The sequence below is a fragment of the Haemophilus sp. SZY H56 genome, assembly GCF_054332415.1.
This window is the reverse complement of record NZ_JBTGNX010000001.1, coordinates 288,166-340,996: the sequence shown is the minus strand read 5'-3', so window position 1 is coordinate 340,996 and position 52,831 is coordinate 288,166. Positions and strand designations below refer to the sequence as shown.

Here is a 52,831-nt window from a genome sequence, read left to right as displayed (position 1 = left end):
GTAGCCATTCACCTTGTTGGAAAGGCGGTAAATCGCTCGCTTGTAAGAACTGATCTGCACTTGGATTTACCATAAAGGTAAAGCTGCGTTCGCCATTATCTAAACCAACCACAACCGTAGAGGTTCGATGTTGCGGATCTAAAATCATATGTTGCGTATTCACATTTTCCGCATTTAAGGTATCTTGCATAAATTGGCCAAGCGGATCGTTACCTACGCGACCAATAAAGGCACTCGGGCTGCCTAAGCGTGCTACGCCAACAGCCACATTGGCAGGCGCACCACCGGCACAGCGTAAATAATGATTTTCACCGTCAGGAATAAGATCAACAACCGCATCGCCGGTTACCCAGATTTTTTGGCTCATATTATTTTCCCTCTATTGTGGATATCAGTTAAAAAATAACCGCACTTAAAAAGAGCGGTCATTTTCATAGGTGTTTTATGCGATGGTTACGCGTGCAAACTTACGTTTACCGACTTGGTAAACATTCGTGCCTTTTGGTGCATTGGCTTTCATGTCTTCGACTTTTTCGCCATTGATTTTCACACCACCTTGCTTCGCTGAGCGAATCGCTTCAGAAGTAGAAGGAACCAGTCCCGCTTCTTTTAATAAGGTTGCTAAACCAATTTCGCCTTCAAAGGTGAATTCAGGCATTTCATCTGGCATTGCACCTTTTTGGAAACGGTTAATAAATTCTTGTTCAGCCGCCTCTGCCGCTGCTTCATCATGGAAACGTGCAATGATTTCTTTGGCTAATAAAATCTTCACATCACGTGGGTTTTTACCATTTGCTACTTCTGCTTTTAATTCAGCAATTTCAGTGAGTGGACGGAAAGAAAGTAAGTTGTACCAATCCCACATTAATTCATCCGAGATCGACATGATTTTACCGAACATATCGCTTGGTGCATCTGTCACGCCGATGTAGTTACCTAATGATTTAGACATTTTCTTCTCACCGTCTAAACCAACAAGTAATGGAAGCGTAATCGCTACTTGTGGTTTCTGACCAGCTGATTTTTGTAATTCACGACCAACAAGTAAGTTAAATTTTTGGTCTGTACCACCAAGTTCCACGTCAGCTTCTAATGCAACAGAGTCATGACCTTGTAATAAAGGATAAATAAATTCGTGAATTGCGATAGGTTGGTTGTTACCAAAACGTTTTTTGAAATCATCACGTTCTAGCATACGCGCTACGGTATAGTTACTTGCTAAACGGATCATCCCTTCAGTACCCAATTTACCCAACCATTCAGAGTTGAATACGATTTTCGTTTTTTGTGGGTCTAGAATTTTGTAAATCTGTTCTTTATAGGTTTCCGCATTGCGAAGCACATCTTCGCGGCTAAGCGGTGGGCGAGTGGTATTTTTACCAGATGGGTCACCGACCATCCCCGTGAAATCACCGATTAAGAAATAGACTTCGTGGCCTAATTGTTGGAATTGACGGAGTTTGTTTAATACCACGGTATGCCCTAAGTGAATATCCGGAGCAGTAGGGTCTGCACCAAGTTTAATTTTAAGTGGGCGATTTTCTTTTAGTTTTTCGATTAAATCTGCTTCAGAAAGAATCTCATCAGTACCGCGTTTTAGTTCTGCGAGAACGGTATTAATATCAGTCATTCTATTTCCTAATGTTATTTTAATATTAAAGGCTACATTATAGAGAATATGGCTGAAATGAAAAGATTGAGATGAAAAAAAACGCCTATTTGTGGGGAAATAGGCGTGAAGTTGGAGTGATTATCTGTTTGTTTTTGGAATGGCTAGATGATAACTATTATCAAATACCTTGTCAACAACAAAATGCAAATAATTCTCAATTATTTTTTAATCGATGTAAGGTACACTTTCTGTGAGAGAAAGTGCGGTCGGAATGCCATCTGAAATGTCAAATTTTCCCGCATAAGCATAAGCTTCAACGCCCTGAGATTTTGCGTCTTTTAAGAGGCGATCATATTCAGGATCTACAAACTCAGCGATTTTAAAACGATCGAAGCCATCATGTAATCCGGCAAAGAGAACAACGGCGCGATGTCCTTGTTTTTTCATGGCTAAAAGCTCACGAACATGTTTCTGTCCACGAGTAGTCACCGCATCGGGAAACATTCCTAATGTACCTTTTACGAAGGTGATGGATTTCACTTCAACATAGCAATCAGGCAAGCCTTCACCTTTCAGTAAAAAGTCGATACGGCTATTTTCTTCACCATATTTCACTTCAGGATAAATTTCATCATACATAGCGAGTTCTTTGATTTGTTTATTTTGCAAGGCTTCAAAGACTAGCTGGTTGGATCTGTGTGTGTTAATGCAAACAAGTTGGCCATTTGCTAATTGCGTTAATTCCCAACTGTGTGGATATTTGCGAGTTTGGCTATCAGAATGAGAGTACCAAACGATATCACCTTTTTCACCACAGCCAGTCATTGCACCAGTATTTGCACAATGAATCGTGAGCACTTCACCATTTGGTAATTCAATATCAGTCAAAAAACGTTTATAACGACGAATTAATTTTGCAGATTGTAGGGTAGGGAGTTGCATAGTTTATTCCTTTTGAAAAGAAAGTGCGGTCGAATTTAATGATGAAATTGACCGCACTTTGATCTGCCCCCCAAAAGTTGGACAGGTTAGTTAACTTAAATATTGAGCTCGATATTGCACCGGGCTCAATCCTTTTAAACCAAGTTTAATTCGTTTTTGGTTGTAATACACTAAATATTCTTCAATTTAAGCCTGTAATTCAGCGATTGAATGATAAGTTCGTGAGTAAAAACACTCTGATTTTAGTATCGCAGAAAAACTTTCAATCACCGCATTATCGTAACAATTTCCTCGGCGACTCATACTTTGAACCGCTTTTACCCTCCAACATCTTTACCCATTACGCCGTGCCATACAATAAGGCGATTTTACGCCATCAAGCCCTCTTTCCCGAAATGCTTTTAGCCAATAAATGACGAGAGCGTGGGAAATTTGATGAAGTTTAGCCACCTCACGGATACCATAATCCTGTTCAGTGACGAGTTTGATAATTTTCAAACGAAATTGATAAGGGTAGGACATAATCTGCATCTCAAATTAGGTCTCCAGGTTTTAGGGTAGATCACTTTTACCTTCTTAAATTTAAAAATTAAAACAAATTCTTGATTTACCATTGACTTTTTGACCTATAGCCCTTACTTTACGGATTGATGTTTCATCAACTTTATTCTTTGTAAAATAAGGAGCTTTTATGCAATCTCGCATTGTGGTTAATTCACAGGATGAATCACTACTTAGCACACATAAAGTGCTACGTAATACCTATTTCTTATTGGGATTAACGATGGCATTTTCGGCGGTTGTTGCTTATATTTCGATGAGCTTAAACTTGCCTTATCCAAATCTTATTATGTTACTTGTAGGTTTTTATGGTTTACTTTTTGTCACAAATCGTTTAGCAAATAGTGCATGGGGAATCTTGGCTGCATTCGCGTTTACTGGTTTTATGGGCTATACCATTGGGCCAATTTTAAACATGTATGTGGCGAGAGGAATGGAAGATTTAATTATGCTTGCATTCGCAGGTACAGCAATCGTCTTCTTTGCGTGTTCAGCTTATGTGCTTACTACGAAGAAAGATATGTCTTTCCTTTCTACCGCAATTTTCTCATTATTTATCGTGTTATTGTTAGGGATTGTGGCAAGCTTCTTCTTCCAAATTCCGGCACTAGCGGTAGGGATCAGTGCATTGTTTGTGGTGTTCTCAACAATGACAATCCTTTATGAAACCAGCAATATTATTCACGGTGGCGAAACAAACTACATTCGTGCAACTGTGAATATTTATGTGTCAATTTACAACTTATTCATTAGCTTATTAAGATTACTTTCTATCTTCTCAAGCGATGATTAGTCAGTATTAAATTTAAAGCGCTCCTTATTAGGGGCGTTTTTTGTTTTGAACTAATTTTCTGAAGAGAAGTCTTAGCATACAGGTTCGCTTGTCGAGCCTATTAATAACAAAACAGGAGTTTTTATGAAATCTTTAAAATCACTTTTCACATTAACATCACTTGCATTAGCCATATCTGGTTCTGCATTGGCAACGAATACATCTGTATTACCAACAAAAGAATCAGTCGTCACTAATTCAAAATCAATGGTTGAAAGTACAAAAGCTGACGTGAAAAATGCGGCAAATGATAAGCTTAAATCAATGACTGATAGTGCGAGTTCAACGAAATCAACTGCATTAGATAAAGTTAATGCAGCTAAAGAAAAGGCAACTTCTGCAAAAGATGCAGTAAAAGAGAAAGCATCTGCTTTAAAAGAAAAAGCGACAGAGAATAATCAACCGTCCATGAAAGACAAAGCCACTGAAAAATTAAATTCAGTGAAAGATAATGCGAAAGAAAAAGCGTCTGACGCAAAAACAAAATCGGCAGATAAAGTAAAAGAAGTGAAAGAAAAAGCGACTTCAACAAAAGACTCAGCTAAAGAGAAAGTGGCTTCTTCTGCTAAAGTAAATATCAATAAAGCAGATGCGGAAACTCTACAAAAACTTTCAGGTATCGGTGAGAAAAAAGCACAAGCGATTATTGATTACCGTAACAAAGTGGGCAAAATCAAAAGTGCTGCCGAGCTTTCAAATATTGATGGTATAGGTGAAGCTACAATTGAAAAAATCACCCCATTCTTAAGTTTCTAAGAAAACTCAGATAAAACAGACCGCACTTTATGTGCGGTTTTTTTATTGAAGTAGATCACAAAATTGTAACAAAGTGTGATTTGATGATTATTTCTTTTTTTATCCTATGTATAATGAGCAGACAACATCATGTAATACAAGGGGTAGATATGCAGCATTACAGTGCCTTTGATGAGTGGTTGGCTTCAACCGCTTTAGGTGGTTCTAATCAATCGTATATTGAGGAGTTATACGAACGTTATTTAGAAGATCCATCTTCAGTCGATGAAAGCTGGCGTGCCACATTTGATGCATTGCCGAAAACAACCGCAGTAGAGCAACCACATTCACCAGTCCGTGATTATTTCCGTCGTTTAGCAAGAGAAAATACAACAGAAGCCGTGACGGTTATTGATCCAGAAGCCAGTGCAAAATTAGTCAAAGTTCTTCAATTTATCAATGCTTATCGCTTCCGTGGCCATTTAGAAGCGAAACTAGACCCAATCAATTATTATCGCTGGAAAGTCTCCACCGTACCTGAGTTGGATTACCGTTATCACGGTTTTACCGAACAGGATCTCAATGAAACCTTCAATATTAATCACTATGTCTATCATCGCGATAACATCAAATTAGGTGATTTAGCTGAAATGCTAAAAGAGACCTATTGTAGCTCAATTGGCCTTGAGTTTATGCATGTTCAGGATATGGAGCAAAAAAGTTGGCTACAAAGCAAATTAGAGAGCCAATTAAATAAACCGCTCTTTACCAAAGAAGAAAAAATTAATTTATTAAGTGAATTGACCGCTGCAGATGGTTTAGAGCGTTATCTTGGTGCGAAATTCCCGGGGGCAAAACGTTTCTCTTTAGAGGGAAGTGATGCCTTTATTCCATTGATGAAAGAAATTATTCGCCATGCGAGCAAACAAGGCGTAAAAGATGTGATGTTTGGTATGGCACACCGTGGTCGTTTAAACATGTTAGTAAATGTGCTCGGTAAGAAACCCGAAGATCTTTTTGACGAGTTTGCGGGTAAACATTCAAGCGAGCGTACAGGTGACGTGAAATACCACCAAGGTTTCTCTTCTGATTTCGCAGTCGGTGATCGTCGTGTTCATTTAACCCTTGCATTTAACCCTTCACATTTAGAAATTGTTAGCCCAGTAGTTATTGGTGCGGTGCGTTCTCGTCAAACGAAAAAGAACGATACAGAGCGTAATCAAGTATTAGCGGTTACTGTTCATGGGGATTCTGCGGTAGCGGGACAAGGTGTGGTACAAGAAACCTTGAATATGTCTAATGCACGTGGTTATACCGTTGGTGGCACAATCCGTATTGTGATCAATAACCAAATTGGTTTCACCACCTCTAACCCAAATGACACCCGTTCAACAGAATATTGTACTGATATCGCGAAAATGATTCAGGCTCCGATTATTCATGTAAACGGTGATGATCCTGAAGCGGTCGCTTTTGCTGCGAGAATGGCGGTGGAATATCGCAATTTATTCAAACGCGATATTTTCATTGATCTGATTTCTTATCGTCGTCATGGTCATAATGAGGCGGATGAACCATTAGCCACTCAACCAATGATGTATAGCATCATTAAAAAACATCCAACGCCACGTAAAGTCTATGCGGATCGTTTAATTGCTGAAGGGGTGATGACTGAAGAAGAAGCCATTGAAATGATGAATCTCTATCGTGATGCCTTAGATAATGGCGATCGCGTAGTGAAAGAATGGCGAGAAATGGATACTGCTCAAATGGATTGGTTGCAATATCTCAACTATGACTGGACATCCCCTTACGAAAGTAAATTCCCACAAGAACGTTTCCAAACTTTAGCGGAGCGTGTTAGTGAATATCCAGAAACCTTGCGAGCTCATCCTCGTGTCGAAAAAATCTATGCTGATCGCCGTGAAATGGCAAAAGGCGAGAAATTGCTCGATTGGGGTATGGCGGAAACTATGGCATACGCAACCTTATTAGATGAAGGTGCTAATGTTCGTTTATCGGGTGAAGATGCGGGACGTGGTACGTTCTTCCATCGTCATGCGGTTGTGCACAATCAAAATGATGGTACAGGCTATGTGCCATTAACGCATTTACATGCCAACCAAGGTCGTTTTGAGGTGTGGGATTCAGTATTATCCGAAGAAGCCGTATTGGCTTTTGAATATGGTTATGCAACGACAGATCCAAAAACATTAACCATTTGGGAAGCACAGTTTGGTGACTTCGCAAACGGCGCACAAATCGTGATTGACCAATTTATTAGTTCTGGTGAACAAAAATGGGGCAGAATGTGTGGCTTAGTAATGCTATTACCACATGGTTATGAAGGCCAAGGTCCAGAGCACTCATCTGCTCGTTTAGAACGTTATTTACAACTTTGTGCTGAACAGAATATGCAAGTGTGTATCCCATCTACACCAGCACAGGTTTACCACATGTTACGTCGTCAAGCGATCCGTAAAATGCGTCGTCCATTAATTGGTATTTCACCAAAATCTTTATTACGTCATCCACTTGCCGTGTCAAGTTTAGATGAATTAGTAAATGGCACATTCCAAACAGTCATTGGTGAAATTGATAACATCGATCCGAAACAAGTTAAACGCGTAGTCCTATGCTCAGGTAAAGTGTATTACGATCTCTTGGAACAACGTCGAGCGAATAACCAAACAGATGTGGCGATTATTCGAATTGAACAGCTTTACCCATATCCACATGAAGATGTGAAGAAAGCATTAGAGCCTTATGCTCATGTGACGGATTATGTATGGTGTCAAGAAGAGCCATTAAACCAAGGCGCTTGGTATTGTAGTAAGCATAACTTTGATAGCTCGCTTCCAGAGCATGTGAAGTTAAAATATGCAGGTCGTCCTGCCTCTGCTTCACCAGCGGTAGGTTACATGTCTTTACACACCAAACAGCAAAAACAATTGGTAGAAGACGCGCTGACACTGTAAAAGTGCGGTCAAAATTTCAGTAATTTTTAAAGAAAGAATAATTTAAAGGAAAATAAAATGACAATCGAAATTCTTGTTCCAGATTTACCGGAATCCGTTGCGGATGCAACTGTTGCAACATGGCATAAAAAAGTTGGTGAAGCAGTAAAACGTGACGAAGTATTAGTGGAAATCGAAACAGATAAAGTGGTACTTGAAGTGCCCGCATTAAACGATGGCGTAGTGGCTGAAATTCTTCAAGAAGAAGGTGCAACGGTAGTAAGTAAACAGCTTTTAGGTAAACTTTCAACCCAACAAGCGGGCGATATTTCAACTGAAACAGTGAAAGACAATGAGCCAACACCAGCCGATCGTCAAAGAGCCGCCATTGAAAATAGCCATAACAATTCAGCGGATCAAGGTCCAGCTATTCGTCGTTTATTAGCTGAACACGATTTAGATGCAGAGAAAATTCAAGGCTCAGGTGTGGGTGGTCGTATTACCCGTGAAGATATTGTGCGTGAAGTGGCAAAACGTGATGCTCAAAAAGCGAAACAAGATGTGGCGACAGAGCAGAATACTATTAGCACCGTGGCATATAGCTCTCGTTCAGAAAAACGCGTACCGATGACTCGCTTACGTAAACGTATTGCGGAACGTTTATTAGAAGCGAAAAATACCACCGCAATGCTCACCACATTCAATGAAGTGGATATGCAGCCGATTATGAAATTACGTAAAACATACGGCGAGAAATTTGAGAAACAACATGGTGTCCGTTTAGGCTTTATGTCTTTCTACATTAAAGCTGTAGTTGAAGCATTAAAACGTTATCCTGAAGTGAATGCTTCAATTGACGGTGATGACATTGTGTATCATAACTATTTTGATATTAGCATTGCTGTTTCAACGCCGCGTGGTTTAGTAACACCTGTATTACGCAACTGCGATAAACTCAGCATGGCGAATATTGAAAAACAAATTAAAGCACTAGCAGAAAAAGGCCGTGATGGTAAATTAACGGTTGAAGATTTAACAGGCGGTAACTTCACCATTACCAATGGTGGTGTATTTGGTTCTTTAATGTCTACACCAATTATCAATCCACCACAAAGTGCAATTTTAGGTATGCATGCCATCAAAGAACGTCCGGTTGCGGTAGATGGTCAAGTCGTGATTCGCCCAATGATGTATTTGGCATTATCTTATGACCACCGTTTAATTGATGGTCGTGAATCCGTCGGCTTCTTAGTGGCGATTAGAGACTTATTAGAAGATCCAACTCGTTTATTATTAGAAATCTAAGCACATGGGCTTTTCTCTTTTGAGGGGAAAAGCCTTTTTTACATTGATGTGAATAAAAGGGCGGGAACAATGCCTGCCTTTCTATAGTTAAAATCCGATCTTTATTTAGTTATTTTGCGTACTAAGATTGCTAAGATAAAGGTAATGATGATAACAGGGAAAGTTAGACCTAAATCGGTTTCCCAACCTTTTGTCATAAGGAAACGATAGAGTACGAAGCCGACAAACCAAACGCCGAGTCCGATACTATCAACAGATTTTTTAACATCATGCTGTTTAAGCACAAAGAAATCAGCGATAAGCACAGCGATCATTGGCGCGAATACTGAACCAATAAAGAACAAGAAATGTTCGTATTCTGTCACTGGTAAGGTTGAGGCTAATATAATGCCTACAATCACGGTAAGTACGGAGATTGGCGTGACTTTTAATTGAGGGAAAATGTTGTTTAAACTCATACCGGTAGAATAAGCGGGAAGTGCAGTGTTAATCATGGTAGAGGCGATGACAATTAATACACCAATAACACTTACACCAGCAAGGGAAAGAATTTGTGAGATTTCAGATTTACCGGTCACTAATGCTGCACCTAAGCCGAGAGCATACATCCAGCAGCTGGTCGCGGTATAAGTTAGCGTTGAAAGTGCGGTCGTTTTAAATGGTGTTTCGCTGTTCTTCGTGTGGTCAGATACTACTGGTAACCAAGAAAGTGGCATGACGGTAGCAATTTCTACAGCAGTACCAAATTTAATATTTTGTGCAACGTCCATGGCAATAAATGGTTTATTAGCTACTTGAATACTTAGCCACAGCATCAGTAAAAACATGGTGACAAGTGAGAGGCTTTTGAAGATACCTAATTTAGTGAAGCCGAGTAGTAGCCAAAGTATGATGAGTATGCCTAAACCAAGTGTAAGAAATGGGAAGAGTGAAGCATCAGGTGTTTGATTTAAGATGGAAATGACGTCAGCCCCCATATAAATCATGACTGCAGTCCATCCCATTAATTGCATGGCATTAAGTAAAGAGAAAAGCGCAGAGCCTTTTTCACCAAATGAAATTTGTACCGTTTGCATGGCACTTTTTTGGGTTTTTGCACCAATGTAACCTGCACAGAAAAACATCGAACCACCAATAAAGTGTCCAACGACGATGGCAATTAAACCTTGTTGCCACCCTAGTGGCGCAAACCAAGTACCGGTGAGAATTTCTGCCATTGAAATAGCAGCAGTAAACCAAATGAGCGCAATCGCAAGATTGCTTGATTTTTTTGTTTGCATGTTGTTATCCTTAAAATGGATTGTGGTTATTCTGGCTCAGTATATAACTCAATATAGAAAGGGCAAGCCTAGAATTTAAAATAAAACAAAGTGCGGTCAAATTTTTGTTTGTTTCGCTAAACAACATCAAAATAGGAAGGAAATATGAATTTACATGAGTACCAAGCTAAGCAGCTTTTTAAGCAATATGCTCTGCCAGTGAGTGAGGGTGTCGTGTGCCAAACGGCAGACGAAGCTGAAATGGCGCTCTTTCAGCTGAATGGCGATGTTTGGATAGCGAAATGTCAAGTTCACGCAGGGGGACGCGGAAAAGCTGGTGGGGTGAAACTCGTACATAATACCGAAGAAGCACGTGCTTTCGCAGATAAATGGCTTGGACAACATTTAGTGACCTTCCAAACTGATAAAAAAGGCCAACTCGTTAATAGCATTTATATTGAAGAAACCTGCCAGATTGATAAAGAACTTTACTTAGGGGCGGTGATTGATCGTGCTTCACAGAAAGTCGTTTTTATGGCGTCTTCAGCGGGAGGCATGAATATTGAAGATGTGGCAAGAGAAACGCCTGAGCTAATCCATAAAGTCGCCATTGATCCGTTGGTTGGTGGAATGCCATATCAAGGCCGAGAATTAGCCTTTAAACTTGGCTTAAGTGGCGAGCAAAATAAACAATTTGCTGCTATTTTTGTGAAATTATCGCAGCTTTTTATCGAAAAAGATTTTTCTTTAGTTGAAGTGAATCCACTCGTGGTGACAAAAGAAGGTCATTTAATTTGTCTCGATGCGAAAGTAGGCATTGATGATAACTCACTTTATCGTCATCCTGATTTGTTAGCCTTACGCGATTTAAGTCAAAGTGATTCTCGTGAAGCAGAAGCAGAAAAATATCAGCTCAATTATGTCGCCTTAGAAGGAGATATCGGCTGTATGGTTAATGGCGCCGGACTAGCCATGGGAACCATGGATATTGTGAAGTTATATGGAGGTAATCCTGCAAACTTCCTTGATGTTGGTGGCGGTGCAACGAAAGAGCGTGTAGCTGAAGCCTTCAAAATTATTCTCACAGATAAAAATGTGAAATCTGTCTTAGTGAATATTTTTGGTGGAATTGTACGTTGCGATCTTATTGCTGAAGGGGTCATTTCAGCAATTCAAGAAGTCGGTGTGAAAGTGCCCGTTGTGGTTCGGTTAGAAGGAACCAATGCTCCACAAGGCAGAGCAATTTTAGCCGAAAGTGGAGTGAATTTAATTGCAGCACATAGTTTACAAGAAGCCGCGCAAGCGGCAGTGAAAGCGGCAAAAGGAGAATAATTCATGGCGATTTTAATTAATAAAGAGACAAAAGTAATTTGCCAAGGTTTCACCGGTGCGCAAGGGACATTTCACAGCGAACAGGCATTGGCTTATGGCACAAAGTTAGTGGGTGGCGTTTCACCGAATAAAGGCGGAACAACGCACTTAGGTTTGCCGGTATTTAATACAGTGCGTGAAGCGGTGCAAACTACAGGGGCTACGGCAACTATGATTTATGTGCCAGCACCATTTTGCAAAGATGCCATTTTAGAAGCCATTGATGCAGGTATTCAATTAGTGGTCTGTATTACAGAAGGCATCCCAACATTGGATATGCTGTTGGTAAAACAAAAGTTAAATGAAACAGGTGTGGTGATGATCGGCCCGAATTGCCCAGGCGTGATTACACCAGATGAATGCAAGATTGGGATTATGCCGGGCAATATCCATAAAAAAGGTAGAGTAGGGATAGTTTCTCGTTCGGGTACTTTAACCTATGAGGCGGTACAACAAACGACAGATGAGGGTTTTGGTCAATCTACTTGCGTAGGGATCGGCGGCGATCCTATTCCAGGATCTAACTTCATTGATATTCTCAAACGTTTCCAAGAAGATCCTGAAACTGAAGCTATCGTGATGATTGGTGAAATCGGTGGCTCTGCGGAAGAAGAGGCGGCATCATTCATTAAATCTCATGTAACAAAACCTGTGGTGGCTTATATTGCAGGTGTGACAGCGCCAAAAGGCAAGCGTATGGGACACGCAGGCGCGATTATCAGTGGTGGAAAAGGAACGGCAGAAGATAAAATTGCTGCACTTGAAGCAGCTGGCGTGAAAACGGTGAGAAGTCTTGCTGAAATCGGTTCAGCCCTCCGTGAATTATTGAAATAAAATACTTAAAAAATGGACCGCACTTTGGATTCGTTTTCAAAGTGCGGTCGTTTTTTATAACAAAAATTTAGATGACGTATAGTAACCAATAAATATTAATGATTTCAATAAATTAATTATTATTTAAATTACTATAGTTCCGAAATTATACAAAGCGTTCCGAAATTATATCTTGGTTGGTTGGACAATCTTATTCCTCCTTATGTAACGTCTTGTCATCTGGGCGTTTGTATGGCCAAGTTGTTTTTGAGCCGATTCGGTGTCTGAAGACAAAAATTTATCCGTACCAGCTTTCGCACGTATATCTCTGAATTGGACGGCAAGGAGCTCGTCTGAAAATTCAGGATGTTTTTTAGCGGCTTTGGCTCTTAGCTTGATAAACCAGTGAGTCAGAATTATTGGCTTTAACCTATTCCCGTACTTGTTGCAGAATAGATAAGGTTTGTTTTCCGTCATTCTTCTATCCAAGATCTCTTTTAATTTCCCTACAATTGCGATACTTACTTTATTTTTTGTTTTTTGCTGTCTAACTTGCCATACTCCATCAATGATTTGACTCGGCTGGAGATTAACTATATCAACTGGTCTTTGTCCTGTAAGGTAAGCCACGTCAAGCAAGTCTCTTAATATCGGATCAGCTGATTCTCTTAACATTTCAAAAATGTGGTCTTCCACGTAAATGTCGCGGAACTTAACCTTGTATCGCTGGATTCCTTCGCTCGGGCAAGAGTATTTTGTATATCCCCATTCACGGGCTTTCATCCATATGTGGTGAAATAATGCAACCTCATTATTTGCTGATGCAGTTTGATGTTTTCGCCAGTCTAAATATTGTTTTATATGGTATGGCTCAATGTCATCAAGTGGGGCTGGTGGATTGCCGAAAAACTCAAGCAAGCGTTTAATGTTTGTTTTGTTGGTTCTCTGCGTTCCTTCTGCCTTCATCGGCAATACTTCATTTTCATATCTTATTGCAACAGTCAAGAAGGTGGCAACTTCACTTTTCATCAAAACCCTGTCACAATTGAGCTTAGCCGTTTCTAATACAGCTAGATGCTTATCCGTTCCCAGGGCCTTTTCTTTTTTATCTATCATTACATAATAGTAATAGGTTACAATCTTCCCATTTTTTCTTTGGCGTTTACGACATAACAAGTTTTGCGGTAACCCCTGGTTTTCGCGCTTACGTGGTCTGGCCATACATACCTCCTACACCTGTAGCACAGATGGTCTCCAAGCATTATTTTCATAATTTTGAGATTCAGTTTTAGCAGTTCGAGATTTTACTTTGTCATAATCTCTGCGTACAATAGGATACCCGTTGGCGTTCCGCTTAAAAGGTATCCCCATCGCATTTAGCTGCTCAATAACAAGAGATTTCTGCTTTCTGCCAGTCAAAAACTCAATTTCTGCTTTTGATAAAAAATCTTCGTAGATATTAATATCCATATTTACTCCAATAAAAACCGCCCCAAAGGGCGGTATATCAATGATTAATCTTCTTTATTTCTTTCCGTCAACTTGTACTGACGAAAGAAAGCTTGTGCGGCAAATGCGATTGCAATATGAATGATTGATTTTTTCATTTTTTCTTTTTCCTCTTTGTTGTTGATAGAAATAAAAAACCGCCCATAAGAGCGGTTATTTGTTATTCATCTTCTGGTGGTTGTGGTAGTGGTTGCCAGTGTGACACTTCAATTTCTATGTCTATCATTCCTAATTCGTCCAATTCCCAATAAGGGATTAATCCACCTTCCTCATCTACCTTTTCATCTAATAAATACCATCCAAAGCCGACAAACCAATACACACCATCCTCGGTATAATAAATTAAGTGTCTATTGTTCGAATTGCGTAATTCTTCACTTGTATCAAATGGTTCAGGCAACCGCTCCGAACACTTAATCCATCCATTGTTTTCGCTCATTATTTAATCTCCTCAAGTCCCAAATTTAAGGCTTTGTTATAGTAGTCAAACGCGTCTTTAAACAGTGCTTTGCTATTGATATATTCCCGCGGCGATATTGGCACGGTCGGAAATTTGTCCAAAAATCGCCAATGCTCAGCGAGCTCCACAGGAGTTTGGATAAATGCTTGTTTTTCCGCTTTTAATGCCAAAATATCAGCGGTTTTGACGACAATCTCCATTTCGGCTTTGATGCGTATCTTAAATTTATCTCGGATAACCATTTCGAATGCTTTTTCGATTTTTTTGTAGTCCGGCAATAATTGTTTTAACGGGCTGGTAACATCTCCCAAAAAAGCCTCTTGGGCGTCGTGCATCAAAACTGCAAAAGCGGTCATATCATCAACTTTCAAGTACGTTTTAGCTATTGCCCCGGCAAAAACACTGTGATCAAGCACGGAATAATGCACATCTAATTTGCCACCGAATCGTGGAATCATTGCTAAATGATGAATAATGTCATCAATATGAATGTCGCTATTTTGTGGGTTGGCAAAGTCGATTAAACGGTTGCCATGTGTGATAAATATGCTCATTTTTACTCCTTTTTTACCTTGATTTTTATATCATTTTCGCCATCTTGATGATGTCTAATCGTTACTTCGTAACCATCAACCCCAGTTTTTCCATCATCCTTCCACTTAATAACCGGTTCCGGATTAACATGCACAAAAACACCAAACTCTTCGATAGCTATTTGTTTCTTTTGTATAAATGCTTTGCGAATAGCAAACCAATGGATAAAATCAGGCAAGAAACGATTAAACTGTTCTTCAGTTAACTGCAAAAAGTCTTCAACTTTTCTAAACTCATAAATTTTCTCGTTCATACTTACCCCTAATATAAATCTTCTGAAAACAAAATATCAGCGTTAGGCGAGCCTGATAACCGTATAACTTGCCCTTGCTCTTTGGCAATTTCCATCGCCTCTATACGACCAACAAAACGCCCTTTATTTGTTAAAAACCCTTGGTCAAAATCTAATAAAGGGTACTTATACTGCTTTTCTAGGGCATTTATTTGTTTAAGCATAAATGGGTCATAATGGCGCACGCCATAGACCTCATGAATGATATAATCACCATTTTCCAAAGTGGCATCTCTTTTATCTACAAACACTTGGCAGACGGAGCATACAATACGCTCAGGAATATCAATGTATTCTCTTTTTTGGTTTAAAAGTTTAATAAATTCGTTGAATAATGCCTGTCTTTCTTCAGACGTTTGCTGTTTAATTAAATTAATAATATCCATCACTTACTCCATCATGCTCTTCATAAAATCAAGCCATTTTTGAACATCTTCTCTTGTGCGGAAAGATTGACCATTGCTAGCTATCTGCAGTGAAGATTCGCTGTACTTAGAATGATATAGGTTATAAGCCACTTTACCGTCCGAAATGTAAAAATAACCGTTAGATTCTTCTGGATAAAACGGCTTAGGTAAATCTTCAATGCTAATCTTTGGCTCTTCCCACATGCCAACAATGTCACCAGGCGCACAGTCATTGCATGACGAAATTCTCCCATCAAGCGACCAAGTCTGGGTTACTGGATGATTATGAATCATTCCAATCAAAGGATAATCAGGCTTAAAATCAAGAATAGGTGTACCTAGGATATTCTTGAAAATAAATGCCTTATCTCCATTTCTCAACATCACAGGTTCGCCTTGTAATGCTTTTTCTAAATCAAAGTCTTTCATTTTCTATCCCCTTTGACATATTTACCCCGCAACTTTACGATTACGCCACTAATCGCTAAATTAAAACTATTCATTTCTTTCTCCATTAAAACAAAAGGCGCTCACTTGGAACGCCTATTGGATTTGTTAAATATTGATTTACTGCTTTGTATATATCCACTATTAATTCAAGTGGAATATTAGATCTTTCATTGTATGATTTTGAAAAATTCTCCCATTGCTACCTTTGCTAATTTTGTGTCATATCCATGTAATTAATCATCCTTTCACCAATCCATTTAATAACGGGCACCGCCATGCTATTCCCGATGGCTTTATAGCGCGGACTATCCGGACAATCTTCGGCGGGTTTATTGCGATACGGGATTTGCGTATAACCTGGCGGAAACCCCATTAATTTTTCGCACTCGCTCGGAGTAAGCCATCGTAAGCCGTGTTTTTCGCCGATAATGACCTCGCTATCGTTATATCTCCGTCCGCTTTTAGCTGTAAGAGTAGGGGCAATCGCCTCACTTCGCGTTTCGCAAGATACGCAATCCCCTTTTTGCTCAAATAATATCTTGGCGACACTTCGCGGTCCAGCACTTGCCACAACGAACACCCGACGGCGTCGTTGGGCAACTCCGAAGTATTGAGCATCGAGGATTCGCCACGCGATAGTGCGGGCTGAATGCACATAACCAGAGTTTGTCCATCTTGCCCCTGTTGGTTGTAATGGCTCACGATCTTGAGCCAATCCAGCCAGAAAGTGTCCGAATACGTTGTCCTTGGTGGATAGCACACCCGGAACGTTTTCCCATAACAAGACGCACGGTTGTTTTCCGTCAATAAATCTAACATAATCAATAGCCTCCAAAATATGTATGAGGGTTAGAGTAAGATTTCCGCGCTCATCATCAAGTGAGTTGCGCAAGCCAGCGACCGAAAATGCTTGGCAAGGAGTTCCGCCAACAAGCACATCCGGCGCAGGGATTTCTCTGTTTATGATTTTTAACGGTAGCATGGTCATGTCCCCATGATTTGGCACATCAGGATAATGATGAGCAAGTACCGAGCACGGAAACGGCTCAATCTCCGAAAACCAGACTGGCGACATCATACCCGACCACGCAACACTGACAGCCTCAATACCCGAACAAACCGATCCGTATGTCAGCATTTTTTATCCCCGTACAGTTTTAAATCAACCACAGGCAACACATCAACAAGCGGACGTGCCGTGTTGTAATCTTGCGGTGCATTAAATTGACTTTGGGCCCACTCAATAAAATTATTTACGTAGTTGTTAACTACTGCAGGATAGTTTGCCGATTCCGCCGTTCGGATAATGTCATTTCGCAACTCAGAGCCAAACATAAGCCAACTGTATTTAGCATCATCTAACGCCCGAGTAACAGACGACGGGGCACCACTATTCATACGCACATAAAAATAACAGCAGAAAATATCTACAAATCTTGAGTAAGGGATATTGATATTAATTTCGTTCATCTTTAACACCTAAGATTCGACTTTTTGCTACTTCAATTAGCAATTTGTATTCATTTTTTGTTTTATCGTCATGAACTTCGGCAGATTTTGCTAAAAAATTATCAACAGTTCCAGTAAAACAGCCACGTGTTACAATTAGCCCATCTTTGCCATTAAAGACGGTTAGCGTACCGTTTTCCGAGCCAACATTAGTTGCCCCAAAAATCATTTTACGCTCGGAAATTACCGCATAAGATCTCACCCAAGCGTCACCGTACACCCAAGCGTCACCGTACACCTCAGCGTTACCGTACACCCAAGCGTCACCGTACACCTCAGCGTTACCGTACACCCGAGCGTCACCGTACACCCGAGCGTTACCGTACACCCGAGCGTTACCGTACACCTCAGCGTTACCGTACACCCAAGCGTCACCGGACACCTCAGCGTTACCGTACACCCAAGCGTCACCGTACACCCGAGCGTTACCGGACACCCAAGCGTCACCGGACACCTGAGCGTTACCGGACACCTGAGCGTTACCGTACACCCAAGCGTCACCGTACACCTGAGCGTCACCGTACACCTGAGCGTTACCGTACACCTGAGCGTTACCGTACACCCAAGCGTCACCGTACACCCAAGCGTTACCGGACAATGACTGATCTAAATTTTTTTCTGACTCAACAAACCCACCAAGCTGTCCAGCCATAACAAAACCAAATGCAACAAGCGCTCTAATTCGGTATAGTTTTTTGCCACTCCAGTGTTCTATAAACTCATCGGTTAGCTCATATTTCTTTTGTTGCTCTTTCATTTTTTATCCTTTGTTCATAATTTACCTAAAAGAAAACCGCCTTATTTGGCGGTCTCAATCATTTTTAATATTCGGCTTTTACTTTCTTTCACAAATAAACTCTTTCCGTCTGTTGTTGATATGAAAGAGTTATCACCAACTGGCTTAATGTAAAAAATACTATCAGCACAAACCTGCGTCTTTTTAAGCCCCTCGATAAGGGTAAGTGTTATTTCTTTACCCATAACTCACCCCTAGAACGGAATCCCATCGTCAAAGCTATCATCTTGTTCTGCCATTGCACTTAATGGCTCTGGTTTAGCTTTACTTGTTTTCGCTTGTTTCGGTTCGTCTTGACGACCGCCTAACATCTGTAAGTTATCGCCTTGAATCTCTGTGGTGTAACGGTCTTGTCCGTTGTTATCTTGCCATTTACGGGTTTTTAATCGCCCCTCAATGTAAACTTGTGAACCTTTGTGTAGATATTGTCCTGCGACTTCTGCCAATCTACGATAAAGTACAATTCTATGCCACTCGGTTTGCTCTTTACGCTCGCCAGTGTTTTTATCCGTCCAGCTTTCACTTGTGGCAACTGTGATATTAGCCACTTGTTCACCATTTGGCATTGTGCGGGTTTCTGGGTCATTTCCTAAAAAACCGACAATGATTACTTTATTAATTCCAGCCATTAGCTCATTTCCTTAATTAACTGTTGATAGTATTCTTGAGCAGCATTAACTCGCTCTTTGATTTCTTCGATGATTTTGTCATCACGCTTGACTGTAACGGTTGTAATGCGTTTTGATTGTGGTATTTGTTCCACTAAATCAATGTATCGTGTCGGGTCGTCATAGCTTGAAAGTTGCTCGTATGGAGTAGGCAAGAGTACAAAGTCAATTTGAGCTTCTTCGCAATCCCAGAGCCACATATAGCCCTGCATTTGGATTGTATAACCTGCTTTCTTGGCTTTTTCTTCGGCCTCGTCCGTAAAGAAAGGGTGTGAACCAATATCCCATGAGCATTTTGTATCAATGATTAGCTTTCTAGTCGGAACGTAAATATCACATTCACCAGTAATCCAATCATTTTCCCGTCTTTCTTCGTTTTTCTTTAATGCTAATCCACGCTTGCGACCGCTTAATTTAATAGCCTGTTCTTCAAGTGCGATACCTTTCTCAGTGTACTTGTTACCCTCAAAATCTTGATAGCCAAACAGGTCATATTTAACTATCTTTCTCACCGCACTTTTTGCTGTAGCAGATATTCCGTTACCGCTTTTAGGCTTTACCATTAAATCAGCCAAGCCAGAGCATCTAGCTTTGAGTTGGTACATTTTATTTTTCCTCTATTGTTAAAGTTGTTTCTAGGTGACAGATTTTGCCGTCACAGTCTTGATTAAGATTTAGGGCGTGCGCCATATACACCACAAATGCACACACGAGTGTAATGATTAATTTGTTCATTTTCTGTTCCTTTTGTCGGATTTTAGGTGTGAGAATCCGCCGCAGGCTTAAAAAAGTGCGGTCGGATTTTGTGGTGTTTTAGAAGTCGATTTTTACGGACTTAGGATTAAAGCCTCTCAAGTGTTGTAGTACACGCCAGTTTGTCATCTGGTCGATGTCAAAATCTTTGGTAATGCGGTTTAAAATTTGGTTTGTTGAGCGTAGTACGCTTAAATATTCGTAAGCCTGTCCGTAGATTTGCCCGCTCATGTTTGAGCCTAGCGCCTTAAAGGCTTTTTCGATATGTTGGAATGTACCTACGCCACGCATGAAAGCGAACCACAACCACACAAGCTGTTGAAGTTCGTACTCAGTGAATTCAAAACTGAATTTCTTTTCTGGTTCAGGCAAGGCAAGTTGTTGCGGTTGAAGTTGATATTTTCCTGTCTTTCTGATTGCCGGTAAAACTTCTGAAGTTATCCAACGTTTTACTTTTTTGGCTTGTTCTAATTTTGAACTCAAGACCAGTGAATACATCCCACTTTCATTCACGAAGAGAACTTGAGCGCGTTTGTTTACAGTATTGACGATCTCACGTTTCGTTAGGTCGTCAAAATCTACGTGATCTTTAATCGCTTTATGTGGATTTTTATATTGCAATAACTCTGCAAGCTGAGCTGCTCTAAAAAAGATTTCGTTGTTTTCTACGATGGTTTGAATAGGAGTGTTTTCAAAATTGAAAATTGTAAGAGCTGACATTTTGTAATCCTTTTTGCTATTTGTTTGTTTAAACAAGCCACTTTCGACAGTGGCGTCGGGAGGTTCGAAAACCCTGCAAAAAGGAAAGGGCTGGACTTATTTCCCGAAGGTATTGTATTAGTCGCCCTCCCGACATAGTCAGGATTACGGATATAAAAAAATCGCCATGTGGCGATCAGTTGAACTATCCGCCTTTTTGCATTAGGTTTCGACACCTTGAGGCGAATAGTATTTTAGTTTTTTGTGGTTGTCAATATCGGGGATCAACTTACTTCTTAACAGCCCCGATGAAAGTCGCGGTTAGCTCTTTCTATTTGCTGTCTCCAGTATGGGTTTATTTCCCTTTCGAGTATTGTATTACACCTATCTCTCCCCGATGAAAAAATCTTATCCGTTGATGGCGGTTTTTGTCAATAATCTTTTTATTCTTCGACAATGATGGTACTAAATGTCGCCTGTTCAATCTTCCCTGCACGACGTTTCACCATTCCACTTAGCTTGATGGTGTTAATATCTTTTACTCGGTCGATAATTTCATTCACACCTTCATCGCCTAACATATCGCTATCAATGTTGGCGGTAAAGGTTTCGCCTTGTAAAGTGCGAGCAAAGATAGTGATTTTCCCTTCTTGCCGTTTTACGCCGTCAATGTATAAATCAATGGCATCAGGGGTGGTTTTTGCTTTTTCTTGGCTATTGAGTTCATCAACTATTTTTGTGATTTTCGGTTTGTCTAATTTAGTTTCCGCATTATTACTGGAAATTGTAATATTTTCCGCATCACTTGCAGCACGTACTACTTCGCTGTAAGCTTTTTCAGTATGCTCTTCAATAGATTGAATAGATTGTTTAAAGCGTGGATTGGCACTGTGGTTTGCCACGTCTTTAATGGTAGTTAGAATAGTTGTTAGTTTTTGCGCTTCGATGTTTTCAGTGGCTTGTTTTTCTGTCGATTGAATTTGAGCAAGCTCAATATCTTTTTGGCTTTCAACCCATTTCATACCAACTACTGCACCACCAATACAAATGGCCAGCGTGGTGTAAGTAAAGATTTTTTGTTTACCTGTCATACCGTTTGTGAGTCCCATAAAACATTTGCGCATTTCTTTAAATAAATCTTTGAGATCAGCGATGATTTCTGTGCAACCTTCGTTGATGGTGAAAGTGATTTCCAGCGCATCTTTTTCTTCTTGGGTAAGCTGAGTAATGTGTGGTTTGCCTGTTTTAATTTCAGCATAAGTACGCCAGATTTCATTTTGAAATTCACAAATCGCTTTGCAGATAGCGTAGTTGATACTGCCATTATAACGCAGTGGATCGCCTTGGATTTTGATTTTTACCTGTTTTAGAAAATCAAGTTCAATCTTTTCAAAATCAATCTGATCACGAATTTTTAGCGTTTGAATAAAATCCGATAATTCGTCAACATTTTCAATTTTCCACATAAATATTCCTTGAATTTTGGGTATAAAAAAAGCCGTTTTTGACGGCTTGAAAGTGCGGTTATCTTAATCCGAAGTATAAGCGGTGTCAATGACTATTCTGCTTTCTGATTTTCTAGCTCTTCAAGTTTCGTTAATTGCTCTTGGCTAAACTCATAAGCCCCACTATCACAAAGTTCTTGTAGGGTGGTTTCACCGTTCGCAATGCTTTGTTTGCATTGTTCAAATGTGGCCTCATCAACAACCGCTAAAAATTCCGCTTCTTGAATATTGTCGGTGTAGTTGAACTCTTGATTTTCCACATCTTTAACCACAGCTTGGTCAGCTAATACCGCTTGTTGCATCTCAACCGATAACGGAGCTTGTTTTGATAGCAATAACTTAATCACGGTTTTTAATGCCATAGCCTCGAAGTTGTCATGCCATACGCCAAAGCCTTTCTTAAATGTTTGGCTGTAGCGTTGAGCGTGTTTGACGATGTCATCGTGACTCATATAGAGCTCAGCCGAGAAATCATTCACTAGCTTGAAATAAGCGTAATATCCGATTGGGTTTTCGTTTCGCTCGGGCTCTTGCTCCCAGTCGAACTCAAAACCATTGATAAAATCTTTTTTGATGAGTTGCTTTTTGTACACAGGCAATGCGACCAAGCGTTTAAATTGCCCACTACGTTGTGCAAGTTGGATAAAACCTTTATAACCAATTTGGAATTGCGCTTCGGTTTTCTTTTCTTTGTTGTTTTTGAAAGGAACGATGTAGGCAAAGCCTAAGCCATTTTGTAGTGGCAAATTGAGTGTCGCCGCCATACAGGCAGCGTTAAAAATGCTCATTGGATCTGCTGTTTTAAGCATTGCATTGCTATTGGCGATTTGCATAACACTTGTTGCAAAGGTTGCCGCATTTTTGCCAACAAGTTCCTTAATCTTATTTTGTACATTCGCACTTTCAAAAAATGTTTTAAGTGCAGGTGGCTGTTTATTTTGTTGATGTTGGACTTGGTTTGTCATCTTGCCCCTCCATTAATCTGGGTCATAATCATTCATTCTTGCGTTCAATTCACGCTCGGCAATTTTCTTAATTGCCTCTTGTCTATAAGGCTCATAACTTGCACCGCTACCAATGGCAAGCCAGAAATTATCGTTATCACACAACATTTCTGTGAGTTCATGATAATGTGTTTGGTCGCCTTGTTTTAAATCATTGTCGATTTCAGTGGCGACTTCGTCTAAGGCGATTTCATAGCCTGCTTGCCAATCCACTTCACGTTGGTTAGCTGCATCAAGTTGAGAGTAGTGATCAGCGTAAGGTTTCATTGTTTTGCTCCTGCGTTGCTTGCACCATATTCGCAAGCATCGAGAACATTTCAGGGTTTAGCACGATAGTATGTGCGTGTGCTTTTCGGTCTAAATGCAAGCGGATATTGCCTTGTTTATCCACAAAATAGCCGTTTAATCCATAAGGGGTGAACGGTTTTCGACGTGGGCGAGGTTGATTTTTGTGTACTGCATCAATATCAACTAACTTCGGATCTACTGTTGCTTTTTTGACTTTAATAGTCTCTTTTTTGACTTTAACTGCCTCTTTTTCGGATGACGCTTTGAATTGATTCGTGTCGACTCCTTTTTGATAAGGCGGAATATTGGTGTTTTCCACTGCATTAAAACTTTCGATTCGTTTGTTTAGGCGTAGGATTGCAACTGCTTCATTCTCAAAAAAGGCGGTTTTTTGGTGTAGACAATTATTTACCCATAACTCGCCAAAATACTTTCCACCTTCGGTACGGACGATTTGTGTTTTGTAGCTTTCCACTTTCATTGTTTTTCTCCTAAAGTGCGGTTAATTTCTACTTGTTTTTGCTCGACATAACGATACATATCGGCATTGACCTGCGGGGTAAGATTTGCTTGATAGATGCCGTTTTCTTCACGCCATTGTGCCTTTGCTTTCGCCCGTGCCTCTTGTTGGATTTGTTGGCTTAGTGTGTTGTCGTGCCAGTCGGTGGATTCATCGGCAAAACAGTAGGCGATACCGCCAATTAAAAAAGCGAGGGCAAAGGCGATGGCTGTTTTACAAAGAAATGGGATGGTTTCAGCGAATACATCAGTAAATTTTTGCATTTTTGTTTCCTTTTTCGTCAATTTAGTGAATTTAGGGTGTAGCAATCTGCCGCACGGATTTCTTGAGGAAAAGTGCGGTCGGATTTTGTGGTGTTTTACGCGTTAAAAGATATTTTTTTAATTTGCGTTAGTGATGGATTTTCTATTTGTTGTGCGAGCAGTTTTTCGCCCTCGTGTAAAAAATAAGAAAATTCACTAAGTAGGCTATTTGCACGGCTGGTAAGTTCGTTACTTCGGTAATGGCGAGCTATGCCGAGTAAAGCAAATTGTTTTTCTTGATAGCAAATAACTTTCTCTGCCAGTTTTTGAGCCAGTTTTGCATGCTTCATAATGGCATCGAAAATATATTCAGGGATGATAACTTCTTCGCCTTTTTTAAATAAACCATCAAGATTTAGGGTAAGAAAGTGAATGTATTTAATGGCTTGAGAAAGTTGTTCCTGAGAAAGTTCATCAATGTGTTCGACGCCAAATTGTTGATGAACCAGTTGATAAACTTCAGAATAGATGAGTCCTTTTTTATTTACTAAGAGGCTGATGGCATCACGTAAGCCAGCGCGGTCATCAACGGTGGTTTTTTGTTGTGGTTGGTTGCGGTGCATTGCCAAGAATGCACGCAATACAATTAAGTGGAATTTTGGATCTATCCACATTGCGTAGGAAAGCACTAATTCTTCGCAAGCCCACGTACCTTGCTTTGAAATATCAGAACCGCCACGAATTGTTTTTAAAGCGAAGATCGTTTTTGTGCTTCGGTCATTTTCAATCTCTTTTATCAGTTCTTTAGTTTGTTCATTACGAGCAAATAAACTTGGACGATGTTTTTCTAATCCGCCACTTGCGATATGAAGGTCATTTAATGAAAAGAGATTTTCGTATGAACGAATTGAAGTTTTGAGAATTGTTAAGTTTGACATTTTATGCTCCGAATGTTTTGTTTGTTATTCGATCACTTTTGTAGGGTGATCGGGCTTCAACAACCGCATTCGGGCGGCGGAACTTATTTCCGTGAGGTATTGTATTAGGTTCTCTCGACCCGATCTTTGATCTATTTTCGTTCCTCAGATGTGAGGATCGGAAATTTAGGCATAAAAAAACCGCTATGCTGTCGGGTGCGGATACCGCCGAATGTTTTGTTGTGCGGTTATCTTATCCGTTGATGGCGGTTTTTGTCAAATTAAATTGTAAAAGTTTTCATTACAAGCTGTTTATAGGCTTCAACAACTTGAGCAAACTTACTTTGCTCATCGTCATCAATATTCACGCCAAAAGAAGGCGTTCCGTCAATGTTAGGAAAAACAAATCTTACGCAATTTTCTGAAATATAGTAAGCCGTGATAACAAGGCGAACCGGTTTTTTAGGGTAGGTTGTTGGGCCATCTTCCAGCGCTAGCGTTAGCCCAAACGTGATATTCGGGTTGTGTAAACAGTCATATTCGGCTTTAAGTTGGTGCGCGTCACTTGGCGCGCCATTGCTGTCAGTTATTTTCACATAAAGTTCTGTCGGGGCAGGGTCATTAAGTTGTTTTTTGTAGGTTCTCTCGAGTAGTCCCAAATCCATTGCCAGCGCTACTCTAAGCTGTCTGATTTGCTCTCTTAATGTTGCTCTGCGTCCAATTAGAATGTCATTGTATTGTTGCTGTTGTTTACATAAGTCTTGGTATGTGAGTGATGCCATTTTGTTCTCCTGTGAATTTTAGGTACAAAAAAAGCCGTTGGAGACGGCTTGAAAGTGAGGGTATCTTAATCCGAAGTGCGGGCGGTGTCAATTTATTATTTATCCTTAAAAAAAATCCCCTAGAGCCAGCTATAAGCAACTAGGGTATAACCAATCTTAAAGGAGATATTTTTTATTATGCTATTGCTGTAACCAGCTAGAGCCGCTCTCTACGTTTCAATCAGTTATTCAAGAAGATTGAGGTTCAATTCGCTATTTGAAAGCGGCTTTAGCTGGTGGCTCTTTTCGGGATTTGAACCCTGTGTCATTTTTCATAACGCTACCGTGTTTTTGTACCGTGTCAGTTTCCACAACTGACTAAACAAAGAGCCATTAAATACCTTTCTTTATACTTGTAAGGCTCAAGTCCCTTATTGTCTCTCACAACACTAAGGAATATAATTTAATCTCTCACAACACAAACTAAGGATAAAGCCATGTCAAATATGATTATTTCTTATGACTTAAGAAACCATCGAGACTATACCAAGATTCAACAAGCAATTGCTAAACTAGGTACTGCTAGTAAGGTACTTGAGTCTGTTTGGTATGTACAAACACCATTTTCCGCAATTCAATGTCGAGATTTCTTACAGAAAAACATTGATTCTGATGATGGCGTCGCTGTATTTGATTGCTCTAATAACACTTGGGCCACATGGCGATGCAATCATGAAGAAATGAAACGGTTATGGCAAAATTAGTCTATTTTGCGAAAAATCTCACCAGTTTCGCTATCTACCAGTTCCGTTATTGATTTAGAATCACTAAAGCGGTTGATATAAGAAATTGCTTGACATGCTCGCTCCTCTAAACCGGGATAATAAGCACCGTTTTCAATCGCTTTCAAAATAGAAGTGCGAATATGTTCTTTTTGAATTTCAGTTATGGTATTGCTGACAACACTACCAGCCTCGGAATAGCGTTTCTCTTCCATTTCTAACCTCATTTGTTTTATGTTTGCCATTTCAAAGCACACTTCTCTCTATCATTCGCAACGGTTTCACTTGCCGTTGTGTCTCTGTACTTCAAATGTGCTTTAAAGTGGTGCCGCGGGAGAGATTCGAACTCAACTATCCTCCGGTTATGAGCCGGTCGCTTTTACCTATTAAGCTACCGCGGCAGTTTACCGTCTCTCCGATATGTCACGCTGTTATAAAGCCGCGTTTGCTTGTATTTTTTCACCCGCCGTAACTCCACTTTCGGCAACTGCACCGTTTTTCACTGGCTTCGTAATTGGCGGACTTTAAAACTCACTCTTAACTAAGTAGGTTAGGGCTTTCAATCTAACGACCGCTTAGCACCGTTGGGCTTCCGTCTGTGCTTCTGCCGAGTGAGTTTCTTTAACCAAATTGTTTAAAATTTGTGATGAAAGTCACTGACTTACATAAACTTTTTAGCTATTCTTGTAATCAACCTTGATACTTTCGATAGCGGATTTTCAGGAATGTAAACTGAAAGGTGAATCTCACCGTCAACAGTACCTTGGGACATTGCTTTTAGCTTTTCTTCCGCTTCTTCGAATGAATGGGCGTAAACATCTGTCGCCCACCTTTTGCCGTCGAAGTAATAAGAAATTGCATAGCGTTTCATTTCTTCTTGCATAAGGAACTACCTCTATGTATTTTGAAATTTTTAAAAGTAAAACTGACAATCAATGGTATTGGCATTTAAAAGCAGCCAATCATGAAATCGTAGCTCATGGTGAAGGGTATCGTAATAGAGATGATTGCGTGCATGCAGTTAATCTAGTAATGGATACCACTCGCAAAACACCATTCTATGAAGCCTAATTAGTAAAGCTCCGAAAGGGGCTTTTTTTCATCACAAATTTTTAAAGAGCATCGAGATATTTGCTTATGTGTATCTCGTTTTGATGTGGTCCATTCTACTTAAAGTAGATTTAATTGCAACTAAAAATTGCATAAAAGTAGAGATATTTTCTATTTAAAGTAGTAAGTATTTGATTTTTAATTTAATTTATTTTTGACTATTTGTTGAATTTGTGACCTAGATCACAAATTTTGAACAAAAAAGAATAGATTATTGATATGAAAGCGGAGGTTTTTGATGAATTTTTTATATTTTTGTCTATAATTGTGTTAATTTTTAACTCAGAATTAGAATCAGAAATAGATGTCAATTAATCGAATGCTTGATAAGGACGTTCGCCAAGCGGTAAAAGACAAAATATTAAAGGCGCATATTAACGATCCATCTACGCTGGTCATTGATGAATTAGGGTTAGATCATGGGCGTAATAGAGTAGATATTGCTGTAATTAATGGTGAATTACATGGCTATGAACTAAAAAGCGACTCTGACAATCTTTTACGTTTACCACAACAATCCATGACTTATTCATCCATTATGGATAAGGTCACTCTAGTTGTTGGGGAAAAGCACGCTCAGGAAGCAATTAATATCATTCCCGATTGGTGGGGGATTAAGATTGCTACGATGAATCATCGAGGAAGTGTGAATATTGTTACTTATCGTCGCAATAAAAAGAATAAGGATATTGACCCATTTGAGTTATCAAAACTCATCTGGAAAGAAGAGGCGTTAGCTTTACTTGCGATAAAGATTAAGGTTGATTGGCGAATTCGCAAGCTTACAAGAAAAGACATCTACAAATTAATTGTAGATACCTTTTCTTTGGACGAGATAAGAGATAATACTAGGGCTATATTGAAATCCCGTATAAATTGGCGCCAATTTGGCGAGTGACAAAGGTTATATGATGATTATGACCTACCTTAACCCAACTTCCCATATTACCTGGCCCGCACATTTGAGTGCTGCAATCATATAAGTATTTATCCCCCCATGAATAGCTATCCCCCATAAAGTATGGAGAATTAACTATATACCCTGCCATTGCGTGATATTGTCCAAATCCAGATGAATGTGAATGAACTTGGTAGCCGACCGCAAAAAGATAATTATCTGAAATGGTATATCGTATTTTGGCATTTGGGTTAACATATCCGAGAGGTTCTACTTCGTCTGGGTGCGTGATTGAATAGTCGCTAAAAATAATAGGATTGTTGGAATTATTTTGTGGCACTGAAAGATAGTAGTCATAAAAACCAAGCCATTCGGTTCTTGGCTCCATACCGAACGGCATATAGTTATTTCTTGGTAACTCACTCGGGATAGATGATCCTGTAATAATTATATTTATGCTTGATGATATATATCTAGAAATATGGTTAATATATGTTGATATATTAAATGAATGGTTCACTCTGTTTGTTGCGACGTCACTTCCAAAGTCTAATATAATATCTGTTACATTTGATAATGAGCTAATTAATTGTTGCAAATCACTTGGTGTGGAATGTGAAAAATTTCTTATTTTTACTAATACAGCTGATGATATTCTATTTTGGATGATGTAATTTATAGCAATTTGATTAGGATTATTTAAGTGAATTACAGGAGTGAATGGGATATTATTATTAACAAGATCAGAAAAAATGGCCGTAGCATGATCTAATTGATTTATATTGAAGTTATTTACTTGAAATATATCAATAAATACCTCTCTAGAACCCCACTTTTGATTTAAATTCTTAGATAGTGATAGAGCTCTTTCATGACACTTATCTTGAGTTAAAATAAATAATGGTTTTATCCAATTTTTTACTTGTTCATCTAGTGCTTGCAATGCCAAGAATTCATTTTGTTTGGTTTTTAAAACAGGAACGTAAATAAAGTTCTCCATAATCTTCCCCTTAGGTTAGTTGTTATTAAAGATCAACAATATCCAGTATTAGTTTCTATAGTAAAACTGAATACCAAAAGACTTTTCCAATGACTGATATATCTTGCATGGCTGTTATCTCATCCGGGTGTTCTTCGCTGTTGTAACTGCGGATCTTAACTTGTTCGTTTGGCATATTGTAGAGTAGTTTTATGCGCAACAAGCCGCCGTGATTGATAGCGTATATCTTGCCGTCTCGGATTGTCTTATTGCCCAAATCAATTCCCACCGTTGTTCCATCCGGAATAACCGGCTCCATTGAATTTCCATCAGCAATCACACATACCGCATTTTCGTACTGTACGCCTTGTTTACGTAGTGTTGCTTTGGAAAAACGCAATTTGAAGTTGTTATAGTCCTCTATGTCATCAGCAAAGCCGTTTCCGGCAGCAAGCCTAATATCTTGATAAAACGGGACTGCGTATTCATCGCTATTTAGTGGAGTATTGCGATCCCATAAGTCGAATGAGCCAACGTCTTTCACATTAGAAGTTACTTGATTTTCTAAAGAATCGGCTGTTCCGTATTTCAAATGAGCAGGACTAACTCCAAAGTACTTCGCCATAGCTTCAATTTTTTTATCTCTCGGAGTCGCAGTGCCCAAAGTGTAACGTCTAGCCATTTCATAGGTTACGCCAATAGCTTTTTGTAAATCCACAATATTTTTGCCTTGTTTAGCCATTAATTCATTAAGTCGGCTTGCTAAATCTGTCATAGACACTCCTTTATTCTACTAAAGGTAGAAGATACAAAATTAAAATAGTTGATTCAATTCTATTTTTAGTAGTAGAATATCTCTACTTTAAATAGAATAAAGAGGATTAAAATGCTACCAATCGAAAAAGCTTATGAAATCGTGGGCGGTATTTCGGCTATGGCTCGACATTTCAATCTTACACCTTGGGCTGTTTCCAAGTGGCGTGAAAAAGTGCCTGCGGAACGTTGCGCAAAGATTGAAGAACTTACGGCCGGAAAAGTTAAGAAATCCGAATTACGTCCTGATTTGTGGGATTAATTTACCAACCTTTACCTAAAAGAAAACCATAAAAAACGGAAAGAAATTATGGCAATGAAACAAACCATTATAGAGATGATCGAGAAAGTACCAGGCGGCAAAAGTGCGGTAGCTGGCTTTCTCGGATTTACAGAAAGCGAGTTAAATAACCGTCTTTACCAAACAAAAGGCCAACGGTTTAAAAACGAAGAATTGATAGCACTGCAACTTGAGTATGGATGCACTGATTTTATCGATGAGCTTTGCCGAAATGCTGGTGGACGTTTTGTACCTGATGTGGCAGAGGATGAATTAGACAAGGTTGAGCTTGCCAATTTACAACTGCACGAGCTTTCGGCTCGAGGCTTGTTATTTGCTGCATTAGAAACAGCGTTAGAAGACGGTGAAATCACCTCGAAAGAAGAAGACAAAATCCGTCAAGCATTGAGTAAGCATTTATCGGCAACTCAGCATTCTGTTGAGTTGGCTATTTCTTTGTATAAGCCGCAATAAAGAAAGCCACGAGGAGATTTCGTGGCTTTAACTAACTCTCTTTAATTGTTATTCACAGAGGTTATCTGCATGGAAAATATTAATCCAAACGAAAAAACAAGTCAAACGCAAAACGGCAAGATTCTCAAGGCTTTGTTGAATGGGGAGCGATTGACTCAGCTTGATGCTTATACCCGATTTAGTTGCACTCGTCTAGGAGCAAGAATTTACGACATAAAAAATATGAACGAGGAATACAAGAACAAGGTTGTTGATAGATGGGTTGTTCTTCCAAGTGGTAAGAGAGTTAAAGAATACCGATTCGAGGCTTGATATGGAAAGACTATTCGACCCCGAATTTGTAGCCAAATTAAGTGATAGAGAAAAATTCATAGCTTATGAAGGCATAAAACAACAATTAATAGAGCAGGGCGTAAGTAAAGAAATATACGACAGTATAACAGAACAAGCGATTGAGGAATTAGAGATATGAACCCATCAACAATGCTTAAAAATACAGGAAGAGCGATTGCTTATCGTCCTAATCTTGCTCGTTTATTTGGTGGTGTTATTGCTGAAATCTTCTTTGAGCAAATTTTCTATTGGCAAGATAAAGCCGATCCTGTTCTTGGTGTTTATAAAACCCAAGAAGAGTTAGAAATTGAAACTGGATTATCGAGAAAAGAGCAAGAAACTGCTCGCAAATTACTGCGTGAAAAAGGCGTGCTAATCGAAACTCATAAACGCCTAGAACATCGTATGTATTACAAAATTGACTGTGACAAATTAGACGAATTATTAGCCACATTAGCGAATGATACAAACGAACATTCCCGAATGCCCGAAAGTGACATTCGGGAGGGTAACAAAGTCGCATTCGTTAATACAAGAGATTACAACACTAGATTACATACAAATACCCCCTTACCCCCTGCAGGGGAATCGGCTGACGCCGACATGGAGGACGAAAGTGAATCATCTCATGCAGAAAAACAAGAATCAGATCATGTTGATTATTCAGGTATAGCCAATGCTTATAACGAATCTCTTGATAAAACAGGGAAAAATTTACCTCGAATTGCAGATCCAACTCACTTGAGTGACAAGCGAAAGCGTGCAGTAAAAAAACTATCCGATGTATTCAATAAACGATTTAAGAATAACTCTACACAAGCCTTTGCTGAATACTTTACGGATTTTATGACAAGCGCAGGAGAGTTTTATTTCGGTGAAAACGACCGGCATTGGAAAGCAAATTTTGAGTACCTCTTGCGAGAAGAAACGTTAGACAAGACTTTGGAGAATAACCTGTTATGACATCTAAAATTTACGATTTAGAGTATTCCTTGGTTGGGGCATTTTTGAATGGCGGATTATCCCCACAAGCTCGTGAAGTGATGAGTTGGTTAGAGCCTGAAATGTTTGCCACATTCCAACTTGGCGCACTTTACGGAAACATTCGCAAACAGGCTCGCAAAGATGATTTGATTGATATTTTGTTACTTGCGCAAGACTACGGTGAAAACTTTGCCAATCTAGCGGAATTAGCAAGCGGATATGCTTACAGCGGAAATATTTTAGGGTATGCGAAGAAAGTCCATTCTGCTTGGGTAAATCGCACTGCTCAACAGGCATTGTTAAAAATGGCAGGGGAGTTAGCCAACGCAAAAGAGGAGCAAGTAAACCAAATCACTCAAAATGCACTCAATCAAATCCAAAAACTTCTTGTCAGCAAAACTGAAATTAAACCCATTGCAATGGGAGAGCTGGTCGATTCTTACGTAGATGTTTTAGAAAAACGTTCAAAAAACGACTTCAAAGAACGCTTGCTTTACACAGGCATTGAGGCGGTCGATAACATTCTTGGCGGCATAAATTCTACCGATATTGTCATTGTGGCAGGTCGTCCAGGAACAGGGAAAACAGAATTTAGTCTGACAGTGACTCGCAATATCGCCAAAAATCATGGCTCGGTTTTATTTTTCAGCCTTGAGATGGGTAACTTCCAGTTAGTCGATCGTTTATTGAGTGCTACTGGCGGCGTGAGCGTGAAGAAATTGCGCAATCCTACCGAGCTTGATGAGGGCGACTATCATCGATTAACAAGTGCATTGCAAGAAGTGCGGTCGCAAGATGTTTACTTTGTCGATCGTGGTGGTTTATCTGCCGATGAAATTTGCGCCATTACAGAAAACCATATTAGCGAGAAAGGCGCACCATCTGTGGTTGTAATTGATTATTTAGGCTTGATGAATCACAAGCAAGAGCGTGGTGTAAATCTAACCCAAGCTATCGCTAATTCTATGAGCAAGCTAAAAGCCTTTACCAAAAACTTTAACATTCCAATCATTTTACTTTGTCAGCTTAACCGTGATGTGGATAGCCGTGCAGTAAAACGTCCTGCTAATTCAGATTTACGTGATTCAGGCTCAATCGAGCAAGATGCAAGCCAAATCATCATGCTTTACCGTGAGGGCGCATACAAGGCAGATTGTGATAATCCTTACTCCGAGGCCATTGTTACCAAGAATAGATTTGGTGGATTAGGCACGGCCTATATGAAATTTGATAGAGGTCACTTCCTCGATTGCGATCAGGCGCAAGCGTATCAATACATCAACGAGAAACCACAGCAACAAGCCAAAACTTATGCGGCTAAAAGTTATGGGAAAGGGGCATTGCAATGACAGAACAACAATTTGATAAAGATACATGGCAAACACCACACTATGTTTTTGAATGGCTATCTCAACGTTTTGGTTTGTTCGATCTTGATGGTTACGCAACAGCCAACAACGCCTTGACATGTCACTATATCGGCGAACCTAACTCAGACAATGATGAGCATCAATCAATTGCAGATGACTTTCTAATGCCGATTGAGCAAATGTTAGATGTATTGTTGGACGAAGTAGCAGAACGTTGTTCGGCTCCGTTAAGAATCTATGTGAACCCGCCTTATTCCAACGTTACACCATATCTACAACGCGCAAAAGAATTATGTAATGCCGGTTATTTAGTCGTGATGTTACTCAATAATGATAAATCTACTCAATGGTATCAAAACCACATTCACAACGTGGCCAATGAGGTAATTGATATTACAGGTGGTCGAATTGCATTTATCAACCCTGTAACAGGAAAAGAAATCAAGGGGAATAGCAAAGGACAAATGGTCGTAGTATTTGATCCAACAATGGAAGACTATGTCACACGTTCAATTAGCCTTGATTTTATTAAAAAGGTTGGTGGATATAGCAAATGAGTTTTGAAGAACATAACAATCGCAAGAAAGCGAATAAGTTTGCTGAATATATTACGGGCGAATCTCTTCGCCGATATTTGGCTGAGAAAGTCGAGAAGTACTTAGGTAAAAATCCAAGTGTTTTTGATGGTGCAGCAGGCAGCGGACAGCTTGAGCAATTTATTCAACCAAGTAAGTTTATTGCAGTAGAAATTCAAGCGGAATCATGCGCGGCATTAGCCAATAATTATCCAGATGCTGAGATTCATAATACGAGTTTTTTCTTGTATCAAAGTGAGCCAAAAAGTGATTGTGTTGTAATGAACCCTCCATTCTCACTTAAATTTAAAGAACTTGCCGAAGAAGAAAAGGATGCTATTCAATCGGATTTTCCGTGGAAAAAATCAGGTGTACTTGATGATGTTTTTATGCTGAAAGGATTAGCCAATGCTCATCGTTTTGGGTTTTTCATTATGTTCCCAGGTATTGCCTATCGAAACACCGAAAAAACACTCCGTGAAGTTATTGGGAATCAATTAGTCGAGTTGAATTTGATTCAAAACGCCTTTGAAGATACGCCAATTTCAGTGCTTTTCTTGGTGGTTGATAAAACCAAATCGAATAACAAAACATACCGTGAATTGTATGACTGTGCCACGAATAAAATAATTAATGCTGATGAATGGTTAATTAATTCTGATAAATGGGACACGGTTTCACCGCCAGAGCCGCCAAAAGAAAAAGTAGATCCAATGAAATTAGAGTTGATGTCGCAAGCTCAATTAAAAGAGCAAATTCGTGCTCAAATTCAATTTAGCGGTATGGTATTTGATTTAGAAGGCTGGCCACGTGAAGAATTTGAAAAATTCTGCGATGAAGTCTGTGCATTGATTCAGGAAGAGAAAAAATCAAATCGTTTCTTATTTGGCTGGGGCGAATAATGAAAGATTTTTATATTCACCGTAGCGCATATCACGACGGTTCAACAAAAGGCTTTCGCCACGGCATTAAACATAAACGGCACGATTGTTTTCGTGGAGATGTGCGGGTGCTGCAACGTATTGATGGCAAAATGGTACAAATTTCCCGCATGCGAAAACGCTTTAAAACCTATGAAGACGCGTATGCGTGGGCACGTGGTGTGGAGTATCTGGAATGATTATTCCAATGATGAAAAATGCTGGTGGTGTATTTTGTCCAGCCGATGAAATGTACTTGCCAGATTTACAATCATTCAAAAACGGTGAGATTTATGAGATAGAACTCAAACGCACGCGCAATCCCGCTTTCCATCGTAAGGTGTTCGCCTTTTTTTAAATTCTGTTTTAACCATTGGGCTGCAGATAAAACAGAATGGAAACACTTTGATGAGCGCAAGCAATTTGACACATTCCGCAAACATTTAACGGTATTAGCAGGTTTTTACGAATCCACATACAACATTAAAGGGGATTTGCGGATTGAGGCGCAATCCTTGAGTTATGGAAACATGGAACAAGCGGAGTTTGAAAGCTGTTACAAGGCGTTAATTAGTGCAGCAATCAAGCATATTTTTAACGATACAACCGATGAAAATACGTTAAATCAGTTGTATGAGTTCTTTTGGTGATTGGCATGAGAGAAGAAATAGCCTTAGCAGTAGTTCTCTTTGCGGTTGTGTTTGTGATTGTTTGTTTTATATCTGGAGCTGACGATGAGTGATAAAGAAAAATTTGAGCGCACTAAGCCAGTAGTTAATATTGGAACAATAGGACACGTTGATCATGGTAAAAATATTATAGCAGCATTGGCAGCAGTATTAGCGAATGTCGGGAAAGTAGATTCTGTAACAACACAGCCCACAATAAGTTATCCATTAAGTCGCATCAACAAGAAAACAATTTACAGAGGCTAATATGGCTATAAAACCTAAGGAAACCAAATGCAAAGTCTGCGGTTGTTACTTTGTCAAAACGATAAGCTCAATGCAAAAAGTCTGCTCGCCTAAATGTGCGATTATTCTTTCGAAAGAGCAGGCAAGAAAGAAAAAAGAGAAAGAGGAAAGAGCAGAAAAAAGAGAGCGAAAGGCTAAATTAAAAAGTCGTTCTGAATGGCTTAAAGATGCTCAATCGGTATTTAATAAATTTATTCGTTTGCGTGATAAAAATGAGCCTTGTATTAGTTGCGGTCGGTATCATCAAGGGCAATACCACGCAGGGCATTATCGTAGTGTCGGAGCCTGCCCTGAATTGCGATTTTGTGAGCTAAACGTACATAAGCAATGCGCGCCCTGTAATGACCACAAGAGCGGAAACATTATTGAGTACAGAATCAATCTCGTCAATAAAATCGGTGCGGATAAGGTGGCTTGGTTAGAACGGCAAGACCACGATCCAAAGAAATACACCATTGAAGATTGCAAGGCGATTATTAAGTATTACAAGGCAAAAATTAAAGAGTTAGAGGAATAAATGCGTAAATTTAGCGAGTTATCAGAACTAACGATTGAACAAGAAGAATTTGTTGACCGGTATATGTATCAATGGGGTGCTTGGGTGCGCAGCGGTAGGCTTGATAAACCGCAATTAAATATTATTGCAAAACTAATGCAATCAGTCATTCCTGCAGAGCCAAATGAACCAATTTGCGATGACTCAACAGGAATGATGATTAGCGAAGTTATTGAGAGATTTTTCCTTAAAAACGACCGCACTTTACACTATATCGTATTTTCCTATTATGTTAATAAAAGCACTATTAATCATATAGCGGTTAAACTCCGTGAAAACTGCGGAGAGATAAAAATGCAGCCGTGCGCAGGCAAACCAGATATCCGCACTCCAAGCCTTAAAACGATGATACGGAATGTTGAAAAAGAGCTAAAATTAGCGAAGGCAATAATTCACGAACTTCTTATAACTGGGTTCGTTATTTTGCGAACTGGACGACAAAATGCAAGAAGTATCAAAATTACTTATTGACAAACCTTGTCATCTTGTCCTATCATTTAGATGTACGGTGGTCGCAATGTAAGTAGTGAACACCTAAATTGATTTTTACAGCCCTGATCGGAAACGGTCGGGGCTTTTTTATTGGTGGAATATGAACATTACACTAGGCGATACGATTAAGATTGATGGTGAGGAAGTGCCAGAGTATTTGCTCAAGGCACTTTATGAATGTTTGAAAAACAAATATGCATTTTTAGCTAACAATTCTATTTGCTCTGGTGTTACTCAAGCTGAGAGACTGTCAGTAAATGGTTTGAAAATCCCATTAGACGCGATTACTTATCCTTGGAATAAATAGGTTCATACTGTTCAGTATTTTCATTGTAATGAATGCCTTCATACATCCACGCCACCACCTTTTTAACTAAGATCTCATCGCTGATATTCATATAAGTATGTGCTAATTCTTCTAGGAAAGCCGCAATTTGTATTTCACGAGGGTATAAATTGGCTTTGGCGAGATCGTAAAATATGCAGCCGTTATAGTAAACGTGGACTGCTTCTGGGTGAATTTGATATTGGAGAGTTAAGCAATCTGAGGAAACGATACCGTTACTCTTTGATGATGTGAAGAATATATCAACCTTTTTGTTAATTTGTGCGTGCTTGCATAAGATATTAACGGCGTCAGTAAAGTTTTTGAAAAGCGGATATATGTCTTGGGCGATGTCTAAAATAACGATGTTGAAATAATGTCGATATTGTTCAGGAATGTTATTTAGAATTTGCTGACGAGATATTCTTGCTTCATTCATTTTAATTAAACCTCTGTTAAGTTTGGTGTGGTAACCTAGATCTTAACAGAACTTAACGCCCACTGTAACAGGTGGGCTTTTTTATTGCCTAAAATAATTAGGGGGAAATATGCCAATTAAAGAGCCTGATGTATGGGCGTTAATATGGTCTTGGTTACAAATTAATTTGAGTTCTAGCTCTATTCAAAGCGCCCTTTGGGCATTATTTATTTCTATTTTAAGACTTGGATTTATGCGTAAAAAACCAAGTTTCCGATATGTGTTCATTGATGCAGCTATGTGTGCATCTATTGCTGGCGTAGCAGTGCCTATCTGCACTCATATTTTTGGGCATAGTGAATATTCTTCATTTCTTGGCACGATGATTGGTTTTGTTGGTACTGAAAAAATTAGAGAGTTCTTGTTTAAATTCATTAATCGGAGAATTGAAAAAGATGACAATGATGATTTCCGAAGTGACGTTCAATAAAATTTTCCCTCATGCAGTTAAGGGCGTTTATCAAGCCATTTCAGAACAAATAGAAAAAGCAGGTTGTGTGACTAAGATGCAACAAGCTATGTTCTTAGCTCAATGCGGGCATGAAAGTGGAGGATTTACAAGATTTAAAGAAAACTTAAATTATTCTTGGTCTGGGCTTTCTCAAACTTTCCGTAAATATTTCCCCGATCCACTTACAGCCAAGAGATATGAGCGTAAACCTGAGCTCATAGCCAATCGTGTTTATGCTAATCGTTTAGGTAATGGAGATGAGAAAAGCGGAGATGGTTGGAAATATCGTGGTCGTGGACTGATTCAGATCACAGGTAAGGATAATTATGCCGCGTTTAGAAAATGGTTAGGTAGAGATATTGAGCCAGAAGATATAGCAAGTAATTTAGACTTATCAGTTAAAGCTGCTGTTTGGTATTGGAAACTCTGTGAATTAGCTGATCTTAATTCGGTAGAGAAAGTGACTCGAAGAATTAATGGTGGGCTAAATGGCATTGATGAGCGTTGCAAGCTATATCGAGCATTAATGGTAACTGATAATGACTAAGTACATTTACATAGCGTTAGGGGTTGTTGTAGTGGTTTTGTTTGGCGCATTGCGTTACCAATCAAGTGTTATAGATGAGTTGAACATAACCACAAAACAACAAGCCCAAACCATCCAGCAGCAAGAAGATGCGAACAAGGCATTGACCATTGCACTGCAACAAGAGCGTGATGCAGTCATTGAGCAACAGCAACGTAATGATGAAATAGAAAGGATAGCAACAGAAAATGCTGAATCAGTTAAAACAATCATTAAGACACAACCTTGTGCTCACACTCGTTTGCCTCAGTCTGCTCTTGACCGCCTGTACAAATAAAGTCACGACCAAAGCAGAATATATTTACCCGCCTCAAGCCTACACTGCACCTTGTGTTAAAACAGCATTTACCGGTGAGACATACGGTGATGTAGTCATACAGCTAGTTAAGGTAACCGCAGAGCGAGATAAGTGCGCAAGCCAAGTAGATAATCTCAATAAGTGGATTAATCAAGCAAAAGGCAGTAAATAATCACGACTAATGTCTAACATCTTTAAATTGGTAGAAACCAAGCCTTCTCGGTAGTTTTGTTAGGACTAAATAACCCGATCAGAAATGGTCGGGTTTTTTATTATCTAAAATTTAATGGGAGTCCAAAATGAATCTACAAAAAATTGAAAACTTTGAACAATTCTTAAAGGTAAATGACAAGCAACGTATTGTGACAAATTCTCGGCATATTGCCACGGTGTTTGGTAAACGTCACGATAACATCATCCGTGATATCAAAGCATTAGTTATTGAACAAGATTGCGGTGAGTTTGCTCTCCTCAATTTTGAGGAGACCTCATATATCGATGAATGGGGCAGAAAACAACCCATGTATCAGATGACTAAAAATGGATTTTTGCTTTTGGTAATGGGATATAGAACCAAAAAAGCAATGAAATTCAAAGTAGAGTTTATTAAAGCCTTTGATTTTATGCGTGAGAAATTACAGCAAGAAGGTTATAGCTTGATGCATAAATATAACGAATTGTGCATTGAGCATAAAGCGAAAAAAACATTTGCGAGTTTATGTGGTAAAGGATTAAGAGAATGGAAGGGCGATAAGCCTGTGCTAGAAGCAACTTTAAAACTTTTTGAAGATAAGATGCAGATTGAACTGCCTATTAAGTAAGGATTTTCTATGTCAGACGTGAAAGGAAAATCCACGTCTGGTCGTGGATTAACGCCTAAACAAGAAAAATTTTGTCAGCTTTATATTGAGCTGGGGAATGCGAGTGAAGCGTATCGGCAAGCATATGATTGCTCAAAAATGCAAACGAGCACCATCAATACAAAAGCAAAAGAATTATTAAAGAACGGTCCGATCACGGTCCGTATTGAAGAACTGCAACAAGAGCACAGACAACGCCATAATCTTACCGTAGATAACATCATTGCAGATTTGCAAGAGTATCGTGATATTTGTATGGGAAGAAAGCCGCTTACCATTACCACTGTAGTAAAAAACGCTCAAGAAGGAACGGCACAAAGCGTTAATACCGAATGTTTCGTTTTTGAACCGACAGGTGCAAACAAAGCACTTGAGCTACTAGGCAAACATCTTGGTATGTTTAAAGATAGAGTCGATGTTACCTCAGGCGGTAATGCGTTACCTGCAGTCATCAACATTAGTTTTAGCGATGAACCAGAAGAACCTTAAATTTCCTACGAAATTCCGACCGCTATTTGAATCTATTTGGCGTTTTATTATTTTCTATGGCGGACGTGGTTCTGGGAAAAGTTTCAGTATTGCCCGTGCGTTAGTGCTACGTGCTTATACTCAACCGATTCGGGTGTTGTGTTGTCGTGAAATTCAGAAATCGATTTCTGATTCTGTGATTCAGATGTTGGCAGATCAGATTGAAATGCTTGGCTTACAAGCCTTTTTTGATGTACAGAAAACGCAAATTATCGGGCAAAACGGTTCTCGTTTTACGTTTGCTGGTCTGAAAACCAACATCACTTCAATCAAGTCAATGACGGGTATTGATGTGGTTTGGGTGGAAGAAGGCGAGAATGTTTCAAAAGAAAGTTGGGATGTGTTGATTCCGACCATTCGTGAAGATGGCTCGCAGATTATTGTGAGTTTCAATCCGAAAAACATTCTGGACGATACTTATCAACGCTTTGTGATTCATCCGCCTGAACGGTGTAGATCGGTCTTAGTGAATTGGCAAGATAACCCCTATTTCCCTAAAGAGCTGTTAGAAGATTTGGAGCAAATGCGTGAGCGTGATTATGAGCTTTATCGTCACGTTTATGAGGGCGAACCTGTCGCTGATTCTGATTTGGCGATTATTAAGCCTGTTTGGATTGAATGTGCTGTTGATGCTCACAAACGATTGAACTTTACCGCAAGCGGTCGAAAAATTGTGGGCTTTGACGTTGCCGATGATGGGGCTGATGCGAATGCTATCTGTTTTGCACACGGTTCTGTAGTACTTGGTTTAGAGGAGTGGCGGGGCGAAGATGTGATTAAATCAGCATTACGCACCCATTCAAAAGCAGTGGAATGGCAAGCAGATGAGATCGTTTTCGACTCTATCGGTGTGGGGGCAGGTGTAAAAGCAAAATACCGAGAAATTGAGACGAATCAGATCAACTGTATCGGCTTTAATGCAGGTGCTGCAGTGTTTAATCCTGATTCCTTTTACACACAAGGCAAGAAAAACGGCGATATGTTCGCCAATATTAAAGCTCAAGCGTGGTGGCAATTACGAGACCGTTTTTATAAGACCTATCGTGCGATCAAATATGGTGATGTTTATCCCGTTGATGAAATGATTTCACTCAGTAGCGATATACCTGATTTAGACTATTTAAAAGCAGAACTCTCTCGCCCTCGTGTGGGTTACGATAATAACGGCAAAGTACGGGTAGAAAGTAAGAAAGATATGCGTAAGCGTGGCATTCCCTCGCCGAATAAAGCGGATGCACTCGTGATGTGCTTTGCCCCAATTAGACGCGATGTGCTCAAGCAAACCGCCCTCAAACTCTATTAAGGATTCACTATGTCAGTTCATCTTCCCACCGCTGAAATGGTGGAATTAAATAAGAAATCCAAAATCATTGATGATTTACTTGGTGGCACTGCAACAATGCGAAAAGCCGCACAAACCTACCTTTTCCAAATGGAAATGGAAGAGCCCAATAGTTACCGCAAACGCCTTGAGCGTTCGACCCTTTACCCCGCTTTGTCGGAAACGCTTTCCCAGATGACAGGGCGTGTGTTCTTTAATCCCATTGATGTCGCTAATGTAACAGAAACGGTGCAAGCCCTTTTTGATGATGTGGATTTAGCAGGCAATAACCTTGATGTGTTCGCCTCCCGTTGGTTTTATTCCGCCTTGGCGTATGGTTGCTCGTTCGCTCTGATTGATTTTACCCGCGTAGAAGTCGTGAAAAGTCGCGCAGAAGAGAAAGCCTTAAATGCCCGTCCTTATTGGATACATATTAAACCGCATCAAGTACTGGGCATTAAAACCGCACGAGTAAATGGTAAACAAGCGATTACTCAATTCCGCTATGTTGTAAATGAACAGGTTGAGGATGGCGAATTTGGCGTGAAAACTGTGAAACACGTTTATGTGTACGAAATCGGTAAAGTGCGGAAATTTAGCGAAGCGGAAGGCGAGTTTCGTCTTGAATCGGAATTGCTCCTCACTGCCCAAAATCGACCTCTTGATTTTGTACCTGTCGTGCCATTTATCACAAAGCGTAACGAACTCACCAATGCCATTGAGCCGCCTTTAATGGAGTTGGCGTATTTGAATGTAAAACACTGGCAATCTCAATCAGATCAGGACAACATTACTAACATCGCCCGCGTGCCATTGTTAGCGATTTATTCTAATGATGAAGTGAAACAGCTTGCTATTGGTGGTAGCGCGATTCATTTACCTGTTGATAGCTCAATGCAATTTGTCGAACATTCAGGGCAAGCGATTGCTTCAGGTGTTGAAAGCCTGAAAGATTTAGAAGAACAAATGAAAACCGCAGGGGCGAAGTTGCTTACCAAAACCGCCTTAGCAATGACTGACAGCCAAGCCCGTGATGAAGCAGGCAAAGAAATTTCCCAGCTACGTTTACTAGCAAACCGCTTTGAAGATGCTATTGATTTAGCCTTGGAATATACAGGGCATTGGCTTGGCATTGCCAAAGAGCTGGTGGGTAACGTGCAGATTTCGGGTAACATTGAAAACGATCTCGACCCGTCCGCTTCTATGGCAAGTGTGATTCAGTTGCGTAATGCTGGCGTGATTTCGAATCAATCCACCTTTGACGAAGCCAAACGTCGTGGTTTATTAGCCGACGGCTTAGAATGGAACACAGAGCAAGAACGCCTGCAATCTGAGGGAATGAGTTTTGGAAACGAAGAAACATCAGAAACCAACGCTTAGACAACGCATTGCCCACGCCTTAACCGACCGCAAAATCTTGCATTTTCGCTATGATGCTCACTTGCGACAACAGGTGTACAAGCGGTTAAATACATTGCAAAAATCGCTGATTAACCGCATCAGTGCTATCGGTGTAGAAGGCTTGTCCGCAAAGAAACTAGATAAACTGCTTACAGAACTGCAAACGGAAATTGCAAAAACTTACCAAGAAACAACCGCTTACACGCAAGACGAGTTAAGCGGTTTTTTATCGTTTGAAGCCAGCAAAATCAGCCAGCTTTATAACGATGAAATCGGCTTTGATTTGTTTAATGATGTGCCAAAAGAACGTATTAAAGCGATTAAAAACGTTGCTGTGATTGAAGGGCAACCGTTAGAAGCATGGTGGAATAAACAGCGTGCCGATTTAGCCTTTAAGTTTGAAGGAATTATCCGCTCTGGTGTAGCAGAAGGAAAGCAAAACGGACAGCTGACAACAGAAGTGCGAGAATTGATGAACATTAGCCGTCGCAATGCGGAAACATTAGTGATTACGGCGGTGGCAAAAGTGGCGGACACTGCTCACGAAGAACTTCGCGATGCAAATTTAGATATTCTCTCAGGTGAAGAGCACCTTTCTACGTTGGATATGCGGACTTCCGCAGTTTGCCAAGTACGAGATGGCAAACGATGGGATTTGGACAAAAAGCCAATCGGGCATAACATTCCCTACAAGCGCCCACCGCTGCACCCACGTTGTCGCAGCATTCTTCAGCTTGTCACCAAAAGCTGGGAGGAATTAGGCGTGCAAGGAATGGACGAAATGCCAACTAGCACCCGTGCTTCAATGAATGGACAGGTCGATGAGCGAATCAATTATGAATCGTGGTTACACAGCAAAACCCACGAAGAAAGAGAGCAAGTTCTCGGCAAAGGCAAGGCGGATTTATGGGAACGTGGTGTAATTACTTTCTCGGATATGTTAGATCAATCTGGCAGGGCGTTGACGTTGAGGGATTTACAAAAATCCTATACGCAATCTTGGATAGCGGAAGATATTTATCAACGTATTTCAGAAGAAGTAAAAAACAGCCTTAAAATTCAGGCATTTAAAGCCGCTTATAACATTACTCATCACGAGCTTGTTGCAATGAAAGCCTACACGAGTGAGCTTTATTGGGATTTAAATTACAATATGCGTAATGATAATCTTACACTGACCGATAAGCGGTTTATTGCTGTGGTAAATCAAGGGTTGGACAAAGTGCCTGCTTATAACGGTATGACTTATCGCGATACGACTTTGCCAGATGAGGTATTAGAAAAATATCAGATAGGTAAAATAGTCACAGAAAAAGCTTTTATGAGTTCAAGCATTGATAATAGTTTATCAACTTTTAAAGGTAATGTTCGATTTATTATTCAAAGTAAGAATGGTAAAATAATCGAAGATATTAGTGATTATCCTGATGAACGAGAAGTTTTATTTAAAGATAGAACTAAGTTCTTTATAAAAGATCGCTATATGAATGGTAATGTTACCGTAATTGAAGCGAGGGAATTATAAATGTCAGTGCTTGATTTACCTTTAGAGGAGCAAAAACGGATTGCGAAAGAGGTTTTTCAAATGCCTTTTGAAGAATGGATGGAAGATATGAAAACTTCCTTGAAAGAGGCAAAAGAGTTTCAAAAGAAACTTGAAAATTACAAACCGACCGAAGAAGAAAAGACTCGTAAAATAAAAGCACTTCGAGAAAATCCCAATGCTATTCATTTCTACCGTAGAGTAACTGATAATTACAATTTAACGGTGGAAGAAGCGATTGAAGCCATTAGACGTAGTTAATAACACATTATATTGAACCGCTTACAGCAATGTAGGCGGTTTTTTTACGCCTTGGAAAAGGCACAACCTTAACTAACTGGAAGGAAATCCAATATGAAATTAAAACTTGATGAAAATGGGCACGTGGTTGTTGAAAACGGGATGCCTGTGTATGTTCACGAAGACGGGAAGGAAATTCCGTTTGATGCCACAAAAGCCACAGCCAAAATCGCAGAGCTTAACAGTGAGGCGAAAAAACACCGTGAAGCCAAAGAGCATGCGGAAGCAAAACTTTTGGCATTTTCGGGGATTGACGATCCGAAAGCAGCAATCAAAGCCTTGGAAACGGTGAAAAATCTCGATGATAAGAAGTTGATTGATGCGGGCGAAGTGGAAAAGGTGAAAGCAGAAATGCGTAAAACCTTTGATGAACAACTGGCAGAATCCAAATCTCAAGCTGAAAAACTGCAATCGCAATTGCACGCAGAACTAATTGGTGGTTCGTTTGCTCGCTCTAAATATGCCGCAGAACATTTAAATTTACCTTCTGATGTGCTGCAAGCCTTCTTTGGTAAGCATTTCAGTATTTCAGATGAAGGTAAAGTGGTGGCGAAGTTCGCCGATGGCAATGAAATTTACAGCCGTTCACGCCCAGGTGAAAAAGCCGATTTTGAGGAAGCATTAGAGGCGTTAGTCGGTGCGTATCCAAATAAAGATGCGATTTTAAAACCATCAGGTACATCAGGTTCAGGTATTGGCGCGGGAACGGGCGGTAGCAATGCCCCTAAATCCTTAGCCGAATGTAAAACCGACGCAGAAAAAATTGCGTATATGCAACAACATTCATAATCGGGTGCAAGAGATTGCACCTTTTTTATTTACGGTGCAATCGCACCATAACATAGGAGCTTATTATGGCTTTTGACTTACAAGTCTTTAACAAACAAACACATTTAGCGTTAACTGAAACTGTCGATCAGGATATTGAAAAATTCAATCAAGCTTCAGGCGGAGTGATTACATTGCAAAATGCTCCAACACAAGGTGATTTTGATATTCGTGCGAGCTTTAAAGCGATTCAAGGCTTAGTGCGTCGTCGTAATGCTTATGGCAGTGGTACAGTGCAAGCGAAACGCCTAGAACAATTACTCAATGTAGCAGTAAAAGTGGCTGCAGGTACGCACCCGATTGAGTATGAACCGCAACAATATCGTTGGGTATTGCAAAACCCAGAATTGGCAGCCATTGAAATTGGTCAGCAATTAGCAAAAGCGCGCTTAGCGGATATGTTGAACACGGCAATTCTAGGTGCCGTTGCTGCGATTGGCGGGCAAACTACTGCAGTCTTAGACGACAAGAAAAACGCCCCGAATTTCCGCACGCTCAACAAAGCGGCAGCATTATTTGGCGACCGCTCCAGTGCATTAAAAGCGTGGATTGTTCATTCAACCACCTTACACACCTTGTACGACAATGCCTTAACTAATGCAGAACGTTTGTTTACTTACGACAACGTGAGTGTGATGCGCGATCCATTTGGTCGCTTGTTTGTGGTCACGGATAGTCCTGCGTTAGTTGATAGTACCGCTTCAGCCTATAACACTCTAGGCTTGCAAGAAGGGGCGATCGTGGTAAGTGGTAACAACGATTTCAATAGCGAAATGCAACCGAAATTAGGCGGTGAAAATATCGCAGCAGTTTATCAAGCAGAATGGACTTATAACTTAGGTATTCTCGGTTATGAATGGGATATGACTGCAGGCGGTAAATCCCCCGACGACACCAAGTTAGGGGCATCAGCCAACTGGCGTAAAACCGCAACTTCATTGAAAGACACCGCGGGCGTGTTGGTTAAAACCAAGTAGCCATATCGCTAAAAAAGCACCCCTAAGTAACGAATTACTCGGGGGTTCTTATTTCCCTTGCCCATTAATTGCAAAAGGAAATAACTGTGCGAAATTGTACCAAAACAAAATTGAAGATTCTTCTAAATAAGGAGAAAAAATGAGCGCTTATGTTTCTGTAGAAGAAGCTGATGCATATCATAATCTCAGAATGAGTGCAGAAATATGGGGGGCACTAAGTGCAACAGAAAAGGCTCGCCGATTAGTCAATGCATCGGATTATATTGATAGTGGCTATATCTATTTAGGAAAGCCATCCGATAAACATCAATTACGAGCGTTCCCACGTAATGGTGATACAGACGTACCAGTAAAAGTAAAAAATGCAGTCTGCGAATTAGCTTTGGAAGAAAATTTAACTCAAAATCCAACCGCACTTAAAAGTGCAGTGAAAGTTGGTGAACTTTCTGTAACGTATTCTTATCCTTCAGCTGCAAACGGTGTAGAGAATCAGCGATTTAGTTATGTGGCGCAGTTGTTGAGAGAGTTTGTTCGAGAGAAAGGAGCTATGCGTAGAGTATTGCTTGAACGGGGGTAAGAATGGGATTTTATGATGAGTTGGCTGATACTGCAAAGACCTTGTTAACCGAATTTGGGGTGCCATGTAGTATTGAACAAAACATTACCAGTGATTACAACGTTAATACAGGTGAGGCAACTCGACGCAAGCGTCGCTTATTGGGTGTTTGTATATTTAACCAATTGACCTATGACTTTCCTCAATTCCAAAGTTCTGGTGTTTTAAAAGGTGAGGCAAGCTTAGTTCAACAAGGCGATGTGTCTATTACGTTAAGCCTATCATCTCCTCTTTCGAGAGAAGAGCTGCTTTTAAGTGTGCTCCTTGTTAATGGAGAGCGTTGGCAAATTGTGAATTGTCAGCCATTAAAACCATCTGGTATGACGATTTATTACAAGCTTCAGGCAAGGTTAGTAAATGGGTAGATTTGTAGCTGAAATTGAGGCTTTTAGAGAACGAACGATGCAACGTGCAGATATGTTGGTACGGAAAATCGCATTGGATACATTTAAAAAAGTGCAATCTAAAACGCCTGTCGATAGCGGGCAGTTGCGTCGGAGTTGGACAGTCTCGGTGGGAGAAGCACCATCTGTATTTAATGGTTCTAATGAAGTGATTAACAATGCAAAATTTGGTAATACGCTTTACATTGCGACGGATAAGCCTTATGCCTTGACGCTGGAATATGGTTTATACCCTAAACCAGGAGGGCGTAAAACAAACAATGGCTTTTCGATTCAGGCTCCAAAAGGCATGGTGAGGATTACTGTGCAAGAAATGGAAGCGTTATTAAAGAAAAGTAGGTGGTGATTTTAGATGAAACAAATTATTCGGTCTGTATTGCAAACACACTTAAACCAATTAGGACAATTTAATACCGCATGGGAAGGCGTTTTAAATACGCCCAAACTACCATATCAAACGCTCCACTTAACTATTTCATCTAGCGATACAGGTGCAATCTCTGATCGGCCACATGCTGAAGAATTAGGTTTTTTACAATTAACGTTATTTTATGAGGCAGGATTAGGCACGAAAGCCATTGAGGAGCGTGCGACAGTTATTCGACGGCATTTTTACGGTCAGTCCTTTATTAAGGATAACGTTCAAATCATCATCCATAAACCGCCACTTATTGGCGGTATTTTTTTAAACGATAATAAACTGGCGTTGCCAGTTACAATCAATTTTACCGCTTATGAACTCTAGGAGGTTATATGGCAAATGCACAAGGTGTAAAACGTAAAGTTACGTTTGCAAAAGAAACAACATTTGGAGTACGTGCTGCAAAAGGTATTGGTAAAGTGATGCCTCGCACAGAAAGCTCACTGAACTCAACATTTGATTCATTCTCAAGTGAGGAAATTCGAGAAAATATGCAACGCTCTCCATCCATTGTTGGATTTGAAAAAGTGGAGGGCGACTTGAAAGGTGAATTGTCTGCAGGTCAATGGTCTGATTTTTTTGCAGCCGCATTGCGCGGAACATGGACAGAAGCAAAATCACCCGTATTAAAGAAAACTAGCACTGGGGCAGGTGAAAAACAAGGTAAATTACTCGTAATTCCTGAAACTGGCCATACAACTGATTCCTTTACGCTTGAAGACACCTTCGCAGATATTGGATTAAGTCGCATTTATACAGGTTGTCGAGTATCTAAAATTAGCCTAGATATTCAACCGAATGGTATAGCATCGATTGCGGTCACCTTTTTAGGACAAAAAGGCGAGGAGAGTCAAACTACATATTTTACTGGTGCGCAGGAAGTGACTCAATCAGCTAAGGTTGCAGGCGTAAATGGTCAGCTGATGGTTAACAAAACCAAAGCGGCGTTAGTTACTGGTTTGAAGATGGACATTGATTTGAATGCGTCGAGTGAGGCGGTACTGGGCGCGAAATACGCACCTGACGTGTTTATTGGCACAGTGGCAATTAGCGGATCGTTTACGATGTATTTCCAAGATAAAACCATGATTGACGCTGTGCGTAGCGGCGCGAATCTTTCTCTTGCTTTAAGAATGGATGCCGAATCAGTCGACAACGGAGATTATTTAACGTTCATCTTGCCAGGCGTGAAAGCAACTTCTATTGAAATTGATGACGGTGCAAAAAACCTTATTCAAACCCTAAACTTTGATGCTTTCCCCGCAATTTATGATGCGGAAAGTACAATTGATGATGTATTAAAGAAACCCACAACACTCATCATTCAAGATTCACTAGCCTAAAGCGCGGTGAAAATTAGTCATACTTTATAGAAAACAAACCCCGAAAGTTCATCACTTTCGGTTTTTTTATTTCAATCCAATTTATAAGGAAAACACAATGGACTTTTCTAAATTAAATACTGTTAAAGCTTCTGAAAATACTTATCGCTTTGAAGTCACTCACCCGATTACTGGGGAAGGAACTGGAGCAATGATTGATGTCTATGCCTCGCAAAGTGATGTTGTACAGCGTTTTCAATCTAACGTCTTACGCAAATTACAAAAGCAAGAATTTGAAAACCAGCGCACCCGCAAACCACAATTTAAAGAACTCTCTGAATTGAAATCGGAAGCTCTTGAAAACGCCATTGTGCGCGTAGCTAGCTGGGAGAATTTAGAATGGGAAGGAACTCCTCTTGAGTTTACCCCCGCCAATGTGAAAATGCTGCTTACCCAGTGTCCTTGGTTAGCTGAACAAATCATTGAACAGTCAGAAGACTTGGGAAATTTCTTGAAGGCCTGATCGAACATCTCTACGAGTTTGCTCAGGCAGAATTTCGTCTTGATAAACGACCAGACAATTCCAAAGCGACACAACGCGAGCATCTTCAAGTTATTGAGCAGCAATTAGGCATAACGCCAGAAGAGCTAAATAACCCTCCGCCCAATATTGCGGTGGGTTATTTGCTTGAGTATTTTTATGCCGTATCCTCCTCCCGTCAGTGCGGAATGTCCGCTAATCCTATTACTTTTAGTGAAATATTGGCATGGTCTCAATTGACTAATACTTCATTGGCAAGATGGGAGGTTGAGGTGATTAAACGACTTGATATATTGTGGTTGAATATTCAAGCTGAATAGCTCAAGGTTTGGCTTGAGACTTTTACTAAGGAATGAATATGAAAGAATTTACTTGGCAAGCCGATTGGGATATGAAGCGGAAAAAAAAGCCGAATGTAAATACTATTCGATTTGGTGACGGTTATGAACAGCGACAATCAGATGGAATTAATAATAACCTAAGGACCTACGATGTGGTCTTTAGTGGTTCAGAAGAAAAGATCAAGGCAATAGACATGTTCCTTGATGAATGTCGTGGGGTGACAGCCTTTTCGTGGCAACCTTACGGAGATAAAAAAGGATTGTTTACCTGTGGTGAATGGGATGAAACCAAAAAAACAGGATATAGCACGCTAACAGCAACCTTTAAGGAAGTTGTTGCATAGAGGTAAATTATGGCAGATTTCGCACAATTAGGCATAGAGTTACGTTCTATAGGGGTTGATAAAGTTAATCGTGATATTCGTTCGGTGACGGATAACGCAAAATCTACTGAGCGCGCAGTTCAATCTCTTTTAGGCGTAATGGGTAAATTAAAAGTCTTAATGACAGCTGGATTGGGAATTCAAGGCCTTGGGCAATTTATTCAAATGTCCGACAAAATGAAAACCCTTGCTGCCCAGGTGAAATTTGTCACGAATTCATTTGAAGAATATAAAGCTGTTCAAAGCCAGCTTTTCTCTATTTCGCAACGCACACGCGCTGATTTAGAGGCTACAACCACAATTTACGCTCGCTCTGCTCGAGCATTGAAAGATTACGGTTATAGCCAAGAGCGGATTCTAACTTTTACTGAAACGTTAAATAAAGCGATGGCAGTAGGTGGAGTGGGCGCACAAGAGCAGGCGAGTGCGCTTTTCCAGCTTTCACAAGCATTAGGTTCAGGTCGGTTACAAGGTGACGAGTTCCGTACTATTGCTGAAAGCGCCCCCATTATTTTAGATGTTGTTGCTCAGTATATGGGGAAAACCCGTTCAGAAGTGAAACAACTTGCTTCTGAAGGTAAAATCACCTCTCAATTGTTATTTGAAGCTATTACAGGCGCAACTGAGAAAATTTCAGCAGATTTTGAAAAAATGCCTTTGACTTTTGGTCAGGCAATGACTCAATTGAAAAACCAAACACTTAAATTTGTTGATGATGTCGGTAATCGCAGTGGTATCTTTGATGGGATGGCTGCATCTGTTTCATTTTTAGCCAAAAATATTGACTATCTTTCGGTGGTGATTGGTTCGGTTCTGCTAGGACAATTAGGTAAAGCCTCTGTAGCAGGGATTAAGTCTGTATTAACTAAACGGCAAGAGGCTCTTGCGGCTTTAGAGGTTGCACAGGCTACATCTGTTCAAGCTACGGCTGAATTAAGACTAGCACAAATACAAATGCAGTCTTTACGCGCCCAATTAAGTTTAGCTCAATCAGAACAAACAAGAATGGCGCTACGTGGTCAAATGGCCGCCCAAACCTCTCAACTTACAGTATTAATGAACGCAGAGAGAGAGGCAACAGAAAGGGCAGCGCTTGCTAAACAAAAACTATCTTTGGCTGGGCGAGCATCAAGTGGTGTTTTAAGTCTATTAGGTGGACCTATTGGACTGGTCACCACTGCGCTTACTTTGGGGGCGGGGGCATTTTATACCTGGAAACAAAATGCAGAACAAGCCAAACAGGAAAACCTTGATTATGCGAAAAGTCTTGATGTAACAAGTGATGCTCTACAAAAATTGACCGCAAATCAGCTAGAAGCAATGAGCGCAAAATTGAAGCGTTCTATGGCAGAGCAGAAGAATCAAATTCAATCATTGATTGAAGAAAAATCAAGAATGGAGCGCGCATTATCGATTCAAACTAAAACTATGGATGAGGGGAACCTTTGGCAAAATCAATATGCACTGAAACGCTATAATCAACTTCTTGAAGATTTAAAAATCAAGAAAGGCGAAATAGATTCAGCTAATCAGCAGTTAGCGAAGTCAGAGCGAGATTTAAAATCTATTGGTGCAGAGGAGTCAGTTCAACGTTTGAAAGAGAGCG

The 52,831-nt window shown here is 40.0% G+C and carries 72 protein-coding genes, 1 tRNA gene and 5 pseudogenes (2 of these 78 running past the window's edge); 44 read left to right on the top strand and 34 right to left on the bottom strand.

Annotation, left to right across the window (positions count from 1 at the left end; all coding sequences use genetic code 11):
- The 5 genes and pseudogenes from ACXVWP_RS01865 to ACXVWP_RS01845 form a co-directional block, all read right to left on the bottom strand.
- Positions 1–367, bottom strand: partial view of an aminoimidazole riboside kinase gene (locus ACXVWP_RS01865; protein ID WP_128787361.1) — the 5' end (the start) only. The gene continues 560 nt to the left of window position 1, outside the view; 367 of the gene's 927 nt are visible here — the first part of the coding sequence; it begins with the start codon at positions 365–367; its stop codon lies off the left edge, out of view.
- 75 nt (positions 368–442) lie between these two features.
- Positions 443–1,630: a tyrosine--tRNA ligase gene (tyrS, locus tag ACXVWP_RS01860; protein ID WP_005695949.1), complete on the bottom strand. Its 1,188-nt coding sequence runs from the start codon at positions 1,628–1,630 to the stop codon at positions 443–445.
- 207 nt (positions 1,631–1,837) lie between these two features.
- Positions 1,838–2,554 (bottom strand): DNA/RNA nuclease SfsA, encoded by a 717-nt coding sequence (gene sfsA, locus ACXVWP_RS01855; RefSeq protein ID WP_289902270.1) that lies wholly within the window; start codon positions 2,552–2,554, stop codon positions 1,838–1,840.
- Positions 2,555–2,644: 90 nt separating this feature from the next.
- Positions 2,645–2,863 (bottom strand): annotated as a pseudogene (locus ACXVWP_RS01850) (transposase); the annotation flags it as partial.
- A 33-nt stretch (positions 2,864–2,896) separates the two neighbouring features.
- Positions 2,897–3,076 (bottom strand): annotated as a pseudogene (locus ACXVWP_RS01845) (transposase); the annotation flags it as partial.
- Positions 3,077–3,245: 169 nt separating this feature from the next.
- On the opposite strand from ACXVWP_RS01845, the gene ACXVWP_RS01840 reads away from it, so the two are divergent.
- The 4 genes from ACXVWP_RS01840 to odhB all read left to right on the top strand — a co-directional run bounded on the left by ACXVWP_RS01840 (position 3,246) and on the right by odhB (position 8,944).
- Positions 3,246–3,908 (top strand): Bax inhibitor-1/YccA family protein, encoded by a 663-nt coding sequence (locus ACXVWP_RS01840; protein ID WP_297570029.1) that lies wholly within the window; start codon positions 3,246–3,248, stop codon positions 3,906–3,908.
- 123 nt (positions 3,909–4,031) lie between these two features.
- Positions 4,032–4,703 (top strand): helix-hairpin-helix domain-containing protein, encoded by a 672-nt coding sequence (locus ACXVWP_RS01835; protein WP_297570027.1) that lies wholly within the window; start codon positions 4,032–4,034, stop codon positions 4,701–4,703.
- Positions 4,704–4,852: 149 nt separating this feature from the next.
- Positions 4,853–7,660 carry a 2-oxoglutarate dehydrogenase E1 component gene (gene sucA / locus ACXVWP_RS01830; RefSeq protein ID WP_297570024.1) on the top strand — a complete coding sequence of 936 codons (2,808 nt, stop codon included), beginning with the start codon at positions 4,853–4,855 and terminating at the stop codon, positions 7,658–7,660.
- Between the two features lie 57 nt (positions 7,661–7,717).
- A complete protein-coding gene (odhB, locus tag ACXVWP_RS01825) occupies positions 7,718–8,944 on the top strand; it encodes a 2-oxoglutarate dehydrogenase complex dihydrolipoyllysine-residue succinyltransferase (protein WP_297570022.1) in 1,227 nt (408 codons plus the stop codon).
- Between the two features lie 101 nt (positions 8,945–9,045).
- On the opposite strand, the gene cytX is transcribed toward odhB, so the two are convergent.
- Entirely contained in the window at positions 9,046–10,224 is a 1,179-nt protein-coding gene (cytX, locus tag ACXVWP_RS01820; RefSeq protein ID WP_289902265.1) for a putative hydroxymethylpyrimidine transporter CytX, read from the bottom strand.
- Positions 10,225–10,368: 144 nt separating this feature from the next.
- On the opposite strand from cytX, the gene sucC reads away from it, so the two are divergent.
- Together sucC and sucD are read left to right on the top strand one after the other, a co-directional pair.
- On the top strand, positions 10,369–11,535 hold the full coding sequence (gene sucC, locus ACXVWP_RS01815) for an ADP-forming succinate--CoA ligase subunit beta (protein WP_297570020.1): 1,167 nt from the start codon (positions 10,369–10,371) through the stop codon (positions 11,533–11,535).
- A gap of 3 nt (positions 11,536–11,538) precedes the next feature.
- Positions 11,539–12,408, top strand: a complete 870-nt coding sequence (gene sucD / locus ACXVWP_RS01810; protein ID WP_289902263.1) for a succinate--CoA ligase subunit alpha — start codon at positions 11,539–11,541, stop codon at positions 12,406–12,408.
- Positions 12,409–12,573: 165 nt separating this feature from the next.
- On the opposite strand, the gene ACXVWP_RS01805 is transcribed toward sucD, so the two are convergent.
- The 22 genes and pseudogenes from ACXVWP_RS01805 to ACXVWP_RS01700 form a co-directional block, all read right to left on the bottom strand.
- Positions 12,574–13,608, bottom strand: coding sequence for a tyrosine-type recombinase/integrase (locus ACXVWP_RS01805; RefSeq protein WP_297570222.1), 1,035 nt, complete (start codon positions 13,606–13,608; stop codon positions 12,574–12,576).
- Between the two features lie 9 nt (positions 13,609–13,617).
- Positions 13,618–13,857 carry a DUF4224 domain-containing protein gene (locus ACXVWP_RS01800; protein ID WP_297570220.1) on the bottom strand — a complete coding sequence of 80 codons (240 nt, stop codon included), beginning with the start codon at positions 13,855–13,857 and terminating at the stop codon, positions 13,618–13,620.
- Between the two features lie 199 nt (positions 13,858–14,056).
- On the bottom strand, positions 14,057–14,335 hold the full coding sequence (locus ACXVWP_RS01795; protein ID WP_297570218.1) for a DUF551 domain-containing protein: 279 nt from the start codon (positions 14,333–14,335) through the stop codon (positions 14,057–14,059).
- The gene (locus ACXVWP_RS01790; protein WP_289901924.1) at positions 14,335–14,910 is read right to left on the bottom strand and encodes a phosphohydrolase; all 576 of its coding nucleotides are present in this window, start codon (positions 14,908–14,910) and stop codon (positions 14,335–14,337) included. The genes ACXVWP_RS01795 and ACXVWP_RS01790 overlap by 1 nt, the downstream gene beginning before the upstream one ends.
- A 2-nt stretch (positions 14,911–14,912) precedes the next feature.
- Positions 14,913–15,203, bottom strand: coding sequence for a hypothetical protein (locus ACXVWP_RS01785; protein WP_289901923.1), 291 nt, complete (start codon positions 15,201–15,203; stop codon positions 14,913–14,915).
- Positions 15,204–15,211: 8 nt separating this feature from the next.
- Complete coding sequence (locus ACXVWP_RS01780) at positions 15,212–15,628, bottom strand: hypothetical protein (RefSeq protein WP_297570216.1); 417 nt, start codon at positions 15,626–15,628, stop codon at positions 15,212–15,214.
- A 3-nt stretch (positions 15,629–15,631) separates the two neighbouring features.
- Positions 15,632–16,078 (bottom strand): hypothetical protein, encoded by a 447-nt coding sequence (locus ACXVWP_RS01775; protein ID WP_297570213.1) that lies wholly within the window; start codon positions 16,076–16,078, stop codon positions 15,632–15,634.
- Between the two features lie 229 nt (positions 16,079–16,307).
- Entirely contained in the window at positions 16,308–17,237 is a 930-nt protein-coding gene (locus ACXVWP_RS01770; protein ID WP_049363010.1) for a DNA cytosine methyltransferase, read from the bottom strand.
- Positions 17,231–17,569 carry a hypothetical protein gene (locus ACXVWP_RS01765; RefSeq protein ID WP_049363009.1) on the bottom strand — a complete coding sequence of 113 codons (339 nt, stop codon included), beginning with the start codon at positions 17,567–17,569 and terminating at the stop codon, positions 17,231–17,233. Before ACXVWP_RS01765 ends, ACXVWP_RS01770 begins: the two co-directional genes overlap by 7 nt.
- Positions 17,556–18,365, bottom strand: coding sequence for a polymer-forming cytoskeletal protein (locus ACXVWP_RS01760; protein ID WP_458473221.1), 810 nt, complete (start codon positions 18,363–18,365; stop codon positions 17,556–17,558). The genes ACXVWP_RS01765 and ACXVWP_RS01760 overlap by 14 nt, the downstream gene beginning before the upstream one ends.
- 41 nt (positions 18,366–18,406) lie before the next feature.
- On the bottom strand, positions 18,407–18,589 hold the full coding sequence (locus tag ACXVWP_RS01755) for a hypothetical protein (protein ID WP_289901916.1): 183 nt from the start codon (positions 18,587–18,589) through the stop codon (positions 18,407–18,409).
- A 9-nt stretch (positions 18,590–18,598) separates the two neighbouring features.
- Entirely contained in the window at positions 18,599–19,033 is a 435-nt protein-coding gene (gene ssb / locus ACXVWP_RS01750) for a single-stranded DNA-binding protein (protein ID WP_369866908.1), read from the bottom strand.
- On the bottom strand, positions 19,033–19,677 hold the full coding sequence (locus ACXVWP_RS01745) for a translocation protein TolB precursor (protein WP_369866907.1): 645 nt from the start codon (positions 19,675–19,677) through the stop codon (positions 19,033–19,035). Before ACXVWP_RS01745 ends, ssb begins: the two co-directional genes overlap by 1 nt.
- Position 19,678: 1 nt before the next feature.
- Positions 19,679–19,807 carry a hypothetical protein gene (locus ACXVWP_RS01740; RefSeq protein ID WP_265461135.1) on the bottom strand — a complete coding sequence of 43 codons (129 nt, stop codon included), beginning with the start codon at positions 19,805–19,807 and terminating at the stop codon, positions 19,679–19,681.
- A 78-nt stretch (positions 19,808–19,885) separates the two neighbouring features.
- Entirely contained in the window at positions 19,886–20,545 is a 660-nt protein-coding gene (locus tag ACXVWP_RS01735) for a P22AR C-terminal domain-containing protein (protein WP_369866905.1), read from the bottom strand.
- Between the two features lie 422 nt (positions 20,546–20,967).
- On the bottom strand, positions 20,968–21,990 hold the full coding sequence (locus tag ACXVWP_RS01730) for a hypothetical protein (protein WP_118856391.1): 1,023 nt from the start codon (positions 21,988–21,990) through the stop codon (positions 20,968–20,970).
- Positions 21,991–22,082: 92 nt separating this feature from the next.
- A complete protein-coding gene (locus ACXVWP_RS01725) occupies positions 22,083–22,994 on the bottom strand; it encodes a recombinase RecT (protein ID WP_458473218.1) in 912 nt (303 codons plus the stop codon).
- A gap of 12 nt (positions 22,995–23,006) precedes the next feature.
- Complete coding sequence (locus ACXVWP_RS01720; RefSeq protein WP_369866902.1) at positions 23,007–23,300, bottom strand: hypothetical protein; 294 nt, start codon at positions 23,298–23,300, stop codon at positions 23,007–23,009.
- A complete protein-coding gene (locus ACXVWP_RS01715; RefSeq protein WP_369866901.1) occupies positions 23,284–23,802 on the bottom strand; it encodes a hypothetical protein in 519 nt (172 codons plus the stop codon). The genes ACXVWP_RS01720 and ACXVWP_RS01715 overlap by 17 nt, the downstream gene beginning before the upstream one ends.
- The gene (locus tag ACXVWP_RS01710) at positions 23,799–24,104 is read right to left on the bottom strand and encodes a hypothetical protein (RefSeq protein WP_369866899.1); all 306 of its coding nucleotides are present in this window, start codon (positions 24,102–24,104) and stop codon (positions 23,799–23,801) included. Before ACXVWP_RS01710 ends, ACXVWP_RS01715 begins: the two co-directional genes overlap by 4 nt.
- Positions 24,105–24,682: 578 nt before the next feature.
- A pseudogene (locus ACXVWP_RS01705) lies at positions 24,683–25,021 on the bottom strand (KilA-N domain-containing protein); the annotation flags it as partial.
- Positions 25,022–25,281: 260 nt separating this feature from the next.
- Positions 25,282–25,782, bottom strand: a complete 501-nt coding sequence (locus ACXVWP_RS01700) for a hypothetical protein (RefSeq protein ID WP_297570268.1) — start codon at positions 25,780–25,782, stop codon at positions 25,282–25,284.
- Positions 25,783–26,258: 476 nt separating this feature from the next.
- Here ACXVWP_RS01700 and ACXVWP_RS01695 point away from each other — a divergent pair, with 476 nt between their 5' ends.
- Positions 26,259–26,525 (top strand): hypothetical protein, encoded by a 267-nt coding sequence (locus tag ACXVWP_RS01695; RefSeq protein WP_049383044.1) that lies wholly within the window; start codon positions 26,259–26,261, stop codon positions 26,523–26,525.
- Here ACXVWP_RS01695 and ACXVWP_RS01690 read toward each other — a convergent pair.
- The 3 genes from ACXVWP_RS01690 to ACXVWP_RS01680 form a co-directional block, all read right to left on the bottom strand.
- A complete protein-coding gene (locus ACXVWP_RS01690) occupies positions 26,522–26,758 on the bottom strand; it encodes a hypothetical protein (protein WP_297570274.1) in 237 nt (78 codons plus the stop codon). The genes ACXVWP_RS01695 and ACXVWP_RS01690 overlap by 4 nt on opposite strands.
- A 108-nt stretch (positions 26,759–26,866) precedes the next feature.
- Positions 26,867–26,944: transfer RNA gene (locus tag ACXVWP_RS01685), tRNA-Met, on the bottom strand.
- A gap of 260 nt (positions 26,945–27,204) precedes the next feature.
- Positions 27,205–27,426, bottom strand: a complete 222-nt coding sequence (locus ACXVWP_RS01680) for a hypothetical protein (protein ID WP_040033733.1) — start codon at positions 27,424–27,426, stop codon at positions 27,205–27,207.
- A gap of 14 nt (positions 27,427–27,440) precedes the next feature.
- Between ACXVWP_RS01680 and ACXVWP_RS01675 the strand changes: the two genes are divergently transcribed.
- Positions 27,441–27,614: a YegP family protein gene (locus ACXVWP_RS01675; protein WP_297570280.1), complete on the top strand. Its 174-nt coding sequence runs from the start codon at positions 27,441–27,443 to the stop codon at positions 27,612–27,614.
- Between the two features lie 343 nt (positions 27,615–27,957).
- Entirely contained in the window at positions 27,958–28,551 is a 594-nt protein-coding gene (locus ACXVWP_RS01670; protein ID WP_111304043.1) for a sce7726 family protein, read from the top strand.
- Here the strand turns inward: ACXVWP_RS01670 and ACXVWP_RS01665 are convergent.
- Together ACXVWP_RS01665 and ACXVWP_RS01660 are read right to left on the bottom strand one after the other, a co-directional pair.
- Positions 28,508–29,551, bottom strand: a complete 1,044-nt coding sequence (locus ACXVWP_RS01665; protein ID WP_111304042.1) for a beta family protein — start codon at positions 29,549–29,551, stop codon at positions 28,508–28,510. The two genes, ACXVWP_RS01670 and ACXVWP_RS01665, sit on opposite strands and share 44 nt — an antisense overlap.
- A gap of 55 nt (positions 29,552–29,606) precedes the next feature.
- Positions 29,607–30,305, bottom strand: coding sequence for a LexA family transcriptional regulator (locus ACXVWP_RS01660; protein WP_111304041.1), 699 nt, complete (start codon positions 30,303–30,305; stop codon positions 29,607–29,609).
- Positions 30,306–30,416: 111 nt separating this feature from the next.
- Between ACXVWP_RS01660 and ACXVWP_RS01655 the strand changes: the two genes are divergently transcribed.
- The 14 genes and pseudogenes from ACXVWP_RS01655 to ACXVWP_RS01590 all read left to right on the top strand — a co-directional run bounded on the left by ACXVWP_RS01655 (position 30,417) and on the right by ACXVWP_RS01590 (position 37,608).
- A complete protein-coding gene (locus ACXVWP_RS01655) occupies positions 30,417–30,605 on the top strand; it encodes a transcriptional regulator (RefSeq protein ID WP_005679233.1) in 189 nt (62 codons plus the stop codon).
- A 48-nt stretch (positions 30,606–30,653) separates the two neighbouring features.
- Positions 30,654–31,097: a YmfL family putative regulatory protein gene (locus ACXVWP_RS01650; RefSeq protein WP_458473215.1), complete on the top strand. Its 444-nt coding sequence runs from the start codon at positions 30,654–30,656 to the stop codon at positions 31,095–31,097.
- A gap of 69 nt (positions 31,098–31,166) precedes the next feature.
- Positions 31,167–31,409: a helix-turn-helix domain-containing protein gene (locus ACXVWP_RS01645; RefSeq protein WP_458473213.1), complete on the top strand. Its 243-nt coding sequence runs from the start codon at positions 31,167–31,169 to the stop codon at positions 31,407–31,409.
- Between the two features lies 1 nt (position 31,410).
- On the top strand, positions 31,411–31,569 hold the full coding sequence (locus ACXVWP_RS01640; RefSeq protein ID WP_285268192.1) for a hypothetical protein: 159 nt from the start codon (positions 31,411–31,413) through the stop codon (positions 31,567–31,569).
- On the top strand, positions 31,566–32,393 hold the full coding sequence (locus tag ACXVWP_RS01635) for a DNA replication protein (protein ID WP_458473211.1): 828 nt from the start codon (positions 31,566–31,568) through the stop codon (positions 32,391–32,393). Before ACXVWP_RS01640 ends, ACXVWP_RS01635 begins: the two co-directional genes overlap by 4 nt.
- Complete coding sequence (locus ACXVWP_RS01630; RefSeq protein ID WP_458473209.1) at positions 32,390–33,763, top strand: DnaB-like helicase C-terminal domain-containing protein; 1,374 nt, start codon at positions 32,390–32,392, stop codon at positions 33,761–33,763. The genes ACXVWP_RS01635 and ACXVWP_RS01630 overlap by 4 nt, the downstream gene beginning before the upstream one ends.
- Complete coding sequence (locus tag ACXVWP_RS01625; RefSeq protein ID WP_458473208.1) at positions 33,760–34,341, top strand: DNA N-6-adenine-methyltransferase; 582 nt, start codon at positions 33,760–33,762, stop codon at positions 34,339–34,341. The genes ACXVWP_RS01630 and ACXVWP_RS01625 overlap by 4 nt, the downstream gene beginning before the upstream one ends.
- Entirely contained in the window at positions 34,338–35,261 is a 924-nt protein-coding gene (locus tag ACXVWP_RS01620) for an N-6 DNA methylase (RefSeq protein ID WP_458473206.1), read from the top strand. Before ACXVWP_RS01625 ends, ACXVWP_RS01620 begins: the two co-directional genes overlap by 4 nt.
- On the top strand, positions 35,261–35,479 hold the full coding sequence (locus ACXVWP_RS01615; RefSeq protein ID WP_458473205.1) for a hypothetical protein: 219 nt from the start codon (positions 35,261–35,263) through the stop codon (positions 35,477–35,479). Before ACXVWP_RS01620 ends, ACXVWP_RS01615 begins: the two co-directional genes overlap by 1 nt.
- Positions 35,476–35,929: pseudogene (locus tag ACXVWP_RS01610) on the top strand (DUF1367 family protein). The gene ACXVWP_RS01615 and the pseudogene ACXVWP_RS01610 overlap by 4 nt, the downstream one beginning before the upstream one ends.
- A gap of 84 nt (positions 35,930–36,013) precedes the next feature.
- Positions 36,014–36,124: pseudogene (locus ACXVWP_RS01605) on the top strand (elongation factor Tu); the annotation flags it as partial.
- A 91-nt stretch (positions 36,125–36,215) separates the two neighbouring features.
- On the top strand, positions 36,216–36,770 hold the full coding sequence (locus ACXVWP_RS01600) for a recombination protein NinG (RefSeq protein WP_458473203.1): 555 nt from the start codon (positions 36,216–36,218) through the stop codon (positions 36,768–36,770).
- Complete coding sequence (locus ACXVWP_RS01595; RefSeq protein WP_289901892.1) at positions 36,771–37,280, top strand: antiterminator Q family protein; 510 nt, start codon at positions 36,771–36,773, stop codon at positions 37,278–37,280.
- 121 nt (positions 37,281–37,401) lie between these two features.
- Entirely contained in the window at positions 37,402–37,608 is a 207-nt protein-coding gene (locus ACXVWP_RS01590; protein ID WP_048953003.1) for a hypothetical protein, read from the top strand.
- On the opposite strand, the gene ACXVWP_RS01585 is transcribed toward ACXVWP_RS01590, so the two are convergent.
- Positions 37,586–38,065, bottom strand: a complete 480-nt coding sequence (locus ACXVWP_RS01585) for a hypothetical protein (RefSeq protein WP_289901891.1) — start codon at positions 38,063–38,065, stop codon at positions 37,586–37,588. The two genes, ACXVWP_RS01590 and ACXVWP_RS01585, sit on opposite strands and share 23 nt — an antisense overlap.
- 109 nt (positions 38,066–38,174) lie before the next feature.
- Between ACXVWP_RS01585 and ACXVWP_RS01580 the strand changes: the two genes are divergently transcribed.
- The 21 genes from ACXVWP_RS01580 to ACXVWP_RS01480 all read left to right on the top strand — a co-directional run.
- The gene (locus tag ACXVWP_RS01580; protein WP_032827954.1) at positions 38,175–38,534 is read left to right on the top strand and encodes a phage holin, lambda family; all 360 of its coding nucleotides are present in this window, start codon (positions 38,175–38,177) and stop codon (positions 38,532–38,534) included.
- The gene (locus ACXVWP_RS01575; protein ID WP_112072224.1) at positions 38,500–39,102 is read left to right on the top strand and encodes a glycoside hydrolase family 19 protein; all 603 of its coding nucleotides are present in this window, start codon (positions 38,500–38,502) and stop codon (positions 39,100–39,102) included. The genes ACXVWP_RS01580 and ACXVWP_RS01575 overlap by 35 nt, the downstream gene beginning before the upstream one ends.
- The gene (locus tag ACXVWP_RS01570) at positions 39,095–39,418 is read left to right on the top strand and encodes a DUF2570 family protein (RefSeq protein WP_289901890.1); all 324 of its coding nucleotides are present in this window, start codon (positions 39,095–39,097) and stop codon (positions 39,416–39,418) included. The genes ACXVWP_RS01575 and ACXVWP_RS01570 overlap by 8 nt, the downstream gene beginning before the upstream one ends.
- A complete protein-coding gene (lysC, locus tag ACXVWP_RS01565; protein ID WP_065265091.1) occupies positions 39,330–39,611 on the top strand; it encodes an Rz1-like lysis system protein LysC in 282 nt (93 codons plus the stop codon). The genes ACXVWP_RS01570 and lysC overlap by 89 nt, the downstream gene beginning before the upstream one ends.
- 127 nt (positions 39,612–39,738) lie before the next feature.
- Positions 39,739–40,260 carry a Rha family transcriptional regulator gene (locus ACXVWP_RS01560; RefSeq protein WP_288532864.1) on the top strand — a complete coding sequence of 174 codons (522 nt, stop codon included), beginning with the start codon at positions 39,739–39,741 and terminating at the stop codon, positions 40,258–40,260.
- Between the two features lie 9 nt (positions 40,261–40,269).
- Positions 40,270–40,788, top strand: a complete 519-nt coding sequence (locus tag ACXVWP_RS01555) for a terminase small subunit (protein ID WP_289901889.1) — start codon at positions 40,270–40,272, stop codon at positions 40,786–40,788.
- Entirely contained in the window at positions 40,769–42,130 is a 1,362-nt protein-coding gene (locus ACXVWP_RS01550; RefSeq protein ID WP_289901975.1) for a PBSX family phage terminase large subunit, read from the top strand. The genes ACXVWP_RS01555 and ACXVWP_RS01550 overlap by 20 nt, the downstream gene beginning before the upstream one ends.
- A 9-nt stretch (positions 42,131–42,139) precedes the next feature.
- Complete coding sequence (locus tag ACXVWP_RS01545; RefSeq protein WP_297567879.1) at positions 42,140–43,528, top strand: DUF4055 domain-containing protein; 1,389 nt, start codon at positions 42,140–42,142, stop codon at positions 43,526–43,528.
- A complete protein-coding gene (locus tag ACXVWP_RS01540) occupies positions 43,494–45,074 on the top strand; it encodes a minor capsid protein (protein WP_083071901.1) in 1,581 nt (526 codons plus the stop codon). Before ACXVWP_RS01545 ends, ACXVWP_RS01540 begins: the two co-directional genes overlap by 35 nt.
- On the top strand, positions 45,075–45,353 hold the full coding sequence (locus tag ACXVWP_RS01535; protein ID WP_289901887.1) for a hypothetical protein: 279 nt from the start codon (positions 45,075–45,077) through the stop codon (positions 45,351–45,353).
- Between the two features lie 93 nt (positions 45,354–45,446).
- On the top strand, positions 45,447–46,181 hold the full coding sequence (locus tag ACXVWP_RS01530; protein ID WP_297567877.1) for a DUF6651 domain-containing protein: 735 nt from the start codon (positions 45,447–45,449) through the stop codon (positions 46,179–46,181).
- A 65-nt stretch (positions 46,182–46,246) separates the two neighbouring features.
- Positions 46,247–47,197: a major capsid protein gene (locus ACXVWP_RS01525; RefSeq protein WP_118856332.1), complete on the top strand. Its 951-nt coding sequence runs from the start codon at positions 46,247–46,249 to the stop codon at positions 47,195–47,197.
- 139 nt (positions 47,198–47,336) lie between these two features.
- Positions 47,337–47,774 (top strand): DnaT-like ssDNA-binding protein, encoded by a 438-nt coding sequence (locus ACXVWP_RS01520; RefSeq protein ID WP_065265040.1) that lies wholly within the window; start codon positions 47,337–47,339, stop codon positions 47,772–47,774.
- Positions 47,775–47,776: 2 nt separating this feature from the next.
- Positions 47,777–48,178: a hypothetical protein gene (locus tag ACXVWP_RS01515; RefSeq protein ID WP_289901885.1), complete on the top strand. Its 402-nt coding sequence runs from the start codon at positions 47,777–47,779 to the stop codon at positions 48,176–48,178.
- A complete protein-coding gene (locus ACXVWP_RS01510) occupies positions 48,171–48,563 on the top strand; it encodes an HK97 gp10 family phage protein (RefSeq protein WP_118856328.1) in 393 nt (130 codons plus the stop codon). Before ACXVWP_RS01515 ends, ACXVWP_RS01510 begins: the two co-directional genes overlap by 8 nt.
- Before the next feature lie 6 nt (positions 48,564–48,569).
- The gene (locus tag ACXVWP_RS01505; RefSeq protein ID WP_289901884.1) at positions 48,570–48,962 is read left to right on the top strand and encodes a phage tail terminator-like protein; all 393 of its coding nucleotides are present in this window, start codon (positions 48,570–48,572) and stop codon (positions 48,960–48,962) included.
- Between the two features lie 8 nt (positions 48,963–48,970).
- Complete coding sequence (locus ACXVWP_RS01500; protein WP_289901883.1) at positions 48,971–49,981, top strand: phage tail tube protein; 1,011 nt, start codon at positions 48,971–48,973, stop codon at positions 49,979–49,981.
- Between the two features lie 97 nt (positions 49,982–50,078).
- On the top strand, positions 50,079–50,483 hold the full coding sequence (locus ACXVWP_RS01495; protein WP_046949759.1) for a hypothetical protein: 405 nt from the start codon (positions 50,079–50,081) through the stop codon (positions 50,481–50,483).
- Positions 50,480–50,821, top strand: a complete 342-nt coding sequence (locus ACXVWP_RS01490; protein ID WP_458473223.1) for a phage tail assembly chaperone — start codon at positions 50,480–50,482, stop codon at positions 50,819–50,821. The genes ACXVWP_RS01495 and ACXVWP_RS01490 overlap by 4 nt, the downstream gene beginning before the upstream one ends.
- A gap of 38 nt (positions 50,822–50,859) precedes the next feature.
- Positions 50,860–51,186: a phage tail protein gene (locus ACXVWP_RS01485; RefSeq protein WP_289901882.1), complete on the top strand. Its 327-nt coding sequence runs from the start codon at positions 50,860–50,862 to the stop codon at positions 51,184–51,186.
- A gap of 9 nt (positions 51,187–51,195) precedes the next feature.
- On the top strand, positions 51,196–52,831 hold the 5' portion of the coding sequence (locus ACXVWP_RS01480) for a tape measure protein (RefSeq protein ID WP_369866651.1). Its footprint extends 1,583 nt past the window's final position; only the first 1,636 of its 3,219 coding nucleotides appear in the window; the start codon lies at positions 51,196–51,198; its stop codon lies beyond the right edge, outside the window.

Excerpts from the sequence above, each read along its gene's own strand:
- ACXVWP_RS01560 (WP_288532864.1), top strand. The coding sequence starts at position 39,739 with ATGAATCTACAAAAAATTGAAAACTTTGAACAATTCTTAAAGGTAAAT.
- ACXVWP_RS01495 (WP_046949759.1), top strand. The coding sequence starts at position 50,079 with ATGGACTTTTCTAAATTAAATACTGTTAAAGCTTCTGAAAATACTTAT.
- ACXVWP_RS01485 (WP_289901882.1), top strand. The coding sequence starts at position 50,860 with ATGAAAGAATTTACTTGGCAAGCCGATTGGGATATGAAGCGGAAAAAA.
- ACXVWP_RS01670 (WP_111304043.1), top strand. The coding sequence starts at position 27,958 with ATGTCAATTAATCGAATGCTTGATAAGGACGTTCGCCAAGCGGTAAAA.
- ACXVWP_RS01730 (WP_118856391.1), bottom strand. The coding sequence starts at position 21,990 with ATGTGGAAAATTGAAAATGTTGACGAATTATCGGATTTTATTCAAACG.
- ACXVWP_RS01510 (WP_118856328.1), top strand. The coding sequence starts at position 48,171 with ATGGGTAGATTTGTAGCTGAAATTGAGGCTTTTAGAGAACGAACGATG.
- ACXVWP_RS01800 (WP_297570220.1), bottom strand. The coding sequence starts at position 13,857 with ATGGATATTAATATCTACGAAGATTTTTTATCAAAAGCAGAAATTGAG.
- ACXVWP_RS01615 (WP_458473205.1), top strand. The coding sequence starts at position 35,261 with ATGAAAGATTTTTATATTCACCGTAGCGCATATCACGACGGTTCAACA.
- ACXVWP_RS01520 (WP_065265040.1), top strand. The coding sequence starts at position 47,337 with ATGAGCGCTTATGTTTCTGTAGAAGAAGCTGATGCATATCATAATCTC.
- ACXVWP_RS01725 (WP_458473218.1), bottom strand. The coding sequence starts at position 22,994 with ATGACAAACCAAGTCCAACATCAACAAAATAAACAGCCACCTGCACTT.
- ssb (WP_369866908.1), bottom strand. The coding sequence starts at position 19,033 with ATGGCTGGAATTAATAAAGTAATCATTGTCGGTTTTTTAGGAAATGAC.
- ACXVWP_RS01710 (WP_369866899.1), bottom strand. The coding sequence starts at position 24,104 with ATGCAAAAATTTACTGATGTATTCGCTGAAACCATCCCATTTCTTTGT.
- ACXVWP_RS01650 (WP_458473215.1), top strand. The coding sequence starts at position 30,654 with ATGGCAATGAAACAAACCATTATAGAGATGATCGAGAAAGTACCAGGC.
- ACXVWP_RS01785 (WP_289901923.1), bottom strand. The coding sequence starts at position 15,203 with ATGAACGAGAAAATTTATGAGTTTAGAAAAGTTGAAGACTTTTTGCAG.
- ACXVWP_RS01515 (WP_289901885.1), top strand. The coding sequence starts at position 47,777 with ATGGGATTTTATGATGAGTTGGCTGATACTGCAAAGACCTTGTTAACC.
- ACXVWP_RS01765 (WP_049363009.1), bottom strand. The coding sequence starts at position 17,569 with ATGAACGAAATTAATATCAATATCCCTTACTCAAGATTTGTAGATATT.
- ACXVWP_RS01505 (WP_289901884.1), top strand. The coding sequence starts at position 48,570 with ATGAAACAAATTATTCGGTCTGTATTGCAAACACACTTAAACCAATTA.
- ACXVWP_RS01600 (WP_458473203.1), top strand. The coding sequence starts at position 36,216 with ATGGCTATAAAACCTAAGGAAACCAAATGCAAAGTCTGCGGTTGTTAC.
- ACXVWP_RS01715 (WP_369866901.1), bottom strand. The coding sequence starts at position 23,802 with ATGAAAGTGGAAAGCTACAAAACACAAATCGTCCGTACCGAAGGTGGA.
- ACXVWP_RS01690 (WP_297570274.1), bottom strand. The coding sequence starts at position 26,758 with ATGGAAGAGAAACGCTATTCCGAGGCTGGTAGTGTTGTCAGCAATACC.
- ACXVWP_RS01555 (WP_289901889.1), top strand. The coding sequence starts at position 40,270 with ATGTCAGACGTGAAAGGAAAATCCACGTCTGGTCGTGGATTAACGCCT.
- ACXVWP_RS01805 (WP_297570222.1), bottom strand. The coding sequence starts at position 13,608 with ATGGCCAGACCACGTAAGCGCGAAAACCAGGGGTTACCGCAAAACTTG.
- ACXVWP_RS01780 (WP_297570216.1), bottom strand. The coding sequence starts at position 15,628 with ATGGATATTATTAATTTAATTAAACAGCAAACGTCTGAAGAAAGACAG.
- ACXVWP_RS01655 (WP_005679233.1), top strand. The coding sequence starts at position 30,417 with ATGCTACCAATCGAAAAAGCTTATGAAATCGTGGGCGGTATTTCGGCT.
- ACXVWP_RS01620 (WP_458473206.1), top strand. The coding sequence starts at position 34,338 with ATGAGTTTTGAAGAACATAACAATCGCAAGAAAGCGAATAAGTTTGCT.
- ACXVWP_RS01695 (WP_049383044.1), top strand. The coding sequence starts at position 26,259 with ATGTCAAATATGATTATTTCTTATGACTTAAGAAACCATCGAGACTAT.
- ACXVWP_RS01835 (WP_297570027.1), top strand. The coding sequence starts at position 4,032 with ATGAAATCTTTAAAATCACTTTTCACATTAACATCACTTGCATTAGCC.
- ACXVWP_RS01755 (WP_289901916.1), bottom strand. The coding sequence starts at position 18,589 with ATGGGTAAAGAAATAACACTTACCCTTATCGAGGGGCTTAAAAAGACG.
- sfsA (WP_289902270.1), bottom strand. The coding sequence starts at position 2,554 with ATGCAACTCCCTACCCTACAATCTGCAAAATTAATTCGTCGTTATAAA.
- sucC (WP_297570020.1), top strand. The coding sequence starts at position 10,369 with ATGAATTTACATGAGTACCAAGCTAAGCAGCTTTTTAAGCAATATGCT.
- ACXVWP_RS01660 (WP_111304041.1), bottom strand. The coding sequence starts at position 30,305 with ATGACAGATTTAGCAAGCCGACTTAATGAATTAATGGCTAAACAAGGC.
- ACXVWP_RS01630 (WP_458473209.1), top strand. The coding sequence starts at position 32,390 with ATGACATCTAAAATTTACGATTTAGAGTATTCCTTGGTTGGGGCATTT.
- ACXVWP_RS01675 (WP_297570280.1), top strand. The coding sequence starts at position 27,441 with ATGTATTTTGAAATTTTTAAAAGTAAAACTGACAATCAATGGTATTGG.
- odhB (WP_297570022.1), top strand. The coding sequence starts at position 7,718 with ATGACAATCGAAATTCTTGTTCCAGATTTACCGGAATCCGTTGCGGAT.
- ACXVWP_RS01770 (WP_049363010.1), bottom strand. The coding sequence starts at position 17,237 with ATGCTGACATACGGATCGGTTTGTTCGGGTATTGAGGCTGTCAGTGTT.
- ACXVWP_RS01720 (WP_369866902.1), bottom strand. The coding sequence starts at position 23,300 with ATGAAACCTTACGCTGATCACTACTCTCAACTTGATGCAGCTAACCAA.
- ACXVWP_RS01635 (WP_458473211.1), top strand. The coding sequence starts at position 31,566 with ATGAACCCATCAACAATGCTTAAAAATACAGGAAGAGCGATTGCTTAT.
- ACXVWP_RS01535 (WP_289901887.1), top strand. The coding sequence starts at position 45,075 with ATGTCAGTGCTTGATTTACCTTTAGAGGAGCAAAAACGGATTGCGAAA.
- ACXVWP_RS01625 (WP_458473208.1), top strand. The coding sequence starts at position 33,760 with ATGACAGAACAACAATTTGATAAAGATACATGGCAAACACCACACTAT.
- ACXVWP_RS01840 (WP_297570029.1), top strand. The coding sequence starts at position 3,246 with ATGCAATCTCGCATTGTGGTTAATTCACAGGATGAATCACTACTTAGC.
- ACXVWP_RS01500 (WP_289901883.1), top strand. The coding sequence starts at position 48,971 with ATGGCAAATGCACAAGGTGTAAAACGTAAAGTTACGTTTGCAAAAGAA.
- ACXVWP_RS01595 (WP_289901892.1), top strand. The coding sequence starts at position 36,771 with ATGCGTAAATTTAGCGAGTTATCAGAACTAACGATTGAACAAGAAGAA.
- ACXVWP_RS01570 (WP_289901890.1), top strand. The coding sequence starts at position 39,095 with ATGACTAAGTACATTTACATAGCGTTAGGGGTTGTTGTAGTGGTTTTG.
- ACXVWP_RS01580 (WP_032827954.1), top strand. The coding sequence starts at position 38,175 with ATGCCAATTAAAGAGCCTGATGTATGGGCGTTAATATGGTCTTGGTTA.
- ACXVWP_RS01680 (WP_040033733.1), bottom strand. The coding sequence starts at position 27,426 with ATGCAAGAAGAAATGAAACGCTATGCAATTTCTTATTACTTCGACGGC.
- ACXVWP_RS01525 (WP_118856332.1), top strand. The coding sequence starts at position 46,247 with ATGGCTTTTGACTTACAAGTCTTTAACAAACAAACACATTTAGCGTTA.
- ACXVWP_RS01575 (WP_112072224.1), top strand. The coding sequence starts at position 38,500 with ATGACAATGATGATTTCCGAAGTGACGTTCAATAAAATTTTCCCTCAT.
- ACXVWP_RS01795 (WP_297570218.1), bottom strand. The coding sequence starts at position 14,335 with ATGAGCGAAAACAATGGATGGATTAAGTGTTCGGAGCGGTTGCCTGAA.
- ACXVWP_RS01545 (WP_297567879.1), top strand. The coding sequence starts at position 42,140 with ATGTCAGTTCATCTTCCCACCGCTGAAATGGTGGAATTAAATAAGAAA.
- ACXVWP_RS01640 (WP_285268192.1), top strand. The coding sequence starts at position 31,411 with ATGGAAAGACTATTCGACCCCGAATTTGTAGCCAAATTAAGTGATAGA.
- ACXVWP_RS01550 (WP_289901975.1), top strand. The coding sequence starts at position 40,769 with ATGAACCAGAAGAACCTTAAATTTCCTACGAAATTCCGACCGCTATTT.
- ACXVWP_RS01745 (WP_369866907.1), bottom strand. The coding sequence starts at position 19,677 with ATGTACCAACTCAAAGCTAGATGCTCTGGCTTGGCTGATTTAATGGTA.
- ACXVWP_RS01645 (WP_458473213.1), top strand. The coding sequence starts at position 31,167 with ATGGAAAATATTAATCCAAACGAAAAAACAAGTCAAACGCAAAACGGC.
- ACXVWP_RS01735 (WP_369866905.1), bottom strand. The coding sequence starts at position 20,545 with ATGTCAGCTCTTACAATTTTCAATTTTGAAAACACTCCTATTCAAACC.
- lysC (WP_065265091.1), top strand. The coding sequence starts at position 39,330 with ATGCTGAATCAGTTAAAACAATCATTAAGACACAACCTTGTGCTCACA.
- ACXVWP_RS01760 (WP_458473221.1), bottom strand. The coding sequence starts at position 18,365 with ATGAAAGAGCAACAAAAGAAATATGAGCTAACCGATGAGTTTATAGAA.
- sucD (WP_289902263.1), top strand. The coding sequence starts at position 11,539 with ATGGCGATTTTAATTAATAAAGAGACAAAAGTAATTTGCCAAGGTTTC.
- sucA (WP_297570024.1), top strand. The coding sequence starts at position 4,853 with ATGCAGCATTACAGTGCCTTTGATGAGTGGTTGGCTTCAACCGCTTTA.
- cytX (WP_289902265.1), bottom strand. The coding sequence starts at position 10,224 with ATGCAAACAAAAAAATCAAGCAATCTTGCGATTGCGCTCATTTGGTTT.
- ACXVWP_RS01530 (WP_297567877.1), top strand. The coding sequence starts at position 45,447 with ATGAAATTAAAACTTGATGAAAATGGGCACGTGGTTGTTGAAAACGGG.
- ACXVWP_RS01585 (WP_289901891.1), bottom strand. The coding sequence starts at position 38,065 with ATGAATGAAGCAAGAATATCTCGTCAGCAAATTCTAAATAACATTCCT.
- ACXVWP_RS01700 (WP_297570268.1), bottom strand. The coding sequence starts at position 25,782 with ATGGCATCACTCACATACCAAGACTTATGTAAACAACAGCAACAATAC.
- tyrS (WP_005695949.1), bottom strand. The coding sequence starts at position 1,630 with ATGACTGATATTAATACCGTTCTCGCAGAACTAAAACGCGGTACTGAT.
- ACXVWP_RS01590 (WP_048953003.1), top strand. The coding sequence starts at position 37,402 with ATGAACATTACACTAGGCGATACGATTAAGATTGATGGTGAGGAAGTG.
- ACXVWP_RS01740 (WP_265461135.1), bottom strand. The coding sequence starts at position 19,807 with ATGAACAAATTAATCATTACACTCGTGTGTGCATTTGTGGTGTATATG.
- ACXVWP_RS01665 (WP_111304042.1), bottom strand. The coding sequence starts at position 29,551 with ATGGAGAACTTTATTTACGTTCCTGTTTTAAAAACCAAACAAAATGAA.
- ACXVWP_RS01790 (WP_289901924.1), bottom strand. The coding sequence starts at position 14,910 with ATGAGCATATTTATCACACATGGCAACCGTTTAATCGACTTTGCCAAC.
- ACXVWP_RS01775 (WP_297570213.1), bottom strand. The coding sequence starts at position 16,078 with ATGAAAGACTTTGATTTAGAAAAAGCATTACAAGGCGAACCTGTGATG.